At 51.4% G+C, this 57,671-nt stretch carries 48 protein-coding genes and 1 pseudogene (1 of these 49 running past the window's edge); 18 read left to right on the forward strand and 31 right to left on the reverse strand.

The genetic code is table 11. The features are described 5' to 3' along the window. Nucleotides 1-161 precede the first annotated feature (161 nt). Complete coding sequence (locus tag AC1S5B_RS20465) at nt 162-572, forward strand: hypothetical protein (protein ID WP_482037549.1); 411 nt, start codon at nt 162-164, stop codon at nt 570-572. On the opposite strand, the gene AC1S5B_RS20470 is transcribed toward AC1S5B_RS20465, so the two are convergent. The 3 genes from AC1S5B_RS20470 to AC1S5B_RS20480 all read right to left on the reverse strand — a co-directional run bounded on the left by AC1S5B_RS20470 (nt 559) and on the right by AC1S5B_RS20480 (nt 1,664). Next, nucleotides 559-906 (reverse strand): HNH endonuclease, encoded by a 348-nt coding sequence (locus AC1S5B_RS20470; protein WP_482037550.1) that lies wholly within the window; start codon nt 904-906, stop codon nt 559-561. The genes AC1S5B_RS20465 and AC1S5B_RS20470 overlap by 14 nt on opposite strands. Before the next feature lie 140 nt (nt 907-1,046). Further along, on the reverse strand, nt 1,047-1,478 hold the full coding sequence (locus AC1S5B_RS20475) for a hypothetical protein (RefSeq protein WP_482037551.1): 432 nt from the start codon (nt 1,476-1,478) through the stop codon (nt 1,047-1,049). A 9-nt stretch (nt 1,479-1,487) separates the two neighbouring features. Next, a complete protein-coding gene (locus AC1S5B_RS20480; protein WP_482037664.1) occupies nt 1,488-1,664 on the reverse strand; it encodes a hypothetical protein in 177 nt (58 codons plus the stop codon). Between the two features lie 575 nt (nt 1,665-2,239). On the opposite strand from AC1S5B_RS20480, the gene AC1S5B_RS20485 reads away from it, so the two are divergent. The 7 genes from AC1S5B_RS20485 to AC1S5B_RS20515 all read left to right on the forward strand — a co-directional run bounded on the left by AC1S5B_RS20485 (nt 2,240) and on the right by AC1S5B_RS20515 (nt 10,101). Beyond that, a complete protein-coding gene (locus AC1S5B_RS20485) occupies nt 2,240-2,788 on the forward strand; it encodes a DUF4347 domain-containing protein (RefSeq protein WP_482037552.1) in 549 nt (182 codons plus the stop codon). Nucleotides 2,789-3,273: 485 nt separating this feature from the next. After that, nucleotides 3,274-3,945, forward strand: coding sequence for a choice-of-anchor Q domain-containing protein (locus AC1S5B_RS20490; protein ID WP_482037553.1), 672 nt, complete (start codon nt 3,274-3,276; stop codon nt 3,943-3,945). Next, nucleotides 3,918-5,021 (forward strand): tandem-95 repeat protein, encoded by a 1,104-nt coding sequence (locus AC1S5B_RS20495; protein ID WP_482037554.1) that lies wholly within the window; start codon nt 3,918-3,920, stop codon nt 5,019-5,021. Before AC1S5B_RS20490 ends, AC1S5B_RS20495 begins: the two co-directional genes overlap by 28 nt. A 1,139-nt stretch (nt 5,022-6,160) precedes the next feature. Continuing rightward, entirely contained in the window at nt 6,161-6,319 is a 159-nt protein-coding gene (locus tag AC1S5B_RS20500; protein ID WP_482037555.1) for a hypothetical protein, read from the forward strand. A 63-nt stretch (nt 6,320-6,382) separates the two neighbouring features. Beyond that, nucleotides 6,383-8,104, forward strand: a complete 1,722-nt coding sequence (locus AC1S5B_RS20505) for an extracellular solute-binding protein (protein WP_482037556.1) — start codon at nt 6,383-6,385, stop codon at nt 8,102-8,104. A gap of 102 nt (nt 8,105-8,206) precedes the next feature. Then, nucleotides 8,207-8,929, forward strand: a complete 723-nt coding sequence (locus AC1S5B_RS20510) for a hypothetical protein (protein WP_482037557.1) — start codon at nt 8,207-8,209, stop codon at nt 8,927-8,929. 59 nt (nt 8,930-8,988) lie between these two features. Then, nucleotides 8,989-10,101: a substrate-binding domain-containing protein gene (locus AC1S5B_RS20515; protein ID WP_482037558.1), complete on the forward strand. Its 1,113-nt coding sequence runs from the start codon at nt 8,989-8,991 to the stop codon at nt 10,099-10,101. 158 nt (nt 10,102-10,259) lie between these two features. Here the strand turns inward: AC1S5B_RS20515 and AC1S5B_RS20520 are convergent, their stop codons facing one another. After that, nucleotides 10,260-10,772: a 3'-5' exonuclease gene (locus AC1S5B_RS20520; protein WP_482037559.1), complete on the reverse strand. Its 513-nt coding sequence runs from the start codon at nt 10,770-10,772 to the stop codon at nt 10,260-10,262. 102 nt (nt 10,773-10,874) lie between these two features. Here AC1S5B_RS20520 and AC1S5B_RS20525 point away from each other — a divergent pair, with 102 nt between their 5' ends. Then, the gene (locus tag AC1S5B_RS20525) at nt 10,875-11,837 is read left to right on the forward strand and encodes an aldo/keto reductase (RefSeq protein ID WP_482037560.1); all 963 of its coding nucleotides are present in this window, start codon (nt 10,875-10,877) and stop codon (nt 11,835-11,837) included. Between the two features lie 361 nt (nt 11,838-12,198). Next, nucleotides 12,199-12,897 (forward strand): annotated as a pseudogene (locus AC1S5B_RS20530) (IS5 family transposase); the annotation flags it as partial. Nucleotides 12,898-12,902: 5 nt separating this feature from the next. On the opposite strand, the gene AC1S5B_RS20535 reads toward AC1S5B_RS20530, so the two are convergent. The 23 genes from AC1S5B_RS20535 to AC1S5B_RS20645 all read right to left on the reverse strand — a co-directional run bounded on the left by AC1S5B_RS20535 (nt 12,903) and on the right by AC1S5B_RS20645 (nt 40,336). Further along, a complete protein-coding gene (locus AC1S5B_RS20535) occupies nt 12,903-15,446 on the reverse strand; it encodes a COG1470 family protein (RefSeq protein ID WP_482037561.1) in 2,544 nt (847 codons plus the stop codon). Next, on the reverse strand, nt 15,443-17,662 hold the full coding sequence (locus tag AC1S5B_RS20540; RefSeq protein WP_482037562.1) for a hypothetical protein: 2,220 nt from the start codon (nt 17,660-17,662) through the stop codon (nt 15,443-15,445). Before AC1S5B_RS20540 ends, AC1S5B_RS20535 begins: the two co-directional genes overlap by 4 nt. A 21-nt stretch (nt 17,663-17,683) precedes the next feature. Continuing rightward, nucleotides 17,684-19,075 carry a hypothetical protein gene (locus AC1S5B_RS20545; RefSeq protein ID WP_482037563.1) on the reverse strand — a complete coding sequence of 464 codons (1,392 nt, stop codon included), beginning with the start codon at nt 19,073-19,075 and terminating at the stop codon, nt 17,684-17,686. Continuing rightward, complete coding sequence (locus AC1S5B_RS20550) at nt 19,068-20,138, reverse strand: phage tail protein (protein WP_482037564.1); 1,071 nt, start codon at nt 20,136-20,138, stop codon at nt 19,068-19,070. The genes AC1S5B_RS20545 and AC1S5B_RS20550 overlap by 8 nt, the downstream gene beginning before the upstream one ends. Continuing rightward, nucleotides 20,135-22,333, reverse strand: a complete 2,199-nt coding sequence (locus AC1S5B_RS20555) for a putative baseplate assembly protein (RefSeq protein ID WP_482037565.1) — start codon at nt 22,331-22,333, stop codon at nt 20,135-20,137. The genes AC1S5B_RS20550 and AC1S5B_RS20555 overlap by 4 nt, the downstream gene beginning before the upstream one ends. Before the next feature lie 47 nt (nt 22,334-22,380). Next, nucleotides 22,381-22,779: a GPW/gp25 family protein gene (locus AC1S5B_RS20560; RefSeq protein ID WP_482037566.1), complete on the reverse strand. Its 399-nt coding sequence runs from the start codon at nt 22,777-22,779 to the stop codon at nt 22,381-22,383. Nucleotides 22,780-23,252: 473 nt separating this feature from the next. Next, nucleotides 23,253-25,130, reverse strand: coding sequence for an eCIS core domain-containing protein (locus AC1S5B_RS20565; protein ID WP_482037567.1), 1,878 nt, complete (start codon nt 25,128-25,130; stop codon nt 23,253-23,255). 78 nt (nt 25,131-25,208) lie between these two features. Next, the gene (locus AC1S5B_RS20570) at nt 25,209-25,337 is read right to left on the reverse strand and encodes a hypothetical protein (protein ID WP_482037568.1); all 129 of its coding nucleotides are present in this window, start codon (nt 25,335-25,337) and stop codon (nt 25,209-25,211) included. Further along, nucleotides 25,310-25,807, reverse strand: coding sequence for a PAAR domain-containing protein (locus AC1S5B_RS20575; RefSeq protein ID WP_482037569.1), 498 nt, complete (start codon nt 25,805-25,807; stop codon nt 25,310-25,312). The genes AC1S5B_RS20570 and AC1S5B_RS20575 overlap by 28 nt, the downstream gene beginning before the upstream one ends. Before the next feature lie 11 nt (nt 25,808-25,818). Further along, nucleotides 25,819-27,537, reverse strand: a complete 1,719-nt coding sequence (locus AC1S5B_RS20580) for a VgrG-related protein (protein ID WP_482037570.1) — start codon at nt 27,535-27,537, stop codon at nt 25,819-25,821. Between the two features lie 17 nt (nt 27,538-27,554). Then, nucleotides 27,555-28,088, reverse strand: a complete 534-nt coding sequence (locus tag AC1S5B_RS20585; RefSeq protein WP_482037571.1) for a CIS tube protein — start codon at nt 28,086-28,088, stop codon at nt 27,555-27,557. A 20-nt stretch (nt 28,089-28,108) separates the two neighbouring features. Next, on the reverse strand, nt 28,109-32,911 hold the full coding sequence (locus tag AC1S5B_RS20590) for a hypothetical protein (RefSeq protein WP_482037572.1): 4,803 nt from the start codon (nt 32,909-32,911) through the stop codon (nt 28,109-28,111). A 30-nt stretch (nt 32,912-32,941) separates the two neighbouring features. Next, nucleotides 32,942-33,484 carry a phage tail protein gene (locus AC1S5B_RS20595; RefSeq protein ID WP_482037573.1) on the reverse strand — a complete coding sequence of 181 codons (543 nt, stop codon included), beginning with the start codon at nt 33,482-33,484 and terminating at the stop codon, nt 32,942-32,944. Beyond that, entirely contained in the window at nt 33,484-33,750 is a 267-nt protein-coding gene (locus tag AC1S5B_RS20600; protein WP_482037574.1) for a hypothetical protein, read from the reverse strand. Before AC1S5B_RS20600 ends, AC1S5B_RS20595 begins: the two co-directional genes overlap by 1 nt. Further along, the gene (locus AC1S5B_RS20605) at nt 33,743-35,386 is read right to left on the reverse strand and encodes a CHASE2 domain-containing protein (protein ID WP_482037575.1); all 1,644 of its coding nucleotides are present in this window, start codon (nt 35,384-35,386) and stop codon (nt 33,743-33,745) included. The genes AC1S5B_RS20600 and AC1S5B_RS20605 overlap by 8 nt, the downstream gene beginning before the upstream one ends. A gap of 5 nt (nt 35,387-35,391) precedes the next feature. Then, the gene (locus AC1S5B_RS20610; RefSeq protein ID WP_482037576.1) at nt 35,392-35,547 is read right to left on the reverse strand and encodes a DUF6760 family protein; all 156 of its coding nucleotides are present in this window, start codon (nt 35,545-35,547) and stop codon (nt 35,392-35,394) included. Continuing rightward, nucleotides 35,544-35,918 carry a phage tail assembly protein gene (locus AC1S5B_RS20615; protein ID WP_482037577.1) on the reverse strand — a complete coding sequence of 125 codons (375 nt, stop codon included), beginning with the start codon at nt 35,916-35,918 and terminating at the stop codon, nt 35,544-35,546. The genes AC1S5B_RS20610 and AC1S5B_RS20615 overlap by 4 nt, the downstream gene beginning before the upstream one ends. Before the next feature lie 14 nt (nt 35,919-35,932). Next, entirely contained in the window at nt 35,933-36,274 is a 342-nt protein-coding gene (locus tag AC1S5B_RS20620; protein ID WP_482037578.1) for a hypothetical protein, read from the reverse strand. A gap of 9 nt (nt 36,275-36,283) precedes the next feature. Beyond that, the gene (locus AC1S5B_RS20625; protein ID WP_482037579.1) at nt 36,284-36,799 is read right to left on the reverse strand and encodes a phage tail protein; all 516 of its coding nucleotides are present in this window, start codon (nt 36,797-36,799) and stop codon (nt 36,284-36,286) included. A gap of 75 nt (nt 36,800-36,874) precedes the next feature. Next, a complete protein-coding gene (locus tag AC1S5B_RS20630) occupies nt 36,875-37,354 on the reverse strand; it encodes a phage tail protein (protein WP_482037580.1) in 480 nt (159 codons plus the stop codon). A gap of 64 nt (nt 37,355-37,418) precedes the next feature. Continuing rightward, complete coding sequence (locus AC1S5B_RS20635) at nt 37,419-37,952, reverse strand: phage tail protein (protein ID WP_482037581.1); 534 nt, start codon at nt 37,950-37,952, stop codon at nt 37,419-37,421. 124 nt (nt 37,953-38,076) lie between these two features. Further along, nucleotides 38,077-39,786: a phage tail sheath family protein gene (locus AC1S5B_RS20640; protein ID WP_482037582.1), complete on the reverse strand. Its 1,710-nt coding sequence runs from the start codon at nt 39,784-39,786 to the stop codon at nt 38,077-38,079. A gap of 85 nt (nt 39,787-39,871) precedes the next feature. After that, a complete protein-coding gene (locus AC1S5B_RS20645) occupies nt 39,872-40,336 on the reverse strand; it encodes a Pvc16 family protein (RefSeq protein WP_482037583.1) in 465 nt (154 codons plus the stop codon). A gap of 293 nt (nt 40,337-40,629) precedes the next feature. Between AC1S5B_RS20645 and AC1S5B_RS20650 the strand changes: the two genes are divergently transcribed. From AC1S5B_RS20650 to AC1S5B_RS20675, 6 genes are all read left to right on the forward strand, one after another. Next, a complete protein-coding gene (locus tag AC1S5B_RS20650) occupies nt 40,630-41,763 on the forward strand; it encodes a sensor histidine kinase (RefSeq protein WP_482037584.1) in 1,134 nt (377 codons plus the stop codon). A gap of 154 nt (nt 41,764-41,917) precedes the next feature. Further along, entirely contained in the window at nt 41,918-42,619 is a 702-nt protein-coding gene (locus tag AC1S5B_RS20655; protein ID WP_482037585.1) for a response regulator, read from the forward strand. Between the two features lie 43 nt (nt 42,620-42,662). After that, nucleotides 42,663-43,928 carry a Pvc16 family protein gene (locus tag AC1S5B_RS20660; protein ID WP_482037586.1) on the forward strand — a complete coding sequence of 422 codons (1,266 nt, stop codon included), beginning with the start codon at nt 42,663-42,665 and terminating at the stop codon, nt 43,926-43,928. A 26-nt stretch (nt 43,929-43,954) separates the two neighbouring features. Continuing rightward, the gene (locus tag AC1S5B_RS20665; protein ID WP_482037587.1) at nt 43,955-44,188 is read left to right on the forward strand and encodes a hypothetical protein; all 234 of its coding nucleotides are present in this window, start codon (nt 43,955-43,957) and stop codon (nt 44,186-44,188) included. Then, on the forward strand, nt 44,181-46,160 hold the full coding sequence (locus tag AC1S5B_RS20670; protein ID WP_482037588.1) for an ATP-binding protein: 1,980 nt from the start codon (nt 44,181-44,183) through the stop codon (nt 46,158-46,160). The genes AC1S5B_RS20665 and AC1S5B_RS20670 overlap by 8 nt, the downstream gene beginning before the upstream one ends. Before the next feature lie 133 nt (nt 46,161-46,293). Further along, a complete protein-coding gene (locus tag AC1S5B_RS20675) occupies nt 46,294-48,744 on the forward strand; it encodes an eCIS core domain-containing protein (protein WP_482037589.1) in 2,451 nt (816 codons plus the stop codon). Nucleotides 48,745-48,890: 146 nt separating this feature from the next. Here the strand turns inward: AC1S5B_RS20675 and AC1S5B_RS20680 are convergent, their stop codons facing one another. After that, the gene (locus AC1S5B_RS20680; protein WP_171575794.1) at nt 48,891-49,100 is read right to left on the reverse strand and encodes a Nif11-like leader peptide family natural product precursor; all 210 of its coding nucleotides are present in this window, start codon (nt 49,098-49,100) and stop codon (nt 48,891-48,893) included. A 273-nt stretch (nt 49,101-49,373) separates the two neighbouring features. Between AC1S5B_RS20680 and AC1S5B_RS20685 the strand changes: the two genes are divergently transcribed. Further along, the gene (locus tag AC1S5B_RS20685; RefSeq protein WP_482037590.1) at nt 49,374-51,611 is read left to right on the forward strand and encodes a hypothetical protein; all 2,238 of its coding nucleotides are present in this window, start codon (nt 49,374-49,376) and stop codon (nt 51,609-51,611) included. Nucleotides 51,612-51,641: 30 nt separating this feature from the next. Beyond that, on the forward strand, nt 51,642-54,053 hold the full coding sequence (locus tag AC1S5B_RS20690) for a ShlB/FhaC/HecB family hemolysin secretion/activation protein (protein WP_482037591.1): 2,412 nt from the start codon (nt 51,642-51,644) through the stop codon (nt 54,051-54,053). Nucleotides 54,054-54,137: 84 nt separating this feature from the next. Here AC1S5B_RS20690 and AC1S5B_RS20695 read toward each other — a convergent pair whose 3' ends face one another. The 3 genes from AC1S5B_RS20695 to AC1S5B_RS20705 all read right to left on the reverse strand — a co-directional run. Then, complete coding sequence (locus tag AC1S5B_RS20695; protein WP_482037592.1) at nt 54,138-54,908, reverse strand: DUF928 domain-containing protein; 771 nt, start codon at nt 54,906-54,908, stop codon at nt 54,138-54,140. Between the two features lie 149 nt (nt 54,909-55,057). Next, nucleotides 55,058-55,891, reverse strand: a complete 834-nt coding sequence (locus tag AC1S5B_RS20700; protein ID WP_482037593.1) for a DUF928 domain-containing protein — start codon at nt 55,889-55,891, stop codon at nt 55,058-55,060. Nucleotides 55,892-55,918: 27 nt separating this feature from the next. After that, nucleotides 55,919-57,671 carry the end of a two-partner secretion domain-containing protein gene (locus AC1S5B_RS20705; protein WP_482037594.1) on the reverse strand. Its footprint extends 4,340 nt past the window's final position, so only the last 1,753 of its 6,093 coding nucleotides appear in the window; its start codon lies beyond the right edge, outside the window; it ends in the stop codon at nt 55,919-55,921.

Consider the following 57,671-nt stretch of genomic DNA (forward strand, 5'->3'; position numbering starts at 1 on the left):
TCTAGACGAATCGTTGCCATACGCCTAAATCGCGCAAAAGCGATGTTCTACAGAAAAGATAGAACAGGGAGTTTATCCCATTATTTACGTCTTTAGATGGGGTTTTGTTTGGGCGATCGCTCTTAATGTGAAGGTTGAGCAAGCCGCAAGGAAACCCCGCAATGTCAGAAGCACAGAAGTCGAAACACGTTCCCGAAAACATCAACGACGAATGGGAACACGATTTGCATCCAGACTCCATGGCCGGACAAAATCATGGGATTGAAAGCTCACTCGCTGAGCTAGAAGCACCCACCGCATTCGACCTAAAAGAGGTACAGGATCATTTATTTGGTCTCAGTAGCGACGAACTAAAGCGCATTCCAGTGCTACCGGTGGGAACTCGATTAAAGCAAGGGGCAACTTATATCGATCTAAATGATCCAAATCGAGAGCAATTTAGCGCGATGGGCAACCAGGAAGCCAGCGCCGATAACTGGTATGTACCCAAAACCGAAGTGGATCATGAACTCTGGAATCTGCTAACGGGTGTACAAGATCCAAATCGTCTCGATCAATCTAGCCACGTCTAGACTGACCCTCATTTAGGCTTGACCCTGGAATCTTGCAGACGAGCACGCTCGCGGCCAACTGGATGGCTCGCTCCTCATTCCACCAAGGAGATGCTTGCCACCATTCCCAAAGTGGGCGGCTTCCTTTACTTCGGTTGCAGCGTTGGCAAACGGGCGCTAAGTTTGATTTCACGTCTAATCCACCCTTCGATCTCGCCACGATATGATCCAAGGTCAGAAATCGGGGAATGCATCCACAAAAAGCACACGCTCCCCCAAATCTTTGCTTAACGGCTGCCTTAAGCTTATGCTTTTGCGGTTTAATCAGTTCTCTGAGGGGTGGGTGTGCGCTCATCTCGCGTGTTGTTAATGGATTGCCATTAGTTTACTAAAGAAAAGAGTGAAGCCACGATGCATAAAATGCGTTTGAGCAAAGCCTTAAATAACTCACTCCATCACACTCAAGCAGGACTGCAATGTATCAACTTCCTCCCCTTAGATCGTCAGGGTATCAGGGCTAGCATCACCAGAGAGAAAGGGTTCAGCCCACAAAAACGAGAGTGGGTCACTCATCTGGGCAGCGAAGCCCAGAATGCCACTGTCCTGATGTTCATAAAGCAACTTACCGTTGCCATCAAACAGAAACATTTCACTCCGCTGAGTCAAATGAGTTGCATCTGGCACGTAGGTTTTCCAATGTCCCAACACCTCTGCCATATTCTTCAACCGCAGGGTTGCCAGTTCAAACGGACGCTGAAAGCCCTTACCGCCCGCCAGGTTAAAGAATGAGCCTTTCAAGGGCGGTAGAGGAGTTGCTTTCACCACCTCAGCCTCGGCAATCAGTTGGGGAGCATGGCGATCGCCCTTATAGCCGCGAAACACTTCTGCCAGGGTGCCCGGACTGCTGATGCCTGCACACATCAACATCAGATTCAACTAGGCGTTTTGCCCTGAAGATAGCAGAGGCACTTTAAGGGGTTGACCCGACATAAGATGCTGACTCAACCCCACTTTCAGCAGTGCCAACAAAAACAATGCCAGAAATGAAATCCTCGCTCCATGCCAGTTCAATTGCGCTTGGAGGACTTGCTTTAATTCGCTATATTGGCTCATAGGGTTTCTCATGAGTGTGGTAATTCTGATGAAACCCCACCCTACTCATTCTTTCAAGCTTTTTGTCCCGTACTTAGATTGCATAGTCGTCACCTTGAAGCCTATTAGCATTCAGCCCCATCCAGCAATATTGCAAATAACCAGGGAGTGGTTAGCAGAAGTTGATTGGAGGTCGATGAGTGGAGAAGCTTAAAGAAGCGATGCGATCGCGCCTTAGCAAACTCTTAGCAATCTGCCTCAGTTCACCCGTGTGAATTTGTGAAGCTTACGTAAATTTACGGCGTGAATAATATTTTCCATTCTGCTAGGCAATCCTACTAAGACTTCGGTTATTCTCTGAGTTGGGATATTTCTATATTTCTGCCCCAGCAGTTCTTGCTTGCTGGGCTAATTTTTATTGCAACCCAATTTGTTTCCATTCTCAACTACAGGAATAAAAACTCAATGCTTGATGCTCAATCGTTCTCTGGCGTATCCAATGGTACGTCGTTGGATGCTGCGGTTCATCGATAATGAATGGTGGATTCCTTCACGTCGCCTAACCCAATTCCACGGGGTTTAGCCAGCCTTTGCGATTGCCCTTCACTCTAAAAAAAACGGGTAGCAGTGCCCCTGTCAAAGAAATCGCCTTTGTCGATGCCGCCTTACCAGATTATCAAACTTTGGTGAATGGACTCAGTCCCACCACCGCGGTCTATCTGCTGACTGCAGGCAATGAGTTGAGCCAGATTAGCCAAGTGTTGGCAGGCTACAGCAACCTAGCGGCGGTGTCGCTCTATTCTCACGGCACCAATGGAGCCTTACAACTGGGCGATACTAGCCTCAACAGCAACACGTTACCCGACTATGCAACGTTGCAATCCTGGGCGGGGGCATTCAGTCAGGATGCCGATCTGCTGTTCTATGGCTGTGACCTGGCAGCGGATACCACTGGACAGGACTTTATTCGCCAGATTGCCGCCCTCACGGGTGCAGATGTGGCGGCATCGAGTGACCTGACGGGCAGTGCAACCCTCGGTGGCGACTGGGATTTGGAATTTAGCACGGGCAGCATTGAAGCCTCCGATGTCCCCTTTATTGGGCAAAGGCAGCCTATCAGAATGTGCTGGCAACCTACACAGTAACGACGACTAACGACATAGTCGATGCGGGTGACGGCGTTCTCTCATTGAGGGAAGCGATCGTCGAGGCAAATACCAGTGTCGGTGTGGCAGATACGATTAACTTCTCGCTCAGTGGCACGATTAACCTCGCCAGCCTGGGCGTCCTCACGCTGACGGACAGTGTTCAAACGACCATTGATGCTACCGGACAGCAAATCACGATCACGGGCAGCACCAACACCGCCTCTCTCATTAGCAGCGGAGCAGTTGCCACTCTCACAGGGTTGACCATCAGCGGCAACTCAACTCAGGAGAGAGGCGGCGGCATCCGGAACAGTGGCACACTGACGGTGAGTAACAGCACCATCATCGGCAACTCGGCGAGTTTTGACGGCGGCGGACTCTACAACGATGTCGGTACAGTGACGGTGAGCAACAGCACTATCATTGGCAACTCAGCAAGAGCCATAGGCGCTGGCCTTTACAACTACTTCGGTACACTGACGGTGAGCAACAGCACCATCATTGACAACTCGGTCGAGCTTTTCCAAGGCGGTGGCATCTTCAGCAGAGATGGCATATTGACGGTGAGCAACAGCACCATCATTGGCAATTCGGCACCTAGGGAGGGTGGTGGCATCAAAACCGACCGCACCAATACGACGTTGAGCAACAGCATCGTCGCAGGCAATACCGCCACAAGGGGTAGTGAGATTTCCGTATTTCAAAGTTCGCTGACCTCCAGCTACAACCTGTTGGGCGTTAACGGCAACAGTGGCTTATTTAGTCCACAATCCAGTGTGTCCAGCACCGGGGATATCACGACCGATAGCGTTGCCCTCAGCGCCATTCTTAACACCACCCTCGCTAACAATGGCGGTCTCACCCAAACCCTCGCCCTCGTCGCCGGTAGCCCTGCCATCAATGCGGGCAGCAACGCGCTGATCTCCGCTGGAGTCACCACCGACCAGCGCGGTTTTGTTCGCATTGTCGGCGGCACGGTAGACATCGGTGCCTTTGAGTTTGGCTCTGCCCCCCCCAACAGCCCCCCCATCGCCCGCAACGACAGCTTCACCATCAACGAAGACACCGTGCTGACGGGCAACGTGATCACCAACACGACTCCCAACGGTGCCGACAGTGACCCAGTATGGACCGGTCGACCGTCGGCTCCGTGAATGGCAGCGCGGCAAATGTGGGTAGCGCCATTTCCCTGGCGAAGGGGAGCCTGACGCTCAACGCCAACGGCAGCTTTAGCTACACTCCCAACGCGAACGCCAACGGTAGCGACAGCTTCACCTACACCCTCAGCGATGGCACCGTCGCCTCTAACATCGCCACCGTCAGTCTTGCCATCACGCCCGTTAACGATGCCCCCATCGTGGCGAATCCCTTGGGTAATCAATCCAGTCCCAAAGATACAGCGGTGAACTTCACCATTCCCGCCAACACTTTTAGCGATGTGGATAATGCCACTCTCAGCTTGAGTGCAACGTTAGCCAATGACACGGCTCTACCTGCCTGGTTAAGCTTCAATGCAGCAACTCGCACCTTCTCTGGCACCCCCATCACGCTCAACTTCAACGGCACCCTAGCACTGAAAGTGACGGCAAGTGATGGGGAGTTTTCCACCTCCAGCCCCTTTAATCTGGTGATTACGCCCGTCAACGATGCGCCAGTGGTTAGCGCCATTGCCAATCAAAACGCTTTCCAAAGCACAGCAACGGCTCCCATCTCCTTCACCATTAGCGATGTGGAAACCGCAGCGAGTTCCTTAACGGTGACAGCATCCTCCAGCAACACCGCTTTGATTCCCAATGGCAGCATTGTCTTGGGAGGCTCTGGTGCCAACCGCACGATTACCCTCACCCCTGCTAACAACCAGTTCGGCACGGCGACGATCACGGTTAATGTCAGCGATGGTACGACCATCACCCCGACTACCTTTACCGTCACCGTCGGTCGTAACCTGAACGGCGGCAATGGTAAAGATACCCTGAATGGCACCGCTGGCAACGATTGCCTCGATGGTGGCAATGGTGAGGATACTCTATTTGGTGGCGCTGGCAACGACTTCTTGTTTGGCGGCAACGGGGATGATGTGTTGCGGGGTGGATTGGGTAACGACATCCTCAACGGGGGCAATGGCAGCGATCGCTTTATCCTGACCGCAGGGGAAGGCACTGACACGATTCAGGACTTTCAGAATGGCATCGACAAATTCGTTCTGACCGGGCGATCTGACCGACAATGAACTGACGATTCAGCAGGAGGCACTCGTACCAAGCTATTGGTGACGGTGCATACGGGTGAGGTGCTAGCGTATCTCGATAATGTCAACTTCAACCTGATTGATGTCACCGATTTTGTCGTGGTGTCCTAGCCTCAATCAAAACCGCGATCGCTCTTTCGGTGTAGAAGGGCGATCGCGTTAGATTTTGACCGAAAGTCCGATACCTAAACAGGTGCGCCCTGTTCAGAGCACGTTTTCTTAGGCGACAGGCTGCTGGCGCGAGGTTCGCATTAGGGTGACAAACTGCTCAAACAGGTAATCGGGGTCGAGCCGATATACGACCAAAAAAGTGCAAGATGAGCTGGAAAGCCTTATTTGAATTGAGTTTTAGAGAATCTATTGAAGGCGAGGCTCAGAAGCAGCACTTTTGTGTGAGCGGCAGAAGTGCTACGAGAGCATGGAGCTTTCAGCCGTTGAAACCACATCAAAAAAGGCTATGTACGACTGATTTTTGATTAGTACAATGTCCAAAAGTAGTCCAAACCTCTACTACTCAAGGGTTTCAGCAGTACAGCTTAAATCATCTATTTCCTGTAACTCCTACAGGGAAGGAGTTACAGCCTCATGTTACACTTTTTTGGTCGTATGTCGGCTCGACCCACCGTTCGCTTGCCGACGAATACTGTCAAGGCCAAGTACCGAGAAGTTACGCTTAATGGATATATGGTCAGGTAATTAATCAGCAAAACTGATTGGACTAAATTAACTGTTTAAAACGGCTGAAACGCCCTATTTCCGTTGCTTAATTGCTGAGTTCGCAATTAAGCAACGGAAACATCGGTGTCTGAAGTCTTTATTTGGGCTTCTACCAACTGCAAAACGCATGTTTTGGGATAGCATTTAGTGCAAAAGTAGGTCATCAGGTAAATACCCGCTTTTTCTGAAATTAGGAGAACTTATCACTCAAGTAATACTAACCCCCTTGCTGGGCAAGAGGTTCAAGCAAATGGCTGATTTTTACATGAATCGTTGCCGGACCCCATGTTGCTTCAATCTTAAAAATAACTCAGTGGTTTCCTAATCAATTTGCGTAATTTCGATCGCGGTTGGCTTAGAAAGGATACGCGACCACTTTTTGGTGGGAATGAGCTATTGCCGTTGTGAATCGAAGGTGCGATCGCGGTTTGTTTAAGGGAAGGCAAATGGGATGGCAGGCAAGGATGCGACGGAGCTTACAGGGTGGAGTCTCCGAAATAGGCGATCGCGCGGCTGAAGTTGGAAGTGTTAACGGCGATCGCGAAATGATCAGCCACTCCTGATAATTGTGATACTTAAGAAGGTTGATGACAATTCCGTATCGTCTCCTAACCTGTAGGTCATCTATGAACCAAAATTGGCGATCGTACAATCGAGGCATCATTCCACTCGTTGGACTATTGCTGCTGAGTAGCTGCACAACACAAGCCGATAAGCCTTCTCCCCAAGCTCAATATTCTGGATTTGAAGTCAAATTTCTGGTGGGTAGTGCCCTCGCAGATATTTGTAATCAGACCGCCGAAAAATTCAATCAACAGCGCCCCAAACTCGACAATGGCAAAGAGTTCTTTCTATCTTGCAAAGCGGAAGGTAGCGGTGATGTAGTCACCGCTGTGGTTTCCAAGGCGCAGCAGTTTAAGTCAGGTACGCTTCCGGCAGATTCGCCAGAGTTTCCGACCCTAGTTTCCGTGGATGGCGAAATTTATCAAAGCCAGTTGATTTATCAGATGAATCAACTGTTTCCGGGACAAAACTACATTCCCGACATTACCGATTCGCCGCTGATTGCCAATAGCCCGATGGTATTGATGGCGCAAGCGGATATTGCTCCCGGTCTGCAAAAGCTGGATGACCCGTTTAAAGTGTTGGGCACCGCTAAAACCCATAAAGAGATTGATCCGGCGAGTCCGGCGATCGCAATCCACTACGTCCAAACCGCTCCCACTCGCTCCAACTCTGGTTTGCAAACCCTTGTCTCGCAGTTCGCTTCTGTTTCGGGCAAGCGCCCAGAGCAAATGACCGTCGAGGATGTAACTCGCTACCAACCGCAAGTACAGCAGATTCAAAGCAAGGTTACTCGTTATGGCGTGTCTACCAATTCTCTCGCAAAGGCGATGGTGAAAAACGGCGCATTTTGGGCATCGGTTGGGTCGGTCTACGAATCTTCCGTAATTGAAGCCAACTCCACGCTACAACCCGGACAGCAGCGCTATCAGGCGGTTTATCCCAAATCCACTTTTACGTCTAATATGCGGGTGATTTTGCCCAAGGCTCCTTGGGTGAGCGTGGATGAAAAAGCCGCCGCAGAACAGATAATTACCTACTTGCAAACCTCAGAGGCTCAAGCAATTGTCACTAATTTAGGGTTGCGACCCGGCAAACCTGGAGTCCCCCTTAGCCCGAAATTTACGGCAGAGTTTGGGGTGAATCCGCAGGCGCAATATGACTCCTACCGTCCGCCCAAGCCGGAAGTAGTGAACGCCATGTTGAAATCCTGGCAGGTTGCTGCTAAAAAGCCTTCGCTGGTGGTCGTAGTGGTCGATTCCTCTGGTTCTATGAGCGGTAATAAACTTCCCGCCGTCCAAAGTACTTTGCAAACCTACATCAATAGTTTGGGACCCAAGGACACCATTGCGCTGATTGATTTTGATTCGGAGGTTCGCCAACCCGTGATGGTGGATGGTACACCATCAGGACGCGATCGCGGCATTCAGTTTATCAGCAGCCTCAATGCCGACGGTGGCACCCGCCTGTATGATGCGGCGTTGGCAGGTCGCAACTGGCTCCAGCAAAATCTCCGCAAAGATGCGATCAATGCCGTGTTGGTGTTGACCGATGGCGAAGATACCGGCTCTTCCATCAAGCTCGATGGACTGAGTGCCGAACTGCAAAAAAGCGGTTTCAACAGTGACCAACGCATCGCCTTCTTCACCGTGGGCTATGGCAAAGAAGGGGAATTTGACCCCACTGCTTTGAAAAAAATTGCTGATCTAAACGGCGGCTATTACTCAAAAGGCGAACCTGAAACGATCGCAAAGTTGATGGCAGATCTACAAGTAGAGTTTTAGAAGTGCGAGGTACGAAGTGCGAATGTCGAGTTCAAAACTTAAAACTTGCACTTCGCCACATAGCGCTATTGGGCACTCAAGAAACGTCATTCGTCATTTGATATGAAACTGGCAAATCCTTTGGTTTATCCCTTGTCTGTGCTGGCGGGTGCCGTGGTTTTAGTGGCAGGAGTGAGGCTGGCAAATCTGCCGTCGTGGGTGATATTGCCGATCTCAGCAGCGATCGCCACGGGGGGTGCTATGGTGCAAAAAAACTCTGAGCCAGTTCCCATTTTAGAAAATCCAGCGTTGGAGCAGGAGTTGAAATCGGTGCGGTTACAAGCCACTAATTTGGCAACAAAGGCAAACAGTTTACGCCAAGAGGCAAGCCGATTGTTGACTGAGGCGAATCAAATGGATCTGTTGGTGATGGTGCAGTCTGCGTGCGATCGCGCCACAGAACTTCCCGCCAAAATTGATCAATTAAGCCGACGAATGCACGGAGCCGATTCTCTGTTAGCCGTGGAAGAATTGCAGCAGCAGCTAACCGAAGTCACCACACGCATTCCGACCAGTTCTGGGGTTGCCCGTGACCAACTCAACCGCCTTGCCGATAGTCTGCGACACAATATTCAACTGGCACGTCAAGGCGAAGATGCCCGTCAAGCCCAAGTATTGAGCCTGTCTACCCTGATTCTGGACTCGGCAGGAGTGCTTCAGGGAATGCAAAACCAAATTCGTACCGCTAACCTGACCGAGGCAGATCAAGCGGAAGAACTGCGATCGCTCAGCAATGAATTCAGCCTTTTTCAAGATCACATTGGGCTGATAACAAGGGGCAAATAGTAAATGACAAACTCCGAACGCTGTACCCCGAACGCCGTACTTACGAAAGGATGCCAGCTATGAAAAAGAAGGATCAACTAACGCGGCGATCGCTGCTTTCCGGTGCCATCATTCTGACCGCGTTGGTGTTGGCTTATGCGCCCATTCCAGGGTTGCGGCAAGCGATCGTGGTAGTCAGCGGCACGGAATTGCAAGAACCCCTGCAAGCGATGGAAGCCAAGTTCAAACAGAGCCATCCCAATATTGATCTGACGCTGAAGTTTCAAGGATCGCAAGAACTGGTTAATAAATATCTGAATGACCAAAACGACTTTAAGCCGACGATTCTGATTCCTGCTAATGGCGATCTACTCAAAGAGCTAGAAACCCGCTGGAAAACTCAAAACAACAGCGACCCGTTTCAGGAAGCGCCTCGCCCCATTGCAAAAACCATGCTCGTGGCGATCGCCTGGGCGGAACGCGGCAAAGCCTTATTTCCTGATGGACGCTTCCGCTGGGATCGGCTAGAACAGGCAATGAAAAGCGGCTCCTGGAACAAAATCGGTGGACAAAAAGACTGGGGTAGCTTTGATTTTGTCATGACCGACCCCATCCGCTCCAATAGTGGACAACTCACCCTCAGCCTGTGGCTGCAATCCAAACTGGGTGGGACACTGACACCAACCGAGTTAAATTCCCAAAATGCTCAATCTTTGGTGAGTCTCGTCAAGCGATCGGTCTATCAACCACCCCGATCTAGCGATGCGCTGCTGCAAGAGTTCATTGTGAGGGGACAGAACGATGCTGATGTGGCAACGGTGTACGAAAGCAATGTGCTGTACCGCTGGCAGCAATCCGCCACTACTCAGGGCAAACCTTACCAAATCTATTACCCCAATCCCACGATGGAAACCACTTCCACCGCCGCGATCATTCAGCGTGACGTGGATAGCAGTAACGCCAACGCTGCCAAGCAATTTCTCGACTTTCTCACCCAACCCGAACAGCAAGCCGTCTTTGTGCAGTATGGCTTTCGTCCCGTCAACGCAGCCGTCGATCTCCAATCCGTGCCCAACAGCCCTTGGCGACAAAATATCCCTGGCAGCGAGGTAAAGCCGACAACCCAGATCGTTTCCTTACCCGATGCACCCGTGATTGAAGAAATTCAGCGTTTATGGGAGCGATCAAATTAGCGATACTAACGCGATGGGCGACTAAAATTAGGCTGAGACAAGCTGCTCGAACTGCAAGGGGTTGGGACTGTGACGGTTAAGGGGGGTGAGATCAAGCAAGCAATCCCTGTTACGGTGACAAGAGTCGGGTTCCACGTGGGCGCTTACGTTTGATGGGTTCAACCCCGATCCTGGCAAGCTGCTTGTGACTGGCGAGCTGCTAGAACAATGCGAGCACAGGCTTTTGCATCAGACAACGCTTGATGATGCTCTAGCTCGATGCCCAGGTATTCACAAACATTGGGCAGTTTCGTCGGACGCAGGTTCCAGGTCTTACGAGCAAGTTGCACCGTACAAACAAAGGGCTGTGGCGGTCGAGCAATGCCATAAAGGTCACAGCACGCATAGAGCACGCCCTGGTCAAAAGAAGCATTATGGGCGGCTAGAAAAGCAGCACCCTGAAGGATCGACTGCATCGAAGCCCATATTTCACCAAAGGTCGGTTGGTCTGCCACGTCCTGCCACCGAATGCCATGAACGTGGGTGAACCGGAAGGTCGCACGCGGCGGACGCAGCAAGTAATGCACCTGCTGCACAATGAGATCGTTTTCCACGCGGATTAACCCTACCGAGCAGGCACTATCGCGCCCATGATCAGCGGTCTCAAAATCCAAAGCAACAAAGGTGGTCATGAAGTAGACCTGTGGGTAGTGTTGGCAGAGCTAAACGTATCAGACAATTTGGATCAACTAGTCACAGGTCTAGCGCACTACCACAAAAAAGTAGGAAAAAAGATGACAGAAAATCAATCACGTTCAGAGATGCTCCATCGAACACTGGGCAATACCGGAGAGAAGGTTTCTGTGATCGGGCTGGGGGGATGGCACCTCAGCTTGAAGCACATCGATGAGTCACTGGCGATCCGGCTTGTACGCACGGCGGTTGATCGGGGCATTACTTTCATGAATAACAGTTGGGATTACAACGATGGAGCCAGTGAGATTCGCATGGGGAAAGCACTCCGCGATGGGTATCGTGACAAGGTGTTTCTGATGACGAAAATTGATGGGCGCTCTAAAAAAGAGGCTACCAAACAGCTTAATGAATCCCTCAAACGCCTGCAAGTTGACTACATTGACCTGGTACAGCATCACGAAATCCTGCGGTTTGAAGATCCGCATCGTGTGTTTGATGAAGAGGGAGCAAATGCGGCGTTAGTTGAAGCCAAAGAGTCTGGAAAGCTGCGTTACATCGGTTTTACGGGGCACAAAGACCCGCAGGTTCATTTGCACATGCTAGAAGTCGCAGACAATCATGGCTTTCAGTTTGCTACGGCTCAAATGCCATTGAATGTAATGGATGCCCACTATCGGAGCTTCGCTAAACTGGTTGTGCCAGAACTGGTAAAACGCAATATCGGCGTACTGGGTATGAAAAGTATGGCAAACGGGATTCTGCTGCCCTCCAAGACGGTCACCCCGATCGAGTGTCTCCACTACGCACTGAATCTGCCGACCTCAGTTGTGATCACTGGCATAGACAGTATGGAGTTTCTTGATCAAGCGATGGAAGCTGTACAGACATTTCAGCCTATGACGGACGAGCAGGTGCAAGCGTTGTTAGCCAAAACGGCAGAAGCAGGAGCACGCGGTGAGTTTGAACCATTCAAAACCTCATCCATTTTCGATGGCACTGCCCAACATCCAACCTGGCTTGGGGAAGAACCCCAGCGCCTTCAGCAACTGATGTCAGCCTGATGAAAGTATGGGTAGTTTAAAGCCGTTCCAGAAGCTGAATGGTGAGACGGGCGATTAAGCACGCCTCGGGATTGTAAATTAGATTGTGTCAAAGCTCATACTCACTAATATCAATATCCTCATTCCAAACAATTCCATAACCGCTCTCCATAGTACCCAAATTTAGGATGATCGCATAAGGGTAAACCTATCAAATATCTATAGAATGGCTGAAATCCTAGATCCCACGATCGCTCAAGATCTGCACAATCACAAAAGCGACTAAACCCATTGCCGCCGCTCTCAGTTCCAACTTTTCTAGCTTGGTTTTGAGAGCGGTAATTTGTTTTTCAATCTTGCTCAATTTTTTGCCACGGGCGATCGGGTGCTAGTCGCGTTGGAGTATTGGCGAGAGTACCGCACGTACTTTCACATCGGCAGCAGTTGGGGCAGCAGCGAAGCGACAGTCTGCCGGATTGTTCATTGGGTGGAAGACCACTTGATGCGTTCAAGATACTTCCGCATCCCAGGGAAGAAGCGCTTGGTTCAGGGATTTGGTCGTCCCAAGGTCGTGGTGATTGATGTCACTGAAACCCCATACGCCTTCGGCGGGGCGTAGCCCTACGAGCGCCCCCAGCAGTATCAACGCCAGTTCTATTCCGGCAAGAAAAAACGACATACGCTCAAATGCCAAGTCGTGATTGACCCGCACACTGGGGCAGTCATCTGCTTGTTTTTTGGCAAAGGGAGTCGGCATGATTTCAAGCTGTTTCAAGCCTCAAAGGTGCATATCCACCCGGAGACCGAAAGTTTGCAAGATAAAGGCTATCAAGGTATCCAAAAGCTCCATTCCAACAGTCGCTTGCCTATCAAGAAACCCAAGGGGGGATCTCTCAGTGCAGCCGAAAAAGCGATGAACCGCGAATTGGCGGGGGAGCGGATTGGGATTGAACACGTCAATCGCCGCTTCAAGATCTTTAGAATCCTGGCTGAACGTTACCGCAATCGCTGTCGTCGTTATGGACTGCGCTGCAATTTAATTGCTGCCTTGTACAACTATGAATTATCTCTGGAGGCTTAATCAGCTTAATTTGAAAGAGGTCTATTGAACTGAGGTGGCTGTTCCGAGGGAGAGAGCCGATCGGGTGTAGTGGGAGAGGGAACACCGAAGGGGGCTGAATCGGAGGGTGTGGCTCCAGGCTTCGGGACAGAAGGGGTGGAACTGGGAGAGGCGGCGGGTGAGGGGGAGGGAGCCGGGCGGGCAGCGGCAGCAGCGGCTTTGATCGCGGCAGTAACGGCGGCGGTGGGGTCGGGCGGGGTGGGGTTAAAGACTTCGATGGTGACAGAGCGGGTGAGTGGTTTGCCGCTGGGAGATGTGACCTGAAGGGCGATCGTCGTGCTGGCAGTGGGACTGAGAGGAAAGTTGACTCGACCAGTCAGCGGCACATTTCCCGGCGAGGGAGCGAGTTCAACGCGGGTGGTAGAGCCGCCCTGAACGCGCCAACTGAGTTGCACCAGCGGCAGCAGTTGACCTTGGCGGACTGGAATCAACACCTTAGCCGGAGCCTCCCGACCGTTGATTTGAAAGCTGAGAATTTGTGGCGTTTGTGGCTGAATTCTGATGATCTCAGTGGTTTTGGGCTTGGCGGTCGTGGCTGATTCTGGTTCGGTTTTGGCAGCGCTGGTGGCTGAGACTGCCTGCAACTCAAACCGATAGTCCCCAACTGCCGTCAGCCCGGTGGGCACATTGCGGCAAATCAAAACCTGATTCAGGCTGCAAAACGGGCGTAGCGCTTCAGGCAATTGACCGGGTGCGGCGAATTCATACCAGCGATCGCCTACCATTCTGCCATCCTGATCACGCCCCACCAGATGCAGCGCTGCTAAGTCTTGCGGCATCGTCACCGCCCAATCAAGCTGGACTCCGTTTTGATCGGCAACTGGAATCGCCTGTTCCGCCGGAGTGGGTTTACCGGGGGCAGCTTCTCGATAAAACAACGATCGGGGCGCGAGAGCCGTAACAGTGGGTGCAGGTTTGGCGGTAATTTCCACTGGACTTGATTTGAGCGAAACCGGAGTTGATCGGTGTCCTTGGGGAACCAGCGTTAGTTCAAACACATATTTTCCAGGAAGAAAAGCATCGGTGCGAATCTGGCTGCATGTCAGCAAGGTTTTCTGCTGGGTGCAAAACGGTTCCAGTGCGGTAGGCAGTTGACCGTTGACAAATTCATATACCAACGGACCGCTAAGAATATTTCCGTCGGGGCTGTAGCCTGTGAGCTTCAAGGTTTTGATTTGTTGGGGTTGCTCAATCTGCCAGCGGACTCGCGCCATGTCACCGTTCGCCTCAGTGTATTGGCTATCCTCTACTGCAAACTCTTTAACTTGAGGAGGAGTGGGCGGACGCAGAAAAAACCACCAGATCAGAAATGCTAGCGTTCCTATCAGGCCCAAGGCAGCGAGAGCCGCTAACAGGAGTTGCCACCAGGGACGGGGCAGCCAGGTTAGCTCACCTAGAATAGTTGCAGGCGTGACGGGCTGCTGATCGGGATCAACAAAATCGAGCCGGAAAGGATACACCTTTCCCCTGCCGAGCCAAGGGCGCACCCACCAGCGCTGCGGCGTGACTTTGAGAGGCAATTGCGCGACGGATTGTGGCGGCAGCGTGATGTCGTAAGTGGGCAGCACGTAAACACAAGGTCCAGGCTGTTTTAGGGGCGTGAGGTTGACTTGAACCTGTCGATCCGTGTTCCCCAGGTTGGTGAATTGAAGGTTAAACTCAGCCGGATGATGGCGCACTTGCTCCTGTGGGGGCAGTAACTGTGCCTGAAATTGATAGACTGGTTCGACTCTCAAGTACACCAGTCCCAAAACACCTAGAGTCGGATCATTTTCGGAGGCGAGGCGAAAGGTGGGCAGGTAGCTACCCGCTAACGGTAATGGTGGCGGTTGCAGCAGCGCTTGAATCATGCCGCGATCGCCAGGATTAATTCCCACGCTATCGTCAGCTTGCATCAACCCCAATCCGCTCTGTTCGCGGGGATAGGTGATCTGGATGCCCCAATCTTCTGGCAAACCAGTACACTCCAGCCTAAATCGATCCACGCGCTCTGATCGGTTTTCGACCAGTAGCTCCACTAGAATTGGAATTCCTGGTTGGACAATTTCGGGGCGATCGGGCGTAGTTACGGGACTCAAGCTGAAGGTGGGATCTTGAGTCGCTTCAGTAATTTCAGGTGCGAGAACTTGCAGCCGACGGCGGGTAGGCGGCAGATAGTGATCGGCGTAGGCCGCTTGCGGACGGGCGATCACCTCATAATCCAACCACTGGGGCACAGCATCCCCCGGCACCTGAACACAGAAAGTGAGTTCGCCGCTTTTGTTGCTGCTCAGGGCTAGCCATTGCTCCGGTTGAACACACCACTGTTGCAAAAACTCAGAGGGCGATTCTAACCGCACCTGCACCACCGCATCCTGGTCGCCCCGGTTGGTTAGGGTGACTCCCAGGTAATGTTTTGTTCCTGGAGTAACGCGATCGCCATCCCAAGCAGCAACCATCAGCGCTAACGGCTGAAATACAATCGTCCCTTCCAACAGCGTAGCCCCGTTGTGAAGATCGTTGGCGTTCATAATCCATCTCCTTCCAACACTGGGCAGCGATCTATCATCCGTCCATCTCCTCCCAGCCGAACCCGATACAGCCCCACTTTGCCGTCGTCACCCCCGCTTGTCACCCAGATGCTATCTCGATCCTGGATCAGGTCTACGGCATTGATCGGCTTACGGCTCCGCGCCAGCACTCGCCCCTCCCGAACACTGGAACGGCGTAACCCCTGACCATCCAATGCCCACAGTTTCACCTCGCCGTCATCTGCCGCACTTGCCACAAAACAGCCATCAAAACTGAGTGCCACTGATCGCAAAGGACTACCGCCATGCGCTAGCCAGGGTGGCTCGATCGAGCCACAGCGTCCTTGATTCTTGAGGCAGGTTTGGGCATCCCACAAGCTGATCCGCCCTTGCGTATCGCCTATCACCAAAAGGTTTGGCTGTTGCTCGGCAGCACTAAGGCTAGAAATATAGTCGGTAGAACTACCGGAAGGATAAGGCACTTCCAGAAACTGAGCGGTTTTGGCAGGGCTGGCATTTTTCTTCGTCTCCAAAATTAGCAATCGATTGTAGCGACCCCCGATCGCCAGATGGCTATCATCGTTGCCCACTAACGCCATCGCCTCGATCGCAAATTTTGTATCGTAGGCGCGTTGGGGTGTCGTTTGCTCTAGGATAGGGCGGGTATCCCATTGCAGCACTAAACCACTGCCATGACCGCTGTAAAGCGTTCGGGCATCGCGGCTAAACACCAGGTCAAATACTCGATCGTCCTTGTCGGCAATCAAGCGCGATCGTCGTCCTGTGAGTAGGTTGGCAAGCTGAATTTCACCGTTCTCAAACCCGATCGCCGCTTGATCGTTGTTTACGGGGCGGTAGCGCACAACTCGAACCGCCTTATCCAGGTTGCCAATCCGATTTTGGGTAGTAAGGCTCTGATTCTGCACCCGCCACCGCCGAATCGTCTGGTCATCCGAGCCGCTCAACACTTCTGTTCCCTGACCACTAAACTGCACCGAGTTGACCGGCCCACGATGCCCCGGATCGGTGAGTAGCGCCAACAGCAGCGCCCCAAATCCTAACGCTAACAGCGCTCCCAGCAGTTGCAGCCATAAGGGAATTACTGGAAACACATGCACTTGTAGCGTTTGCGTTTCCGGTTGAAATGGAATCGTGTCCCCTGTTTCTGCTTTCACCTCAAACCACTGTAAGCGTGCCCACCCCAACCAGGGCAACTGCCGATGAATCTGGAGGGAAGCGGGACTGAATCCAATTGGTAGAGGGTTGGGCAATTCTAGCGTCACACCGGGCGGCAAGGCGAACACAGGTTCGGCGGGCAACGGCTCTTTTTGCCAAAACCAGCGACGATGTTTTGACAACTGCCTGACCCTGACTTGCGCCATAAGTTCCAGGTTGCTTAAGTTGTTGAACTGGAGGGTGAATTGTGCCATTCCTTGAGTTGGATTTTGCCAGCGTCCTAACTGTTCGGGGATGGCGCATTCCAACGGATCACAGTTGAAGAACCTTTCTCCAGCGGGAAGTATATGGAGTTCTCCAACGGCGATCGCTGTGGGAAATCGCCCAGTTGCTTCCAGTTGCAAGGGATACACCTGACTCAACGCCTGAGTCGGAGCCGGAATTTCACACTCAAAAGTCACTTTTTGCAGTTTGCCGGACGGCAGTGACAGCAGTTGTTGCACTCCATCGGGAAACCAGCGATCAGGCAACCCGGTTAGACGCAAAACCGCTTCTGTTGGAATGGCAGTAGGGTTATGCACCTGTCCGACGATCTCCACGCGATCGCCGGGGAGTGCTTGCAGGGTAGGCATCAGAAGCGAGAGGTCAGGTGGTTTGCCCTGAAGTCCGGTTGCCAGCAATCGCAACGATTGTCGATCGTACTGGTTATACAGTTCCCGCGAGGTGACTTCCACGGTCAAGTCGATTGATCCTTGAAACTCTTGGGCGATCGAGGGCAGATCAAATACTTCAACCTGAAATCGAGTGCTGTCCCCAGCGGGAATTTTGGAGGAAACCGAGGGTGTCAGGCGATACCAGGGTTTGCTAGTTCCCCCTGTTGCCCCGGCTGCCAACAATTTCAGTTGAAAGGAGGCAAATTGATCGCTGTCGTTGTAAACCGTTGCGTTGAACACCGCCATAGTCTGTCCCGCACTCAGCGTCACCTGCCGACTGGATAGCTCCGTCACAATCTGCTTTTGGGTAGTGGCTGGGTCAGGCATGGGGAGAAGAAGAGATAAGGGTTATGGAGTAGGGTGAATGCGGTGTTGGAGGCTATCAATCGGTGGAGAGGGGATGGGAATCGCGGGGGGGAGGGGATGCATAGATTGAAGCCAGTGATAGCGTTGGGCAGTAAAGTGAAGCAGGTTGATGCCCCACTCTTGGGCAGAACGGAGGGATTCACGGAGCAGAGTAGGCTGGGCGTTGCGTCCCCAGGATTGGCTTAAGTCGCCCACCATCCAGACTAAGCCACCCCAATTTTTCACATGGATCGGATGCCCTAAACGGTGGGGTAACTGACTGAATTGGAAGGGGAACGATCGCAGAGGATGGTCGTAGCTCAGATCGCCAGAAACCAGATTGTCACCAGTCAAGGGTAGCCCCAGTCGGGGGGCGATCGCGGTCAGGGTTTGTTCCAACTCAAACAGGCGTTGGGCGATTGTCCGCTGGTTTGCATCCACTTCTGTCTGCAATTGCCCAATGGTGTGGGTATCGCCGTCGCGCTCGGCTTCCGTTAATCCCGATCTCAACTCCTGCCCAATATCCAGCAGATTGAGCAGATTCGCCTCGGCAAAATCTATCGCAACGAGTAGCACGTTGCCTTGAGCTAGATAGGTCTGCAACCGCTGCAATCCTGGATTTGTGAGCGTTAGCAGGATATTGTAAGAAACATACAGCAGTTGGCAGTTGAGGGAAGACTCCCGGCTCAAGGTTTTAGCAGCGCAGGTTTGCACGGTTGGAACCGAGCGCAAACTGGGATATAGACCATCTAGCGATCGCAGCAAGTCGGTCAGTCCGCTTAGCGAGGCATTGTCGCCCGGAAGATCACCTGTCACCTGTCCCACCTGGATGGAGAACTGGGGATAGTGTTTAGGGTGGCAGCGTCCGCGAAAATCAAGCTGGTTGGGGCTGGGCGCATAGACATCAGCAGGAGCCTGAATCAGCGTGGTTTCTGGCAATAGTTGAATACGGCAGAGTTCAACATCGTTGGGATTCAGGTAAAGCTTCTCCACGATTCGGAACGTTTCTGACACGGTTGTTGCTATTGGACTACGCCGCAAATCATCGGGATCGACATAGTTAACAACAAGATAGACCAGCAGCATGTGGCCTTCTGTGGCTTCTGAGGTGATGCGAAACTCTTCCGGCAGTTTTACGATGATCGGGTTGCCCTGAGCGTCGATCGCCACACCGGGTTGAACTTGCAGCAACCGACCGTCGGGCTGTTCAGGGATGGGCGCAACTCCCAACCCATAGACAATTCCCGGCTCATACAACGCTTGATACTGAAAATTTTGCCGCTGGCGATGGTACTTGTGTGCCTGCTGCCATCGCTCTGCATTAATTGTCAATCCATCACTAATCTGCAACCGCTCAAATGCTTCTAAGCGCGGGTAGGCACGGAACTCAGACATGAGCAGTCTCCTGGATCGGGGCAATCTCAACAGGGATAGGCGCGATCGCTAGGTCGTAAGTGCAAACGGCGGGTTTTTCCTGCTCAATGATTGCCCGCACCAAGGCTTCATCCAGCAGGTGTCCGGCGTTGGGGCAGAGTCTAACGCTGAAGTGGAAGGGCTTGCCGCCGCCAAGGATGGCTGTAGGGCCGAGATCGGTTTCGCCCAAGACAAATCCGCGTCCGGAAGCCGTGTGGATTTGAATCGGTTGTTCATAGGGCGAGCGCATCGGGTCTTGCATGGGCAAGCCGGTATAAATGTGGAGATAGAACTGTAAGCCATAACGGGTACCGCGCCAGCGATAGATTTCCATTGCTCGCTTGACTAGCGATCGCTGCTGCTCTACGCTCCAGGCCGTTTCGTTTTGCCAGCCCACCCATTGTGCCAGAAACGGCAGGAGTGATTCTGGGGAAGTCATGGGGTCAAGGTATGCCCACAGCGTCTGGAGTGTATTCACTGCTGGCTCAAACGATTGCTCAAAAATCTTCATCAACCGCCCGATGAAGTCCACTTCTCGATACACCGCTGGTAAAAACTCTGGATAGAGACTGCGCGGACGTAAGTAGAGCCGAAACGGTTCACTCGCCAGCAATTCCCCTGTCTCGCCGTGAACCCGTACTTCGCCGTGATAGTCCAGGTTCAACATTTGCTCTGGACTGAGGCTTTCCCGTCCCTCGAAGAAATCGGGATCTGGACGGAAGCGTACCACGGCCTCAATTGGGTGTTCGCGCTGGAGGGCTGATCCCTCTGTGTAGAGGCTATACCATGCGTGAGGGATGTTGCCGCTAACCTGCAAGCGGTAGTTTAAGGACTGGTCGCCATGATTCTCTAAGCGAACGATCAGTTCACTCACCTCACCTGGACAGAGACAAAGGCTGGGTTGGCTGCTGGGTTGGTTGCTGGGTTGGGTGTCTGCCAGTGCGCCCCAAGTTGCCAGAGATGACGCTCCCACGTTGGGCGGATTGGGCACAGACATCGGCAACAACTTGAGGCTAATCGTGCGGCGATCAGCGCGTTGGCTCATAGTTGTACCTCCCCGCCTAAAATCTGAATTCGGTGTGCCGACTGTCGCTGTACATCTGCCCAAGAACAAATCACGCCCGTCTGCCCTGGGTCAACAAACCCTGTTGTCACTATTTGTCGCTGCCACCCCGTTTCTCGTCTTAGTTCAAACAGTTGCACTGTATCCAGGTATTGCACTCCCTTCGTGCTTTGAAACAGCCCGATTAAGTCAGATTGGTACAGCGGCATTCCCATACTCCAACCCGTTCCTTGCCGTCCACCTGTGAGCGGATTCAGCAATTCGTACAGCGATCGACTCAAGGACTGGCGCAACTCGACACGGGCTGCACCGACTTGATAGTCTGGCTCTACGCCCAACACCGCCTGCACTGAGACTCCAACGTAACTCGGTTCTCTCAAATGCACCTGAGTTCCCAACAGACAGCGATCGCCCAAAAACTCCTCCACCTCCTGCCGTAGCGGTGTGGTCAGGGCAAAGGTTTCTGGGGCGATCCCCTGCTCCAAATTTTGTAGGCTAACCCGTGGCACCACATAGACCGTCACCACTCCGGGCGGGTTGCCATTTTGCTGAGTAGGACAAAAGGCACGTCCGACCGTGCGACTTGCCTGCAATGTCAGCGTCTCGTAATCCTCTGCCGTCACCGCTCGATTCCGAGTCCGGAGTAGGCGAGGAACCCGCAGCACCGCTTCTTCCAGGCTCTCTTCATTCGCTCCATCCCGTGCGGGTTCGTGATTGGTCACCTGCTTGACGTAAGGCAACGCGGTTTTAAGAATCCGCAGCGCATGTTTGGGTACATTGCCGCGATCGCCGCCGCCCGTCCGATAGGCCACCATGTGCAGCAGTGCATTGCGGGGGGGCACTGTGCCATATTGCCGTTCTAGAGTTTCCACTCGCTCCAAGTGGGACTGACTCAGCGTGTGCCCTTGCCACTGCACCTGCCGTCGGAGTTGCACTTCTTCCTGCAAGTGTTTTGGCTCTCGAATTAAGGGGCCAAATTGCACTCGTCCGGTGCGCGAGTCTAGGGTGTAGTGGCGATCGCTCGGGCCCGAATTGGCAAAGTTTTCCACTTCCTGCCAGCGTTGCGGTGGTTCATTCGGTGGCGAGACTTGCAGATATTCCCCCTCCTGCCGCGCCAGAATACTTTGCGATTGCAAGAAAAATGATTGTCCTGGTGTGCCGTCACTCTCCCCCACCAGTTCATTCACGACATGGGAACATTCGCTTGCCCTCACCCGCCCACCGATCGCCTGAGCATACAAAGTGGTGAGTTGGGGCGATCGACTAAACCGCTCCGTCTCCGATTGGGTACACCGACAGCGTAACCAACGTCCGTGATAGCCAGCAAATGTCGTTGTCACCCAGGTCAACGGTAGATGCAACGTCACCTCTGCCTCTGTTAACCCTGTCAATCCTCGTCGTTCCACTTCATCAAAACTAAACCCCTTGGTGCCATCGTCCTCTTCCCGCAACAGCACAGATTGCCAGCCCAGTCCGTCCCAAGCTTCCCAATGGCGCGGTGGACGATTGGGATTGATTCCGGTAGAACCTGCGGGTTCGCCTTCGATCGTTAACAGAATCACATTGCCATCCAACGGTTCTGCTGCATCAAACACCAAATAGAAACAGTCATTGGTCTGGGGCATCATCTGAAATACGGTCTGCTGTCGCCCTGTCCAGCGTCCCGCGCTATCTCGCATCCACTGGTTGGTCAGGCGATCTCGCACCTGTTGCGGTTGTATTCCAGCGCCCTCCTCTGTCAGAAAGTAGCGAATCAGGGGTAGCCCAATCTGCAATTCTTGGCTGGTACTAAAGACGATCGCCGTATCCTTTTCTGTTCGCTCTGTGGCAATCTCTGCCCCATCGGGAATGGCGGGGACGGACCGCAACATATCTTGCGGTCGGGTTAAGTAAAAGGTGAGAACGGTGTGAGCCGGAGAGGACGGTTGAAGCCGGATGCCTAGCAGTTCTAGAAAGGTAACATAGTTGCGGCGTGGCACCTGGTTGAACCGGAGCAACATCTGGTCAGTTAGCCACGCAAATAGTTCAATGAGCGTGACACCGGGATCGGATGGGTTGTGGTTAGTCCACTCTGGGCAATAGCGGGGAATTCGCAATAGACATTCATCCACCAAATCTTTGAAGGTGCGATCGTCGAGATCCGATTTGGGTAGCTGCGGTAAAAAGTCAAACTCCACAAAAATCCCTCACCATAAACCACTGAATGGGCAATTGCATCGGCTCTCTACTGAACTACGTCGGCAGGCAATAAGTAAAAGGGATAGACCATACTGCGAGAGTCGTGGCTATCTCTGGGATGATACCGAATCGTAATATCCACTCGCCCCCGCAGGGGATCAGGATCGGTCAAAATCTCATCCAGTTCAATCCGAGGTTCCCACGCATCCAGCGCTTCCTCTACATACAGCCGCAATAGTAGCAACGTATTCGTATTTAAAGGTGCAAACACCAACTCCGACAGTCGAGAACCAAAATCTGGGCGATAAACGCGCTCTCCTAGGCTAGTGCGGAGAATCACATGAATTGATTCTTCTAAATTTTGCCCTTCAGCGCTCAGTTGCAAGTTGCCGGAAACGCCCGTCTTTAATGGAAACCCGATGCCACTACCAATATGCGATGCCATGTTCAACGCTCCAAACTCTGGGAGTCCCTTCAACTGTAGTGAGCCATCTACTTTGACGGTATTTGACGAAAGTTAGGGATTGGGCGATGAAACCCCATTTTTGGGGTTGAGCATCTGACCAAACGCAATCGCCTCCCTTGGGTAGTGTGATCGCGTTTCAGCCCATCTTAAGCCGCGATCGCGCTATTTTCAGCAGAGTACAAAAATTGAGATCGTATTTAGCCTGCTGACTGCTACAAAATCAGCGATCGCCCTCTTTTCGTTTCCCGCCATCGCCTCTGCTGAACCTCAACATTATGAAAGGGCGATCGCACTTCCGCCACACATCGGCTATGAATAAATGCACAACGTAGTTGTTGGTGCTCCTTGCAAAACCCAACGCATCCATTGGTTAAACCTTCTTACCGGTGCCTGCCGAAGCGGTGTCGGTCTTGGTGTTCGGTACGTAACCCAACCGACGGCGGGCGAACGCACTATTGAAAAGCCCGTCGAAATCGCGGATCGTACCGAGGGTCATTCTGGTCCCAGTACATAGGATGACTCCCAAGACTTTGGCTTGGTTGCTGATACTGCGGCGCATACGCGCCTGATGCATTCGACTTATCCCTCTGCTCTAATCCGTGGAATATTCCTATCTGGTGATTCCACGCTCGGTTTGTGCCGGGACTCTGCGTGTGGCCGGTTTGGTTAAAATGCACGCTCGCTCCCATATCATGGCCAAACACGACATTTTCGTGGCCCTGCGTGAACACGGAATCCTGCGTCCGGCTGTTTGGTGAATAGGTACTGAAGTTTCGATTTGGCGATAATAACCAATCCTCTTTCGTTGCCCACACATTCGGGTCGTACGGCGTATGGGCCCCTGCTTCTAAGAGGTTTAGTCCGATTGCCGAATCGTGGTGCGGATTACTATAACCGAATATTGCCCTCCGATTTGGTTTTTTTACACTTAGCTTCTTTATAAATGCGTTGATCTCTCTATCGTCTTGTAGCGTCAAGAGTTGCCCGGATGTTGGATGGATGCCAGACTCCCTCCACATTCGCAAACTGCGCGCCACTTTAATTTTCACATCGTCACTCCAAGCCGTTGGGTCCGCGGTCTCCGTATCGATTGTCGCTCCCCCATATGGGAATTTGAACGCTTGTATAGACGGTGGACTCATCCGAACTTTCACGTCTACCTGACCCGCACCTCGCACGCACCCTTCGTTCCTCCACCCGCCTACTGCGGTCGTTGCCGTATCTTTCCGGTGCTTCCGGGCTACGCGAAGTTCTCTCTGTAGCTCAGCCTCTTCCTTTTGTGCCCCGGTTTCCTCGTTCTTCTTCGGTATCCTAGGTTGAATTTTCGCGGGCCATCGCATTACCACTGGCTTCGCTTCGCTTGCTCCAACCCACGCATTCTTTTCGGTGAGTGCGCCGATGGTGGGTGTCGGCTTGATGGGGAGCGCCCGACCTCCCACCGCATGCGGCCGCCTCTCCTCTCCCATTCGTAATTCTTGCAACACATAACCGGGCTGCCGTGGTGATTCGTGATCCAGTTTCGATCGCTGCACCGCGCCTCCATTTTGCTGCACCACATGGGTCAACTCATGGGCAATCAATTCTTGTCCCCCTCGACTCCCCGGTTCATAGGCTCCCTGCCGAAAGAACACATCCTGTCCAGTGGTAAACGCTTTCGCCTGAAGAGATCGATTCAATTGATCGGACTGCGTATCGGTATGAACTTTGACTCCACTAAAATCTGCCCTAAATGCCTGTTCCATCGGTTGCCGGATGGTATCGGCGAGAGGTTGTCCTCCGCTACGAGCTTGTTGAATCGAGCTTTCTAAGTTTGTACTGGCGGTGACAGCTTCCTCTCCGGCTTGCCGTTGCACCATAGACTTCATTTGCAATTCGTCTTCCTCTGGTATATCCACGCGCTGGATCTGGTCAGCTATGGGTTTCATTTGCAGTTCTTCGTCCTCTGGCATGTCCACGCGCTGGATCTGGTCAGCCATAGGTTTCATCTGTAATTCATCGTCGTCGGGTAAGGTTTCCCGTTGAACCGATGGATCGGACTGCGATCGCCCTGATGATGGATTCGGGGGCGGTGCACTAATCTGCTGCACGACTTGTGCCGCGACGCGATCGGCTTCTTGCTCGTACTGGTCTCCCGGCGCACCGACGGTCAGTTTCATCTGCACTGGAGTACGCTGGGGTTCATGGGAGAACAGATCAACATGGGTAAAATCGTGGTAAACCGTGGGTTGAGGTTGATCTTGGCTTGTCTTCCCCCAACCGGGAGGCTGCACATTCGCAACCATGCGATCGGCTGATTCGTGAGTGGGGCGAGATCGGTAACAACGTTCCATAGCGATCACCAGATAAAATTTGACCAACTCTATAAATAACTTTAGCCGAATTAAATTGTTTTTAGTGAGCGATCGCCCTTAAAGATCCGCTTCTCCGGCGACATCTCCAAGCTGCACTGCTGCACGACGGTCTTCCCCAGCAAACGCGATCGCTGCTCTTGCAGTGCGATCGCTGGTTTTTAAGGGCCAATCCAGACGGTGAGGCAACCCCTAAGGATTTTGTTGGGGGGGCCCACGGCTTCGACGATCGTATTCCCCATAAAGCACGCTGGCAAGCCATTGATCAAAACCGTTGCACTTCCATCGATCACCACTCCGGGGCCGTGTGGCGGCAGGGGCAGTGGCGTGAGGCACTGGTGAATGTCGGCTCCGCCAGCGGCGCTGGTAATGGTTGTGCCCATGGTGGTTGCAGCCGTGGTTTTGGCGGTTTCCTCAGCAACTTTGGCAGCAGGCGCTCCAGGAGTTCCCTGGGCAGCAAGGCTAGCCTTTTCGGCCACCTGAATGGTGATGTCGGAGGCTTGCTTGGCAGCTTGAATGGCTGGAGCCGCCATCAATGGCAACCCTCTCCATGCGGGAAGCCCACCAATGATGACAGTGGGGCTACCGGGGCTACCCGTGAGAATGGGGGGCAATGGGTGAGCCACAGAATCGGTAACACGGGCGGCGGGTTTTCCCATGGGTGTTGCTCCTAGTTGAGTTTGATTAAGCTGCCTTGAACGGTGACGATGCCGCCAGCCTGAAGATTGAGCGTGGTGGCGGCTTTGACCGTCACGCTGCCAGTGGACTCCAGAGAAATACTCTGGGTCATATCGTCTAGTTTGAGGAAGTGTCCGCCCTTGGTGCGAACTTCGATCGCCCGTTCAGTATCGTTGAGATACAACTTATGTCCATACACCGTGACAATAGACACCCCTTTTTTGATGCCATTTGCGTCTTCATCGACAAATTGCAGTGTGTGTCCGGTGCGAGTTTTGAACGTCCGCAATCGCACTTTGCTACTGGCAACCGAATTGCTCACTGTTTCGGGTGGGCTATCCTGTCCGTTCCACAACCCACCCATCACAAACGGGCGGTGAATATCACCATGCTCAAACCCAACCAGTACTTCATCATCGATTTCGGGCAAACAATCAAAGCCCCGGTTCTTGCCAGCCCCGATCGCTACAACCCTAGCCCATTGACTTTCGTGCTCCTCTGTCAGAGTTGGAAATTTCACCCGCACGCGCCCTAAGCCATCTGGATCATTATTGTTGGTCACCTTGCCAATGAGCAACGTTTGCCCCGGTTGCAACCGCGTAGCAGGAGAAAGCAACGACAACAAATCGCCACCGCGCAAACCGCGCACACTGAAGGAGGTTGTATAGGCGCGTTCGCTAAACACGTGGTGAGTTTCGGTGATGTAATACTTGCCTGCATACTTGCCCATTTGAGCACCACTGAGCGTTACTACGCGTCCGGGGCGAATATTAGGATCGCCGATCGCCTGAGCGTCAGCATGGACAAACTCATCACACAGTTCATTAAACAGCGCTTTTGCCATCTTTTGTGCTTCGTTGATGTTATCCACCAGTTGGTCAACCACGATCAGTTTGGGGGCTGGGGGCTGAAACTTGGAACTGGTTTTTTGACCTTCACCGTGGTCGGTTTTAGTCAAAACCCCGTTGGTGCTGTGAGTCCCCACGATCGCCTGTTTCTGTTTGTAATTCCAACCGCGCACTTCCACATTGTTCACCTGTTCGGCGCTAGTGACTCGCACCCGAAAGCTGGTCAGGTCATCCAGCCATTTCATCGACAGGGGTTGGTCTTGCTTGGGGGCGCGAAAATGCAGTTTACCGTCCTGAACAAATAGCTCAAACCCATTGCGGGTAGCCCGTTCGCGCAAAAACTCCATGTTGGTCTGGTTTTCTTGAAACACGTAGTCGTGGGGTGCGCCGCTGTCTTCAATGGTGCCTGCTTGAATCCCGATTTCGCCAATGATCTTTTTGACGAGATCGGTGTCGGTCATGTTTTGGAAGGAACGGTTATACCGACCACGATGTAGACGATGGGAGCGATCGTACCCCCGGATGATGATCGGTGCTTGCGATCCGGCGGTAAAGTGAGTTTCGATCGCCGTGACTTCACCCGAAATCACCCAACCGGTTTTTCCCTGCTGATATTGGCTAGCTTGAGTCGTGCTGTTACTGAAGCCAATCCGAATCTCGGTACCCATCGCAAAATCGTTGCCGTGTTCCCACATCTTTTCGTCTGAGCGACCAGAAAACGCTGAATTCTCTAACACGATGGTGAACATACTGGGCAAGTGTAAACTCTCCTCCACCGAGACTTGCAAAATGTCATTCATCAGATCAGGGGAAGCATTTGCTCCGTTAATCTGTAGTTTCAGTTCGGGAAAATATTTTGGCATTGTGGTGTCCCAATTGGTTACTCAAACAGGGGTCTGCCCTGAGTTTGGCGCTGTGCCTGACTCACATTGGGTGTGCCCTGCGACGGCTGAGGTGTACTGTCATCTGCTTGCTCCAGATTTAAATCCAGAATTGCCCGCACGGGTGTGCCATCGGGTAAAAACAGGGTCAGGCGAAAGTTGCAGGTTTTGATGAAACAGCGCAGGTAGGTGTTAGTGCCCCAGGTGAAGATATAAATAGGCGGACGCTGCTGATTTCCCGCTCCGCCTTTGGCATAGGCAACGGCATCCGTAAACGGTTTCAGCGGTTTCAGCACGTTGCGATCGCCTTCCTTCTTCTCGTAAGTATCCAGGATGATGTTGCTGATTGTAAGCGTGTAAGGGTTGGGATGTTTGAAGCTAGTTTTGTTTTGTCCAGAGCTTGTCCGCGCTCCTTCCGATTGCTCAATGCTGACGCTACGGAAAAATTTCAACTCAGTCGGGTTAAACATAAACTCAATCTTTTGGGCAGTCTCACCCTGGGCTGGCTGCATAACCGCTTTTTCTAACTGCATAATGACTCACCTCTAGATAATTACAGCCGTCCTGAATAAAACTGTCCCACTCGCTCCCGCTCTAGAGCTAACCGATGCCGCACCAGCCGATAAACTTCACGCGCCAACCGCTCTAGCTGCTCTGGCGAGGCGATGTCTTGCTGAGAAGCAGACGGCTCCTCGCTGGTTTCGATAGTGGATAGGGTTGCTGGAGTGATAGGGGTGTCTGAGGTATTTGATTCTCGCTGGATGAGATTTGTTCGAGATGGAGTGGCGGGATATAAATTTAGATCGGTGTAACCCTGGCTGGTTGTAATATCTGGCGGTTGCAGATTAGCTGGTTGCAATTGGGTTTGAAGCTCAGGTGCAGCATCAGATTTCGCTGATGACTGAAACAATTCTTCGATGTTTGACCACTCTGAAACGGGGGCGGCTGAGGTTGAGCGCGGTGCTGTCTCTGGCTCTGATGACTGAAACAATTCTTCGATGTTTGACCACTCTGAAACAGGGGTGGCTGAGGTTGAGCGTGGTGCTGTCTCTGACTGGGATCGTTCGGCAATGGCTGATCGGTCCGAGAGCGCACCTAGGGACGAAGCTAGAGTTTGCATCTCTGGAAGTGCGATCGCTTGCCCACCTGACTGCGTTGATGCTGAATCGCTTGCTGAAGCAGTGATCAGATCGCGAGTTGACGTTGCTGGAGACAAGGCTGTTGAAGTTAATGATTGCATTTGCGCCAAGGGTTCTAACACCGATAACCGTTGCAGCACTGTGGGCAGTTCGGGTAATGGACTTGATTGACTTGCCTCCGGTTCACTCCTTTCGGCTTCGCTGTTTCCGGTTTCGCTACTGTGATCTGGGACGGTTAGCGCTGATACATCCAGATTTTCGGCTGCGACAGGTGATGCGAAAGAGTCCGAGCGAGCTGGCTGGATCAAACCACTCGGAGTATTAAACTGATTTTCGCGCAGATCCCCATCAGTCATTGGCTGGTTTTCGGTAGCTGGCGCAACCTCTGCCTCAATCTGCTCTAACGGAACTGGAGCCGCGTCAATGATCGATCGCGTCAAATTTGGCTGAATCGTTGTCTGGGTATGGGATTCAATCGTGTCAGATTGAACTGAGGCATCGGCGTTATCGGAGTGATGCTCAATTTCAATCGCATCAGATCGAAATTGAACATCAGTATTGTCTGAGCGAGTTTCAATGGTTGGTTGGGAGATATTTTCAATGCGATCGGGTTGAACTGAAGGAGCGATCGTGGACTGTGGTTCTAGGGGTGATATGAGCGGAATTTCAAAGTTGACTTCCTCCTGCTGAACGGGCGTATCACCAGTTTCAGTGCGATTGGGTTGCACTGAAGTATCGGCGATCTCTGAAGTCTCAATACTGTCTGAGCGAGTTTCAACAATTGGTTGAGAAGTCTCAGTGATGTCTGAGCGGCTTTGAATTCTTGGTTGACGAGTCTCAAGGCGATCATCAGCAATCGTTGAAATCTCAGCAATATTTGAGTCATGCTCAACAGGTCGTTGAGGAGTTTCAACGCGATCAGGTTGAACTAAACTATCTGCGATCGTTGAAGTCTCAGTAACATCTGAGTGATTTTCAATGATTGGTTGAGCAAAAGTTTCAAGACGATCAGGCTGGACTAAAGTATCTGCGATCGCTGAAATTTCAGTAACATCTGATCGGGTTTCAATGGTTGGCTGGGAGATATTTTCAATGCGATCGCGTTGGACTGAAGGAGCGATCGTGGACTGTGGTTCTAGGGGTGATATGAGCGGAATTTCAAAGTTGACTTCCTCCTGCTGAACGGGCGTATCACCAGTTTCAGTGCGATTGGGTTGCACTGAAGTATCGGCGATCTCTGAAGTCTCAATACTGTCTGAGCGAGTTTCAACAATTGGTTGAGAAGTCTCAGTGATGTCTGAGCGGCTTTGAATTCTTGGTTGACGAGTCTCAAGGCGATCATCAGCAATCGTTGAAATCTCAGCAATATTTGAGTCATGCTCAACAGGTCGTTGAGGAGTTTCAACGCGATCAGGTTGAACTAAACTATCTGCGATCGTTGAAGTCTCAGTAACATCTGAGTGATTTTCAATGATTGGTTGAGCAAAAGTTTCAAGACGATCAGGCTGGACTAAAGTATCTGCGATCGCTGAAATTTCAGTAACATCTGATCGGGTTTCAATGGTTGGCTGGGAGATATTTTCAATGCGATCGCGTTGGACTAAACTATCGGCGATCTCTGAAGTCTCAGTAACATCTGAGCCATATTCAACAGGCGATTGAGGAGTTTCAAGGCGATCATCAGCAATCGCTGAAGTCTCAGTAATATTTGAGTCATGCTCAACAGGCCGTTGAGACATTTCAAGACGATCAGGTTGGACTAAACTGTCTGCGATCGCTGAAATTTCAGTAACATCTGATCGGGTTTCAATAGTCGGTCGAGCAAAAGTTTCAACGAGATCGGGTTGGACTGAAGTATCTGCGATCGCTGAAGTCTCAGTAACATCTGATCGGGTTTCAATGGTTGGTTGAGCAAAAGTTTCAACGAGATCGGGTTGGACTGAAGTATCTGCGATCGTTGAAGTTTTAGTAACATCTGAGCGAGTTTCAACAATTGGCTGAGAAGTTTCAAGGCGATCATCAGCAATCGTTGAAATCTCAGCAATATTTGAGTCATGCTCATCAGGCTGTTGAGAAGTTTCAACGCGATCAGGTATTGAATTATCTGAGATCGTTGACTGTGGCTCTACTGACGATATTGATGAAATAAGGTTGCTTTGCTCTTGCTGAACTGGAGCATTGCTGATCTTTTGTTCGGTTTCAATCTTCTCAGTTATCGGTTGACTGCTGACATCTGCGATCGATTCTCGTTGAAGTGCAGCATTAGATAATAGATCAGTGGGAGGTTGACTGACTAGCGGAGTCGTAGCTTCAATTGATTCGGGCTGAGTGGCAGCATTTACCTGACTCACTTTTGGCGGTGGGACAGGTTCAACTTGATCGACTTGAGTTGGTACATCTGTCAAAATAGGTTGATCATACTGATCATTGAGAACGGACTGAGCGGATGTTACCGTGGCACTTTCAACGCGATCAAGTTGCAGTAAATCAATGTTATCTAATTGATTTACTGCAACTTGATCTGCGGTTTGAGTCGCTTCGACGCGATCGCGAACGTTCAATCTGTCATTATCGATGACAGCCTCTTGATTTATGGTTTGAGCCGTTTCGATGCGATCAGGCTGAAGCAAATCAGAGGAATTAGATTGAGATTCTGGTGATCTTTGAATTGGAGACGGAATTGCAATTAGGCTAGGCTCGATCGCGACATCAACCCTGACATCTGATTGACTTACTTCTGGTTGAAGTGATGAAGTAGCTCTTGCTGACTCAGACTGCGATATGTTTATACTTTGTGGCTGAGGCTTTATAAAATGTATTGGCTCAGGCTGCGATATGTCAGCACTCGATTGGTCTGCTTTCAGCTGAACTGTTGACTCAGATGTTGGCTCCGTTCGCTCCGGCTCAATTAATGCCTCACTATCAGATGGTTGCTCAAATGCTGGTTGAATATCAGATTGTGAAAGGTTTTCAATGAAATCGCCTTGAACTGGAGCATCTGGAGCCAATGATTGAGTTTCTGATGCTGGTTGAATGGCAGATTGAGATGGATTTTCTATGCGAACAGGCTGGATTACAGGAACCGGAGTTAGTGATCGATGTTCTGATGCTGACTGAATGGTAGATTGAGACGAATTTTCAGTTTGCTCGCCTTGAACTGAAGCATCTGGAGCCAATGATTGAGTTTCTGATGCTGGTTGAATGGCGGATTGAGATGGATTTTCTATGCGAACAGGCTGGATTACAGGAACCGAAGTTGGTGATCGATGTTCTGATGTTGGCTGAGTAGTAGATTGAGACAAATTTTCAGTTTGCTCGCCTTGAACTGGAGCATCTGGAGCCAATGATTGAGTTTCTGATGCTGGTTGAATGGCGGATTGAGATGGATTTTCTATGCAAACAGGCTGGCTTGCAGGAGCCGGAGTTAATGATCGATGTTCTGATGCTGGCTGAATGGTAGATTGAGACGAATTTTCAGTTTGCTCACCGTGAACTGGAGCATCTGGAGTCAATGATTGAGTTTCTGATGCTGGTTGAATATCAGATTGTGAAAGGTTTTCAGTTTGCTCACCGTGAACTGGAGCATCTGGAGCCAATGATTGAGTTTCTGATGCTGGTTGAATGGCGGATTGAGATGGATTTTCTATGCGAACAGGCTGGCTTGCAGCCACGATCGCTGATGATTGTTCGAGTGTTGAGGGTATCGATGAAACCTCGCGGCTAACTAGCTCTCGCTGCACAGGTACATCACTAATGTCTGGTTCACTCTCCATAACGGATGTTGAAGTTGAATCAGATCCCCCTAAATCCCCCTGGATAAGGGGGACTTCATACACGTCGATTTTTCCCTCATTGTTTGGGAAAACTTCATTCAGTTCTACTCCGCCTTTGATAAGAAGGGCAGGGGCGACCAAATCTGGAGATGCTTGCAACTGCACTTGAGGGGGAGTGGCTTCGGGCGATCGCAGAGGCTCTGGTGGGTCGAAAAAATCAGCTTCAAAGGGAGATTGCCAGTCAGGGTCAGCCGATTGTTGCCTGGATAAGAAGACCGCTGGATTGAGGACTGTTAACGGTTTTGCGCCTAAAGGGGTAAGAAATTTGGGTTGCAGCATTGCCTGCCCCAGCGGTGCAGTTGGCAGGAGGGGTCGTTGAATGCCGAGTGGCTGCTCCTCCGGTGGCAAAGAAAAAGTAGAGGATGGGTTAGAGGCGCTTGTCATACAGGCAATTTTCCATACTTGACTCTAACTCTATTCCGAACCTGGGAAGTAGCCCTTTTGATCGCGCACCATCGTTTGACCAGCCTCAGCCCCGCCGCTTTTATCCACTCGATATTTTGGATCGACGCTATCTTTATGAAACACCGTGAGTCCTTCATAAGCGAGCACCAATTCTTCCAGGGCAACGGTATTTGAGTCGGCTTTGAGGGAGGGAGTTTTCCACTTGACAGGCACGGCTCCAATTAGCTTCCACGCCTGCATGGTTTCTCCTGCCTGATTAAATACGAGAATGTTGATATTGCGCCGCCGATAATTGCCAGCAGTCACGCTTTGTCTGATCCAATCCCAAAAGACTGGATCATCTGTGATTCCGCGTTTTAATGTGATGTCACCAAATTTAGTCTGTTTGAGAAAAATCCGCTGTTGGTTGTTCAGTCCGCCTTCGTGATACACCTCCTTTTCAATCTCGACATCTAGACCAGAACACTCGCTAAACGCCGCAGTAACCAGCCTTTCCATCTCTACATAAAACCGATTGGTTGTGACGTAATTCAGTTCATCTAGCTTTGCCATTACCAGCGCCTCCCATAGCCCCGATTTCGTTCTCGTTGCAATTTCAAATCCTGTTGCATTAGTTCCACCACTCGATCGCTCAACCGTTGAACTGCCAGTGGGTCATTCAGCAGTTGAGCAGCAAGCTGAGATAGCATTTCCAGTCCGGCTGAGTCAATTTCCGAAAACTGAGCCGGAGCCGCATATTCGCCAGGGCTAACCGCCGCGATCGGACGCGAGTTGTAGGGAGCCTCTGAGCCGAGTTTGGGGGCGAGATCGTCAGGCATAGGGATTCTCCGGTGGAGGGGATTTCAGATTAGCGTCTGTTGCAGATTGAGTGCGAGATTGTTGGGCACGACTTAACAACGCCTGCATCCGATTCGTTTTACTGCTGTCTGGTTTTGCCGCTGCTGCCTTTTGAGCAAACTGTTCCGCCGCGAGTTCCTGTCTGACCTTGGTTGCCATTTGTTCATATAACGCCTTCATCGCAGGCGTAGCGGTTACGCCAGGTTCCATCCCCAGGGAAACCAATGCCGCTGCGTCTTCTCCCTGTCGGGCTGCCCGGGCGCGTCGGACTAAGTTTTCCAGGTAATCGCCCTTGCGATCGCGTCCCGCCCCACCCGACTGCATCTGCTCCCGCAACTGCTGATAGAACGCTTGAGCATAGCCGCTACGCTGCGCTAGATCTGCCAGTCGCACTCCCCATGCCGTTAAAATTGCGCCGATCAAGGTTGGCACAAACGGAATCCATAGCCCCTGAGCCAGAAACACACCATAGCTGATGCCCCACAACACCAGAACGGTTGCAATTAATCCTAAAATAAACAGCCCCCATCGGCGATTGTAAAAGGCGAGTACGCCGCTACCCAATGACCAGATCCAGATCCAGATGATTTCGCTGACTCCCGACCAACTCTGGATTAAAGGGCGCTGATTCTGAACGGCACTGAGAATTTGGCTAACAGCATGAGCATGAACCATGACCCCATGCATATTTCGTAGACCCAGTTGAGTTTGAATGAAGGGAGTTGCCAGAAAATCCTTTGACACTTCGGACGTATTGCCAATTAGCACAACTCGATCGCGGATTGACCCAGGACTAACTCGATTTTGCAACACATCACTGATTGACACCTCCCGAAACACAGGCTTGGCGCTCCGGTAGTTCAGCATCATCTGATAGTCATTCACGTCAGCCCGAATGTAGCTGCCAAAGTTAGGATCGATGCGTTTTAGCACTCGCTGATTCAACTGAATTTCACCCCTGGCATTCGGTTCGGGATTAATTCCCGTTGCCGCCAAATACATCACCGCTAGTTGAAAGCTGAGGGAAGGAATTTCATTCTCGGCGCTGGCATTGTTACAAAGGTGCTGAGTCCGACCTGGCTTTTTCGATGGAGCTGGGGTAGAAATCAGACGAACTCGCCGAATCACCTGATCGGTATCGGGGGGGAAATCGGCAAACGCGGCTCCGCCTTCCGGCGTTCCAGGAGCGGGTGGAGATCCAGGGTGATCCTCTGTACTGAGCAAACAGCCAGAGACGATCGTCTCACTGCTGGCGATCGTCTTCATCAGTTGCTTGCGTCCGGCAGGCACCCCTTGAGGCACATCCCGTGAAATGTCCATGCCGATCGCTCGTGGTTTATAACTCTCCAGCTTTTGGAGTGCCTGAGCTAAGGTGCCATCATGAATCGGAAATTGTTGTAACCGCTCAATGTCATCGTCGCTAATCGTCATCACTACAATTCGATCGTCGGGTTGCTCCGCTGGGCGACGACGCAAAAAATCATCGTAGGCCGCTAACTCCATGCCTTCAAATCCACCCAGCGATCGCACCGCGATAATCGGTAGGGTCATCGCCAGACTCGTCAACAGCACGGTCTTGAGCAGCGATCGCAATGCTGGAATGCTGAATCCTACCATAACCTCTACTCTTTACTCCCTACAGACAAAGCGGCTTGAATTTCCTGAATCCAACGGCGGCGATCGCGATGCTCCAGGTTCAAAATATTTGCCAACGACCAATGAAAATGTAACGCGATAAATGCTACCTCCTGGTGGAGTTGATCCAGTGGGTAGCTCACGACTCCCCCGACAACACCAACTCCGTCTCAAAGTGATGGTGGCATTGAGGACAGTCCACAGGCATCTTCGCGCTTCCCACTTGATTAATCCGGTTATGGAGTTCGCGCAAGTAGGCGAGATCCTGGGTAAACAGATGCTCTAGATCCTCTGGTGTAACGGATTCCAGTGTTCCCAGTTGGGTAATCACCTGAGCCAACAGCACCAGCGTTAGATATTCAGGATACGCCTGCACCTGGTGATGTTTGTTGGCAATCAGTTCGTCCCGCGCCGTTGCCAACCGCATCACCCCAGTTTGATGCACCACGCCCCCGGCATCGACCAAACCGCGAGGCAACTTAAAGTTAAATTCGGTCAGTAGGGCTGTCACCATCGTTCAATCACCTGTTAGACCACGATTTCATCCGAAACAGAAAAACCATTCGTTGATCGCCCGGGTTCTTCCAGTTCGTTAATTTGCCGATAAAACTTTTGCAGGTAGCTGAGATCGCAGGCAAAAAATCCTTCCACCACCTGGGGCGAAATTTCTTCTAACGCTCCCAACTTGGTGATCACACGAGACAAAATAATCACCGTCGCGTAAGCCGGATTTGATCGAACTCGCGGATCGCGGAGCGGCACAATTTCGTCGATCGCCGTTGCTAACCGCATGACTCCCTTGCGGTGGAGATTGCCTAGTTCGTCTAGGTAGCCTTTGGGTAACGTAAATTCAAACTCGGTTTGTAGCACAGCCCTTCCTTATGATGAAATTTCCGTGCCCTTTTCTGGATCCACGCGAACGAAATCGTCAACCGCCAGTTCCAACTCCTCCAATTCAAAATCGCTGCTGGACGCTTTCAAATCTGAAATTTTGTAACTCACAGGCCATGCCTTGTAAAAGCGAAATCGAGCTTTAATGGCTGCTTTCTGATCGTACAGGGTGATGTCTCCATCCCGCCGTTGCCCGCCCCATTTGCCATCCTCCGTTGCCTTAAACCATCGCCAGAGCGTATCTGAGACATTCAAGCCACGTTTGAGGATAATGTTTTCGCTTTTGCTGTTTCCGGGTAGCTTCGTCCGTACGACTCGCCCCACTTTGGCATCCTTGCTGCCCCACTTTTGCGGCATCACTTCACAAACGGAGATAACGTCTTGCGATCGCTTAAATCCCTGGCAATCCATAAAGTAACCATCAATTTCATCCTTCGACCCCGCCAGGGTAATCTCCAGATAATACCGAGAACTACTTAAAATTTCATATTTGGGTGCCGTCACAACAATCACCTCCCCCATGGATAATCAGCCAACCAAACCTTATGCCTGAGTCAGGGATGACATAGCACCCAAACCTTACTTTGTCCGGTGACAGGTTTCATACACAAAATCTATCTTCTCCGTAAACAATTCCGTACTCCCTGGTTCCAGTTTAGAGGTGGTGTAGGATTCGGGAAAAACACCCGAAAACTTCCACTCAGCCGCTGATTCTCCTTTCTGGTTATACACCGTGAGCGTCGCATCTTTGCGTTCTCCACCGCTGGACGACCCTTTGCCTGCTGTCGGTCCCCCAGATGAATGGGAGGCTCGATACCAATCATGCATCTTTTTATCTTCTTGGGTGGCAACAAATTCCACGGTCAGCTTCCCACTCGTGACCCCTGTTACGGTCGCTTGCATAAAACTGGCTGCGTCCTTGCGTACCCCGAACGACTTCATATCGCCAGCGGTATCGAACGTAATGGACGGCCCACTCACTTTTTTGACAATCAGTTCGGTGTAATCGCCAATGAGTAAATAGAACTTTGAAGTCGCCAAAACTTCATCTTTTGCCATGAGAACTCTCCAGTGATCAAATTAATGGGGCAAACAATGATTAGAACAAGCTGATTAGCGCCATCTACTGTGTCGAATAATCCGTTTTTCCCGGATCAACGCGACGAATATCTTCACAAACCAGTTCCAGCGTCTCAACGGCTAAATCGCTGCCATCCGCAGCAAAATCGGATACCTTGTAGCTTTTAATCCAGGCGTTTTTGATGTTCCACCGCAAAATGGGTTTGTCGCCGGGATCGTAAGCCGTGATCGCACCGCTACGGCGATTATCGGCCCATTTTCCTTTGCCCGCAGCACCCCCTGTACCAGCCGAGTAGTTGGTAGGCATCGTTTCGTTAAACCAGTTGTAAAAATCCATGTCGCCTTCACGCAGATACACTTCGATCGTGAAGTTGGGATTTTCTTCAAACCCGGTTGAAGTACTCTGGCGCATAGTTTTACCGCCTTTAGTGGATGCCAGGGCTTTTTCGTAACCCTTCACCTGCCCCTGAAACTTAATCTCCTGGACACTTTTGACCGGCTTCTCGGTCAAGCGATCAAATTCAACGTAGAAATAACTCGTTGTAATTGGTTTAACCGGATTTCCACCTGCTTGCATAATCGATTCCTTTGAAATAAAAGGGGAGTGTTGTCACAATGTTGGTTGCATGGGTAGGGAGGTCAGTGGAACATCCCTACCCATGGTCAATCACCGGTCTAAAACACGACCGCATGAAAAGTGCTTACTGGTTCGGTGCCCATTGGCTAATGCGGAAGATGACAAATTCTGCCGGCCGCACCGGGCAAACCCCCACTTCGACATACAGACGACCCAACATCATCGTGTCGGGTGTGTTGAGTTCACCGTCGCATTTGACGTAAAACGCCTGGGTTGGGCTAGCGCCAAACAAGGCTCCATCCCGCCACAACCGGGTTAAAAAGCCTTCGACAGTGCGGCTAACTCGCGCCCACAAGTCTTCATCGTTGGGTTCAAAGACGACCCATTGGGTGCCGAGTTCAATCGTCTTTTCGATGTAGCTGATCAAGCGCCTTACACTGATGTACCGCCATTGCACGTTATCGGGTTCGACCAGAGTGCGGGCACCCCAAACTTTATACCCGCGATTGAAGTTGGCAAAGTTGCGGATGCAATTGATCCCTAGTGGGTTCAGCAGTTCTTGTTCGCGCATGTTAGTTTCATATGCTAATCCCAACACGCCTCTAGGGGTTTCGTTTGCGGGGGCTTTGAACACGCCGCGAGACTCATCGGTACGACACCAGATGCCCATCATGTGGCCACAAGGGGGAACCATCAGTGGACGGTTGTTGTTGCGGGGGTTAGCGACCTTAATCCAAGGATAGTAGAGTGCACCAAACATTGAGCGCCGATTGAAATGGCTCAGCCACTGCGCTACATCCTGGGGTTTTTGTTCCTCTGGCGCGACTGGCGCTTCACCTCGTCGCAATTTTACGGGCGGTGCATCCAACACCACCATGCGATAAGCAGGACCCGGGAACGAGTTTTCGCACGTACTCACCATCATCTCCATAATGGCGTGAATCTGGTCGAGATCCAACATGCCGTTCTGAAATGCCCGCATCAGGTCAGGGCAGGCAATCATCGCCACTTCATCAATTTCAAACAAGCCTTGAATGCCGCGTCGTTCATCCCGCACCCCGTGCATATCTCTCGACAGGCGCTCAACGGGGGCAATGTAGGGTGGCGGTGCCACTTCATAGCGCCCATTGTTCGGGCGGCGCGACAGGGGGCGACCAGTCTCGGCGGATAGGTCGGCAACCGTGAGATATTCGGATGCTTCCAGGGCTGTCACCGCATAATCTGCCACAGCCGTTTCCACTTGTGGGTTCATCGACAGATGAGGGAAGGTTTCCAGCACCCGATCGCCGTTACTAACCAACACGGTGAAGAATTCTCCCGTGTTAAACGGGGGTTCAGCGTCGGAGTCAGCATCCTCTACAGGCTTGGGTTCACTTTCCTGGATAGTGACCGTAATTCGATCTGCACCTGGTAATGCCAAAGCACCATCTTCCTCTGCTTCCGATGGCTTGAGGTTGAAACTGAGGGAAGGCTTGCGGGCAGAGGTAAGCAATCGGGTTGCAGTTTCATCAGGCGAGGGGGCTGGAGTTCCCGGCAGTTTGGTGCCAATGCTGACTACCCAGCAGCGTCCGCCGCCGTTCTGAAACCAGCCCTGAACCGCGAAGGGCAGGTAAGCATCAAAATCTGTGAAGCCATCTGAACCCGGTTTGGCAAAGCATTCCAGGTATTGTCCCCAATTGGTGATCAATAAGGGTTTAAATAAATCTGCATCACCCCGCACGTCTTCGGTGAAGCCCACAAACCCCGCCACACTCATGCTAATACCTTCGAGGGGGCGACTGCCGCGATCGACCTCTTCAACGTATACACCAGGAGCAAAATAATCCAATGCCATGATTCACACTCCGTTTATGGATGAGGGATGGAAAGCACATTGCCCAGAGGCGCGATCGCCTACAGGCATAAACAACAGAAAAACCTCAAGGCATCAGCACAACCTGATTTAGAGGCAAGTAGGGAACGGTTAAAGTGACGTGTAACGCTAGCTGCAAAGGCGTACACAGTACAGCCCAGAACTGAATAGACTCAGCCGGTGCCTGCGGGGAAAAACGCAACCGTATCGCCCCCCCTCCGCAGAGCGTCCGATCCAAAACGGCATCAGGCAACGATTGATGCTGAGAGAGCATCGCTAACACATTAGAGAGCAAGTCTTGTTCCCCCAGACTGGTGTAATCGGCAACGCTAACCAAAAAAGTCAGATCGAACCAACGACAATCAGAGCTTCTTAGATGGTCTATTTCCTGAACGTGATAGCAATACAGGTTTAACCCTGGTTTGCCCTTCTGCCATAGACGCGGATGCTCAAACGAGATCTGTTCTTTAGAGATCTGAGACATCTCCTGAGCGAGTAACCCAGCTAAGGTCTGTGAAGCAGCAGAGATCATAGGTCAGAAATCCAAGAACCCTATTTCCATACTTTAGGAAAAGGCTTGGATAGACGAAACTCGACTTTAGTTAGGAATTATGAGTGGTGTTAGAAGTGAGCTATGGTTTTTCCTCAACTTGAAAAGTTAAGAATTTTAAAAATAAATGAATTGTACTCAGGAACTCTTTGAGAAAAACTATTCACCGTGTAACGTGTGTAAAACTAGACATGAATTTAAAAGTGCCAATTTTACCCAGCCGTGGCTAAGCCGGACTCCTTCTTTCGATAGATCTTTGTACCAAGGGGATTCAGGTGTCTATTCCAATCTCGGAATTTTCGACTCAAACTTATTTAGAGTCTGTCTGTGATCCAATCGTTTTCCAGACCTCATTAACCCAATTTATTCAGCAATTCAGCCTGACGGGGGGTTGCCTACTCCGACTTGATTCCAATCATAAACCTCAGCAGTTAAGCTATTACAACGCTTCTCCGGATTTAGCTAAGACAGATCTCTCCCAATTATTAGAAATGGCGATTGCGCTTCAACTAGTCACAGCAGAACCATTTGAACTAGTACCGCTAGAATGGAGTACATTTCCTGATCACCATGTTTACGGTTGTCGGTGTCATGGCGTGGGTGGCGCAATCAACAGCTATTACCTGATGAGTTGGCAGAACACACCGCTATCTGAGCATCAGCAGTATGGCATTTGTCTGTACGCTCAAGCCATAAATTCCCAGCTTTTCCCTCAGTCAGTTTCCCAACCAGTTTCCCGGCCAGTGAGGTTAACTTCTGAGGGGGGGCAGTCTCAGCTTCAAGAAATTTTGCAGCGCCAGCGACACCAACTTCGCACGCCTCTGGCACTCATGCTGCTGTATGTTGATCTGTTAAAAACGACCGTTGTTGATCGGCGCTCACAAGACTGGCTCCAACATCTGCATACCACCATCCAGGAGATGCATATCAGTCTCGATCGCCTGACTAAATCGCCTGACTCCGCGAATCAGCTTGATCCCTGCGATCTACGACAGGTGTTGCACCAGTGCTTTGAAGAGATGCATCTCTGGATTGAACAGAAGCAACTGCAACTGGTTTGCGATGCTGAACCGCTGTGGCTGCGGGTAGATGAGTGGAAGATCAAGCAAGTATTTCAGAATTTACTCACCAACGCGATCGCCTTCAGTCCGATTGCTGGACAAATCACCTGCACCTGGCAAACCTTTCAAACTGAGGTGTTAATCAAAATTAACGATAACGGACCAGGTCTATCCGGAGCAGACTTGCGATCACTGGGCACTCCATTTTACTCGCGTCGCCTTGGCGGGACGGGTCTGGGGCTATCGATCGCCAAGCAAATCATTCTGGAACACCAGGGTAGTTTATGGGGGAGTAACTTGCCGGATGGCGGCGCACAGTTCTGCATAATGTTACCAAGAAGTTCTTGAGACTAACGGAGATGGCTGGTGCATTATTGCCGCTGTGCATCCGTATTCATTGATTAATGGCTGATGCATTATTGCCGCTGTATATCCGTATTCATTGATTAATTCATTGATTAAACGAATCAAGTTTAGATTTTGCCTCGAAGGAACCGCCCCCATGTATTCTCTTCCTCCTATCGCTTCCCCTTTTCCGCATCCCATTTCAACTCTCCTGGTCGATGATTGTGCAGCTTTTCGGCAGGGATTGCGAAACTTGCTCGACTTTCACAGCACAACCAGCTCTCTCCAGTTTCAAATTGTGGGACAAGCCGCATCACCCCAACAGGCGATCGCACTGGCAATTCAGCAATCTCCTATGCTAACCTTGCTCGACATGGAACTCGCCCAAGATAGCGGTGTCGAAGTGTTGCAACACCTGCGATCTCACTCCAAAACGAATCACATTCTGGTGCTATCGGGGCATCACGAAGAAGAATGTGTGTTCAAAGCGATGCAAGCCGGAGCGAAAGGCTATATTTTTAAACACAACCTTTCCACCCAGTTGTTAGAAGCCATTCAAGCCGTGCTGCAAAATCAGATTTACTTATCGCCTGAAGTTGCTACCCAATTTTTTCATCGATTTCACTTCTGTGCTGGGCGTTCTATGCCCGGTACTCACACCATTCATTTAACAGAGCGAGAACGAGAAGTGCTGTACTGGCTGGTACAAGGTGCATCCAACGACCTGATTTCCCGGCAACTCAACATCACTGTCGGCACCGTCAAAGCGTACCTGACTACCATCTTTGAGAAACTCAACGTTTCCAGTCGCACTCAAGCCGCCCTGCAAGCCCTTAAACTCGGGCTTATCTCAGCCTAGGTCAGTTTTCCGTTACTCCCACTCCTTAATATTCTTCCCCTTCATGAGTAACTACCTCGCCGTAGCAACTGTCACTGCAACGCTCCAGCGAACGCTTCAAGCAGCCGTGCAGATGGACATTGAAGGAGCGCGAGTGACCACTGTGCGTCCTAGCGATATTGGCAATGGTACACCGGAGTCTGGAGTGAATCTGTTCCTGTACCAGGTGATCTCCAATCCAACCTTAAACAATATGGATGCCACGCCCTTTCGATCGCGGGGAATGCCGACTAAACGGCAAGCGGCGCTGGATCTGTACTATATGTTCAGCTTCTATGGCAATGACACCGAGCTAGAACCCCAACGGTTGATGGGTAGTGTCATGCGAACGCTAAACGACAAGCGAGTGATCTCCAATGAGATGATTCGGACTGCCTGCCGCGACTCGACGCTACCGTTTTTGCAGGAATCAAACCTGGCAGAGCAAGTGCAGCAAATGAGCATTGTGCCGCTTGACCTGAACTTAGATGACCTCTCTAAAACCTGGTCGGTCTTTTTTCAAACATCCTATATGCTGTCGGTTGCCTATAAAGTTTTGGTGGTGTTAATAGAGGGCGAAGAGTCACCCACCCGAGGATTACCGATTCGCGATCGCCGCACGAATGGACTTTCACCCTACTTTAGTCAACCGCAAATTGAGCAAATTAGCGCTCAAGGAGGCGTTGCTGAAGCAATTTTGGCAGATAGCACATTGGTAATTACAGGTAGACAATTGAAAGGCGATTGGGCGACCGGAGTGAGGCTCTGCGGGGTTGAAGTCATGCCGACTGACGTGACTGATTCTCAGATTGTGTTACCCCTTTCTCTAATCCCGTCAACCGTGCTGCAAGCCGGAATTCAAAGCCTGCAAGTGATTCATCCGCCTCAAGCGAGCGACAGTCCCCGCAGGCGAGGCAAGGAATCCAACGCTGCTCCGTTTGTGCTCCGTCCACGCTTGTTGACGGTGACTCAAACCTCCACAGCCGGAGAAGATGATGAACTGCGATCGGGACGGTTGCAACTCCAAGTCAACTTAACGATTGGAGCTAAACAGCGCGTCGTCGTCGCGCTCAACGAATGGCACACAGATCGCCCAACATCCTATCTGTTTGATGCCCTAGTTCGGACTCAGGATGCCACTTCTGTTATCGTGCCGTTTCACGATGTCAGTCCGGGAGACTATTTAGTCCGGGTGATGATCGACGGCGCTGAAAGCCAACTGGAAGTAGACACCAACCCCGATAGCTCTACCTACGACTGGTATGTAGGTCCTAAAATTCTCATTCGCTAGCTTATTTCCCCTTTCCCCCTCTGTCTATGCCAGACCCAATCGACAACCACCACCCTGAACCCGAAGCCGCCGAGCCGGACTATAACCAACTCAACACCCTGGGCAATCGGGCGATCGCGCTGGGGCTAATTGTGGGACACGGCTATCGGGGCGGAGACTATGAATTGTTGCAACGGGATCAAGTCGTGCTGCTAAAGCCTCAGGAAGCCATTGCTTATCTGCAAACCTTGATTCAATCAACGGAGCAACTGAATGGTTGAGGCGATCCCGGCTGGCGCAGCTACGGCAGTCATATCCCATTGGACAGGGCAAAATTACCACTACTTGCTGGCGGCAATCGAACAGGTAGCCGCGTTTCTGCAACCAGAGGCGCTAACCACCGCGCCCCCAGAACCGCTCAATCCACCCGCTGCGATTGAACAATTGTGTAAGCTGTTGGGGCTATCGCAGTTTGAGCGATCGCTGCTGTTGTTGTGTGCTGGCATGGAGTTGCATAGCGAAATTGCCAAACTCGAAATTTTTCCCGGTCAATCCATTACGCCAACCTTCAGCCTTGCCCTGAGCCATCTACCCCATGCACACTGGAGTGCTACGACCCCGGAATCACCCCTTCGGCGCTGGCACCTGGTCGAATTGGGAGACGCGCCCACGCTATCCCACCGTCCACTGCGAATTAACGAGCGAATCTTGCATTTTTTGGTGGGAGATACTCAGTTAGAGCTGCAACTGCTGGGGATGGTCACCGCCTTGCCAATTAATTCCTTTCCGCTGCCACCGTCGCAACAGCAGCTCGTGATGGAAATCGCCACTCTAGTTCAACAAGCGTCGTCGCCGCCATTGGTGCAGTTGAGTGGTGCGGACAGCGCCATGAAGCAGGCGATCGCGGCGGCCGTGTGTGCCGAACTGGGCTATGGACTCCTACACCTGGCGGCGGAGTTATTGCCTGCTGACTTTCAGCAATTTCGCTCTATTCAAACTCTGTGGCAGCGAGAGGCGATTTTAACTCGCAGCCTATTGCTGTTGGATTGTGACAATATGGCAGAGCCGACTGAAGCCGCCAACCCTTCCCCCGCCCAAACCAGCGCGATCACCCGCATGATGGAAGCCTGTCAGCAGCCGATGTTTGTGTTTAGCCGCGATCGACGTTCCGCCCGTCAGCGTTCCGTTTTCAGCTTTGAGGTAACTCAACCGACAGCGATCGAACAGCGACAACTTTGGCTACAAACTCTGGGAGCGATGTTGAAGACAGACGATCTCACCCTCTCAACCCAGGTTGACAAGCTGGTAAGTCACTTTAGCCTGTCTCCCCTCGCGATTCAAACGATTTGCACTCAAGGATTGTCGGGTCAAGTCAATCACTCCAGTAATCCGACCTTATCAAACCGCTTGTGGCGTGCCTGTTTAAGCCATGCTCGACCACGACTGGAAGAATTGGCACAACCGATCACCAGCCAAGTGGGTTGGGATGATCTGGTGATGCCGTTAAAGGAAAAGCAAACCTTGCAGGCGATCGTTGCTCAGGTGAAACAACGGGCAAAGGTCTACGAGCAATGGGGCTTTGGCAACAAAGGACAGCGGGGCTTGGGGATTAGCGCCCTGTTCGCGGGAGCCAGTGGCACCGGAAAAACGTTAGCAGCGGAAGTACTGGCAACCGAATTGCAGCTAGACCTCTACCGAATTGACTTGAGTTCGGTGGTGAGCAAGTACATTGGCGAAACGGAGAAGAATCTGCGGCGAATCTTCGATGCAGCGGAAACGGGTGGCGCAATTTTGCTGTTTGACGAAGCGGATGCCCTGTTTGGTAAACGCAGCGAGGTAAAAGACTCCCACGATCGCTACGCCAATATGGAAGTCGCCTACCTGCTGCAACGAATGGAAGCCTATCGCGGTCTGGCAATTCTGACGACAAACCTGCGAAACTCGCTTGATCAAGCATTCCTGCGTCGTCTCCGTTTCGTGGTGCAGTTTCCTTTTCCTGATACTGCCCAACGCGCCGAAATCTGGCAGCGTGTCTTCCCCACCCTCACCCCCACCGAGAACTTGTCCTACTCCAAGCTGGCAAAACTGAACCTTCCCGGTGGCAACATCCGCAACATCGCCCTGAATGCCGCATTCCTGGCAGCCGAAGCCGAATCACCCGTGCAAATGCAGCACATTTTGCAGGCAGCGCAAAGCGAATATATCAAGCTAGAGCGCCCCTTAACCGATGCCGAAATTCGGGGCTGGGTGTAGTAGATTGAAAACAAGATGATGCATGTCAGATAAACACGATCGCTAACTTTAGTTAAGTTGTCAGTTCAAGCGAGACGCATGACGATCTCTGATACGAGAGGTTACGCTACTCCGTTACCCTGGGTAATCAGGTATGGAACATTCCCAGCGATCGCGCCCGACTCATGAAGCTTCACCCTCCCTCACTGCCAAGGTTCAGCCGCCCGGTTGGGGTAAGCCGCAGATTGAATCGTCACCGCTGCCCGTTCACGACTTTTCCCACGTCGATTTATTTTCTCACGCGCCACAGCGCTCCCCGGTGCAACTGAAGCTGAACGCTGGACACGTTGATGAACCGTCAGATGAGTTACTCGATCGCGCGATCGAGCCAGAGACGACAACACACGCACCACCCGACAATCCACAGCCACCCAACGGCAACCCATCCCAGCCACAATCCGTCGCCTCCTCACGGCAATCCTTTCCCCATTTCTTGCCAGTCGATGTGTTCACTCACACGCCACAACGTTCCCCAGTGCAGATGAAGTTGACGGTCGGTGAGCCGAACGATGTCTACGAGCAGGAAGCAGACCGTGTTGCCCAACAATTGATGAGCATGGCTCCACCCGCCACTCCCAATGTGCAACGTCAACCCGACGAGGAAGAAATCCAGACAAAATCGTTGGTTGAGACCATTACGCCGCTCGTTCAGCGCCAGGAAGCGGAGGAAGACGAACCCATTCAGGCGAAGGGTGAGGATTATCAAGCAGAGGAACCAATCCAGCGCTTTGGCGATCGCCCTGCTCAGCCACCCATTCAACGCGAATCTGCCCCCGAAGAAGAGGAACTCCAAACTAAACCCCTGGCAGCTTCCATCACACCCCTGCTCCAGCGGGAAGCAATGCCCGAAGAGGAGGAACTCCAAACCAAAGCGTCAGGAAATTCTGACATTCAACGCATGGATAATCTGGAGGAAGAGGAACTCCAGACCAAACCTGGAGAACCTGCCTCAATTCAGCGAGAGGACAATTTGGAGGAAGAGGAGCTTCAAACAAAACCTGTGGCAGGAACGGTGCAACAGGAAGACATGCCAGAAGAAGAAGCCTTGCAAACGCAGGTACTGGAAAATGGCTGGCTGCAACGAGAGGAAATGCCAGAGGAGGAAGCGGTACAGACGAAATCACTGGTAAATACCTTGCAGCGACAGGAGATGCCGGAAGAGGAGGAGGCTGTACAGACAAAGCCATCCCTGCAACGGGCGACCGATGGCAGCTTACAGGCGGGTGGCAACCTGGAAAGTCGCTTAGATAGCAGTCAGGGTGGCGGCAGTCCCTTACCGCAGGATGTAATAGCCTTCATGGAATCCCGCTTTCGCACGGACTTTAGCCAGGTACGGGTGCACACCGATAGCAAAGCAGTGCAGATGAACCGGGATTTAAATGCTCAAGCGTTTACCCACAAACAGGATGTTTACTTTGGAGCGGGAAAAACTCCTGGGAAGGATGCGCTGACTGCTCATGAGTTGACCCATGTAGTGCAGCAAACTCAGTTGATTCAACGTAAAGCTGTTGACCTAATCCAACGCGAGTCTTCGCCACCATCAGGCGTTAATCCTACACCTCGTAGAATAGACTTAGTTTTTATTATGGGTAAAGATATTCCAAGGAGTCCGAACCGATTTTACACTGCTGCAAAGAAGTATTGGAGCCTTTTGGCTCCGCAAGCCCAGATGATCCAGTCCGATAGTTTAGAAGGAATTTTTAATTGGCTAAGATTAATGCCAGCGAAAGTCGGAAATGTATACATTGTTTCCCACGCTAATGCAGATGGCACCCTTTCCTTCAAGCTTGATGCCAGCGATAAAGATACAAAAATATCCTATGGTGAACTAAAACAGGCTCTCAAAAACAAAGCCGCATTATTCAAACTTTCTGGGCAGCTAGATCGCGATTCCACTATTCACATCAAAGGATGCAATATTGGTCGCAGCAAAGCTATGCTGGATACGCTTGATCAAGCCTTTGGTGGCACCTCAAAAGTCACTGCTCCGACCCATAAGCAAAAATATAGCTATCAATCTATTTCTAAAGGTAAGGGTAAAAATCGAAAAGTTGAGGAGAAAACTCAGGAACTTTTTAATACTCTGTTTATCGAGCGAATTGGCAAAGTCAAACTAAGCCGGACGGAACAACTCACCGAGTTCAAAACAAAATATACAGACTTGGGCTGGGAAGATAAAACTTGGGGAAATTTGATTCCCAAAGAGGGTTTAAAACCCACTGTACATGAACCCTTCCGATATACTTATCCCGTGGGAATCAACCCAGCACCGAGTGAGCAAACTGTCATTAATGAGGCACAAAAAGACTTCGCAGGTCAAATATCGTCTGATCCCAACTACGAACTTTCTCGTCCAGATATGTACGTCTGGCGAGTGGAACGAAGTGGAAAAGGAAAATCTTTTAAGATGATTGCAATTCTCTCTATGACTAGTTATACAATTGACAAAGATTTAAAGGATAGTAGTGGCAATATGATTCATCCTACAGAACAAGCAGGTTCTTATTTTGGAGAATCTACCTACCAACCGCCAAAGTCCCCCTGAAAATTTTGCTGCCAACAGGGAATATGAGTACGATCTCCGCTCTTGTAAGGTGCGTTCCTTTCAAGAACGCTTCATCTTAAAACCACATTGTCCACAACGCGATCAGTTGGGACAGAGGGGAGGGGCGATCGCGTTGTGAGTAATCGCTACAGTCCTGGAATTTCGGATAACTCGCCAACAAATTCTTCCACAGCAAAACCAGTCATAGATTGCCACTCGGCGATTGTAAATTCGTAGCCATAGCTTTTTGCCATTTCAGCAAATTGCTCAATCGTTGTTGCCTGATTAAGCCGGTCACGCAGCGTCGGATCAGCTTTAGCCGCTCGAAATAATTGGGCAACAGCCTCCTTTGCCATCACAATACTCCTCTAAAATTCTTTAACTGTTTAAGAGAGCGTAGCAAGTTTTGCGAGGAACAAAGTACTAACTTCCGTCAAGTTTTAGAAGCCGGAGCGATCGCCTTATGCTGTAGCAACCCTGGTTGGCATATTGGTTTAAACCGCTGATTCAAGTGTAGACAGGACAGATTTGGGATGGGCAAACAGCGGTTTGCGCTGACGCAGATTGGATGTGCCGTATTCATGATTCAAATAGATTGGGATGGTTTCACGGATGACTAGCGATATTTCATGAAAAAGGTTGCTGAAGTTTTACTGGGCGCGTTTTTGCGACGGTATCCGTTGCCGACGCGGGTCAGCTTGTTTGACTTCTTAGGACGCTATGCCTGGTTAAAAGACATCCTGGAAGAGTTGCGCCCGGAACTATTTCCGCCTCATCTCAATGCTTTGGAAGCTGAAATCGCTGAAACCGTCTCTTCAGAACCAGACAGTCGAGTATTAGGAATTCTTGAGCGATCGCACATTCGAGGACGGATGGGCTACTACAAAGCGGAAAATTATCTGGGTCAACGTGGCAACGGGCACATGTTTAGCGCGATCGAGACGACTTCAAAACGTCCGGTTACCATCAAAGAATTTATCTTGTCTGAGTCGGAGTTTACCAAAGCGGAAGCTTTGCATCGCCAGAGTAACTTTCAGCGGTTAGGGGGAATTCAACTGGCAGATGGACGACTTCAGGATTTTCGAGTCATACAACCCTTGGAAGCGATTGCTGATACCGAGTCTCAATCGCTTTGTTTTCTGGTGACTCCTAATAGAGATCGATCTCCAACACTGCGGCAGCTTTTGCAAACGGCTACAGTGCTTTCGGTTGAGCAAGTGCAGGAGGTGTTGAGCCAGATTTTGCAAACCCTGGATTTTTTGCACAATCAAAAGTTTAATTTTCCCTCTGGCGCGCTGCAATCGGGGCTGGTTCATGGAAATTTAAGCCTGGACAGTGTGCTGTGGACAGAGGAATCAGCGCAGATGTTTGTTTATCTGACTGATCTTTTGGTGTGGGAGCAATGTTTTGAGCCATCGGTGCAACTGGGGCGATCGACGCAGCCAACCGCCGAGATGGTGCAACAGGATTTACGTGCTGTGGGTGACATCGGGTTCTTTCTGCTGCAAGGACTCGCCCTCAAGCCACTGGAAGCGTATCAGCCCAATTCTTCTGTCATTAAGCCGCCCTTGTATTCCATTCTTGATTCTCTCCAAACGGGTAGATTTGCCAGCGCTGAAACAGCGCGACGGGAATTGCTTCAATTGGGTGCGCGATCGCCCAACGTTCTAGTTCCAGTGGCTGAAACTACCGCGACTACCACCACTTCATCCAATTGGTCGCCGCTGCTACTATTGTCGTTGTTGGGGCTGCTAGTGGGGGCGCTGGTGCTGCTTCCCCGGCTGCGATCTACGGCATCTCGCCCCGATCCAGTTGTGCGAGTCTCCTCTACCTGTTGTCTATCTGAAGTGAGCGCCGTTCCAGCAGGCGAATTTACTTACACAGCCGTGCAACGAGGGATCTGGTGGACTGTACTGCAACAACAGAGTTTGTTGAAAAGGGGACAGAGCCTCACGGCTGCCCTGGAACTAGCGCAGCCTAAACTGCGATTGCGCTACGTTCCCCCGCCCTCTGACCCACCTAATCTGACTAGCGCGACCGCTAACCCGGATATCTTTGCTCCAGTGTTCGCTCAGGTGCGATCTGGAGCCGTAGATTTTGCCGTATTGCCAGCGATCGCTCAGTTACCAGAAGACATGCTGGCTCAAACCATTGCTTACGATGGACTTGCAGCGGTGGTTTCCTTTAGCTATGCGAACCGCAACCAGGGGCTGCCAACAGCGCTAAAGGGGCAGCTCAGCTTGACCCAAGTGCAGCAACTCTTCAATGGGCAGCTTAACGATTGGCAGAAAATTGGGGGTCTCGCTTTGCCAGTGCAGCGCTATGCTGCTAACAATCCGGAGGCGATCGCCATTTTTGAGCAGCAAGTGCTCAACTCCAAAATGTCAACATCTCTAGTGAAGCAGTTACCGTCTCTGGAACTGCTGCGTCAGGTGATCCGTGATTTTGAGGATAAAAACATTGGTAGTATTGGTGTGATCTCACTCAGTGAAATGTGGGGACAATGTTCGGTGTATCCATTAGCGCTGAGTGTTTCTGGACAGGCAGCCGTGCAGCCGTTAGTTTTAAGCAATGGGCAGGAAATTACCCCAGCAACCGATTTATGCGATCGCAAAGGAGCTTTTGCCCCCGATCCGGATCGGTTTCACAGGGGTAGCCATCTTCTGAGCTATCCCATTAGTTACCCGATTGTAGTGATCTACCCGCGCGATAATCGCCGATCCGCGATCGGCAAGAAGTTTGTGGAATTGATGCGGACAACCGAAGGACAAAAGTTGCTCCGAGCAGCAGGATTGGTGCCTTTAAGTCCAGAATTGCCCCGTAAAGAGTTGTCAGATCAATCAGCAACTCCATCTACCCAACGCTAAGTCGTCCATTTAAAGTCGGAGAGTTTGGTGATGAGGATCCCTGATCGAGCGAACCAACCTGCTTTTATCCCTGCCATGCCCGGTGGCAATCTGCCCATAACCGACCCAGCTTTTGTTCCGTCCCCTCCTATTATTTCTTTGTCAGATCGACTAAAAGCAGTGGGTCTGGTAGGTTTACTAGGTGTTCTAGGGGTGGGTACCGTCTGGCTGGGACACAAACTTCTGAATCCAGATCCTAACGAATTGTTGTTGCCCATTTCAGAACCCGGCAGCGCCACTCAATCAGCGCCCCTACGTGATCGGGTTCAGGTGCTCATGCCCCAACAAACAATTAATCCACTGGCATCGCCACCGCTGCCAATTCATGGCCAAGCTCAAACCCGTCAACCCGCTAAGCCAGAAACCACGCGCACCAGCCACGATTTTGGCGCAGTGGCTCAGCCCTCCGTTATCGCAGTAAATCCGACTCTTGAGTCATCCATGCCGCCCCAGAAGCAACTGATCCAGGAGCAACCTCGGAACCAAGCTATCTCAGATCAAACCGCTGCCAACCAATCTGCTGGTCAACGTTCGCCCGCGTCTGCCCCTCCCCAGGAGTCATCTCGTCCGTTCCCAGTCGCACTGATTGCCGCCCTGTTGAAAGCGCCACCATCCAACCGCTCCACTGGAACTGTGGCGATTGTTCCTCGTGCTGCCACTAACTCAGCCGCGCCTCAGGTCATCCCGGCACCGTTAACTCCAATTTCCCCTCGCCCGCCTCAATCCCCGTCCGTTCAAAATCCCCCTGCCACAGTTGGAACAAGCCCCCCAACAACAACATCATCAATTCAGCCAGTTCCAGTCCCCCCCCCTCCAATTGCCAAACTACCTGCTCTGCAAAATCAGATCTCTGTTGATCAGTTGAAGATCACAGGCAGTACGCGATTCTCTCCCAAAGAACTTGCTGCGATTGTCCGCACAGTCATTTCATCTGGGAGTTCCACCACTCCACCGAACTCGACTGGGAGCGATCGCAATAAAATTTCTCCAGCGGAGTTGGTACAGGCAAGTGAATTGATTAGCAAGCTATACATCGATCGCGGCTACATCAACTCTGGAGCCTATGTACCCGCCGAAGTTTTGAGCGGGGCAACTCCAGAAATTCGGGTGGTGGAAGGCAAGCTAGAGAAAATCAATGTCCAAGTGCAACGAGCTAAACCGTTGTGGCTTGCCCGACCGCTTTCACCCAACTATGTGCGTCGCCGACTCGATCGCGCCATTCAAACGCCCCTGCAAATCGATCAACTGGCAGATGCCGTCCGATTGCTAGAACAAGACCCGATGATTACTAGCATTTCGACGGAACTTGCACCGGGAACTACCACGGGCAAAAGTGTGTTGAATGTGAAAGTGCGGCAGGCTCCGCCTCTTAATCTGACGTTCTCAGTAGATAATGGGCGCGCGCCCAGCGTGGGGCGATTTCGCCAGCAAGTCGGGTTGAGTCATGCCAATCTGCTCGGTTTGGGCGATCGCTTCCAGGTGGGTTACAACCGCAGTGAAGGCAGCCGCAGTTTAGATTTGGGCTACTCAATTCCAATTAATGCCAGCAATGGCACTCTCAGCTTTCTCTATGGCAGCAGTCAGGGTGAGGTGATTGAGGAGCCGTTTCGGGATCTGGGCATCAAGTCGCGATCGCAAACCTATGAAATTGGCTTCAGGCAACCAATCAAACAAACCTCCACCGAACTGTTTGCCCTCAGCCTTAGAGGAACCCACTATCGCAATGAAGGCATTTTCCTGGAAGCCTTTAATGACGGCGTTGCCATTCCTTTCCCGGCGCGGGGCACAGACATCGACGGCAGAACCCGGATCACTGCCCTCCGGTTTGGGCAAGAGTGGCTGAAGCGGAGCGAACGGGATGTGTTCTCGCTGCAATCCGAGTTTGGGGTAGGGATTAACGCCCTCAACGCCACCCGGTTAGACGACCCACCCGATGGTCGCTTTTTCTCATGGCAGGGGCGTGGCTTCTGGGTACATTCCTTTGCTCCAGACACGCTGTTCGCCCTCAAAGGACAATTACAGGTTGCTAATCGTCCGCTTGTGCCTGTTGAACAGATCGGCTTAGGTGGCATCGACACTATCCGTGGGTACCGAACTAGTGTCTTGTTAGCAGACAATGGCTGGTTTACATCTGCTGAGTTCTATCTGCCAATTCTCCGAATTCCTCAAGTAAAAGGAGTGCTGCAACTGGTGCCGTTTTTTGATGTGGGGCGTGGGTGGAATCAAGGCGAAGAGCAACCCGATCCTGCTAGCCTGATCAGCACTGGACTAGGTTTTCAATGGAAGATGGGCAATACCTTTCGCGCCCGCCTTGATTGGGGTGTCCCGCTGATTAACTCTACTGCTGTCAACGGTCAATCCCTAAGGGAAAGTCTATTTTTCTCAGTGATCTTCACCCCTTAAATCGAGTAGAAAATAGGTCCCATACTCGATTTATATCCGCTTTTTAGGACTCCCAGCAAACCTTGCAAAATGACCTCAAATTGTTTAGTTTCTAACAATTTGCACAATTTTGGCTTGCTTAAACTGAGGTAATCCAGCATCTTCCATCAAAGCTGACCAATTTTCTTCAGCAGCGCGATCGCTGGGTTGTTGATAGCGTTGCAGGGCAAGCAGAGATAGTGCATCTTGCCAAACTCCCTGTTCAGCTAAAGCCGTCAGTTGATCTCCCGTTGCGGTGGTTGGTTGCACCCGCTCCACCCAGCTGCTAACCACAACCGTGTTAGCAGCATTCTCTGAATCACAGGCGACCGACACCTGCCAAACATACTTTTGCCCCACCTGTAACGCTGGCGCAGATTTCGGCAGCGTAATTCCTACGATCCCGGCTTTGTCAGTCAGATTAAATTTGACGCTGTGTAGTTGCTCTGTGCCTGCTTCGTTCTGCAAGGTAAACTGAGCCGTTTTTGCAGGAAGCGCCGCTACATGAATAAAAAAGGTGGGGCGATCAACGGTCGTTTTGTCTATGGGATCTTGCACCTCCTTCTGACCAGCAGCGGGAACTTGGGTTTGGGGCGGCGGCACTAAGGCAGTCAACGGTTGATTGCCACAACTTGCTGATCGACTAAAGCCTCCGACCCGATAGCGAGAAGGACGCACTCCGACGCGAAAATTCAATCGCCGCCGAGCCAGGTATGTTTTAGCTGAGTTTGAACTTTGAACAGGACGAGCTAATGCGGGTTCAACTAGGTCGATCGCGGCGATCGTGCCGAGCAGCAGCGTTAGGAATGCGGCTTTAATGCTTCTAGATAACCTCATGGGACACCTCAATTAGGAGAAATGGACTGGTGAATTCGGACTGTCAATTTGAAGCCGCAACATTATCTTTGTACGATTAGAGCCTGAAAATTATGCAGAAAGCTGGAGACAGGAAATCGAGCTGATTAAGTCAATCACAAATCTTCTAACTACTTCACTTCTAAAATCGGTACGTTAACGAACTCAGTCATTTGTGCCCCGGTTAGCAAGTTACGCCAATCCTGCTTCAATTCTTGATTATTCGGTTGTTTCTGTTGCAAGTCGATGATCGCCGTCACCGCATCCTGCCAAACTCCTAAATCGGCATAGATCGAGGGTTTATCCAGGTTGGAAGCACGGGCTAACTCGCGTACTAAGAATTTAGGATCAAAGGCTGGAGTCGCCTGCATTTTGTTAGGGTCAACTCGCTGAACCCAACTGCTAGCTGAGATTAAATTAGTTGAAGCCCCCTCTGGATCACACCGCATCGCAATCTCCCAGAAGTAATTTTCACCTATCACCAATTCGGGCGCGGTGTCCGGTAAACGCACTCCCAGCAGTCCCGTTTGCCCATTCGTTATGAATCGCGTGTTGTAAAGTTCTCGGTTGCCTGCTGCGTCTTGCAGCGAAAATTCTAGTTCTGCGTTTTTCGGGATTGCCGAGACATAGACCCAGAGGGTGGGGCGACTCGATAAGGTGATCTCAACGGTGGTTTTGAAGGTATTGACTTTCTCCTCGGATCTCGCTGGTGGCACAAATGCCATCAACTTTGTTGGGCTGGCGCAACTGCCGCTGCGGCTAAATCCACCAATCCGATAGCGGGAAGGACGGACTCCCACGCGCCAATTCAATCGGCGACTGCGCTGGGCTATTTGAATACGAGTAGATCGAGTATTGTTTACAGAAGCAGGATCGCGTGTCTGGACTTTATCACTGGCAGTGCCGTTGCTAGCTACCAGCAGGGATACAGCAGACAGAATTAGGATGAACTGAAAAGATTTCATAGGTTTATTGGAAGATGAAAGTGTGATTTAGAGCAGAGACCGCTGTTGTCCTTTCCAGCCATTAACACAGGTTGCTTGAAGGTGGTAGATCTGTCCCGGTTGGAGCGTCTCGCTCGTACCGTCTGGTAGAGTTATGCCGACGGATACTTGCGGGCTAAGTTCTAGAAACACCCAATCACTGGTTGTATCTTTCGCTGAGAGCGAAACTGTGGGACTGATAGGCACACCACCACGCCCGCTAATCTTGAGTTCGGTGTTGGTTTCTGTATTTGCTCCCGCCGCTTCACATGCACTGCGAACAATCTGAGAAACATCGTTGAACACAATTAGCGTGGTGGAGAGTCCCCGCGCCCCTACATCGGCATCGGTGGAGAAGTTTGCTAACTGCCCGTTGGTATCGATGTCATTAGTGCGGTTGCCCGGTTCGGCCCGCCGGAAGGAGAAGCCCTGCACCAAAGTTTTGCGATCTAGAAAAACACGCCCCCCCCGTCCACCGCCATCAGCCCGCCCCACAATGTCGCTGCCATTGGAACCAGTGGGTGATTTGCCAAACAAGAACCGGACATTGAGGATGGTGATATCGCCACCGTCTGCACCATTCAGTCCCAGAGTGGAGATTTCACTCTCATCTTCGAGTGTAAGCCTGAAACTCAAGTCCAGATCAATGCTGCCGGAGCGCGCCCCTGTACTTTGCCCAGTTTCGGCTTTAATCGTGCCATTTTGCAAATCTAGTCGGCGGCCCGTAATTCTAATATTACCTGATCTTCCTTGGCGGCTACTAGCCAGCACTTCAGAGTTCTGGAGCGTGATGTTTTGCCCGTTAATGGTGATGTCACCGGCAACGCCGTTGGCTCCCGTGGCCTCAACTGCCAGCCGACTGTTATTGGTTAGGTTAATGTCTCCACTCACATTGACGTTTAAATCACCTGCCTGCCCCGTTTCAGTAGAAGCGATGACCTGGCCGTTATTCATCTGCAATGAATTCAATCCCTGCAGGGTGACGTTGCCGCCAACTCCCCCAACCGTAGAAGCCGAAATTTGAGAGTTATTCACGCTGAGCTGCGGGGTAGTTAGGGTCACATTGCCCGAATTACCAGTCTGCCCCATTGCTTCCACGGATAGGGAACTGTTGTTATTCAGGGCGATCGCGTTACTGGCATCCACTGATAAATTACCTGCCCGTCCCGTTTCGGTGGAAGCGATGACCTGCCCACTGTTCATCTGGAGCGTGTTTAATCCTTGCAGTGTCACATCTCCACCAACACCAGAAGTGGTTGTGGCTGAGATTTCCGAGTTGTTGATGGTCAACTGTTGGGTCGTTAGCGAGACGGCACCGGCGTTACCGCTACCCGCTGCCGCTACAGATAAAGCGCTGCCGTTGTTGAGGGTGACGGAGTTCACTGCATTGACGTTTAAGCTCCCGGCTCGCCCAGTTTGAGTGGATGCCGAGATCTGACTATTATCTAGCTGTAAGTCATTCAAGCCACTAAGAATAATACTGCCGCCACTTCCAGCATTAGTTGACGCAACAATATCGGCGTTGTTTCGAGATTGCAACTGACGAGTCACGATTGTAATACTCCCGGCTGAACCATTACCATTAATGGCTTGAGTCGATACTCCACCTACACCATTTGACAGCGATCCATTCAGTTCTACAGAACTTGCTGCATTGATTGTCACATTGCCAGCCACTCCACCATTGCCTGTAGTAGACGCAGAAATCAAACTATCCGTTACTTGTAAGTTATTCAACCCCACTAGGTTAATCCCGTTCCCT

This window comes from Leptolyngbya sp. CALU 1928, assembly GCF_056784215.1.

What these genes read in the sequence shown, in the direction of transcription:
- AC1S5B_RS20465 (WP_482037549.1), top strand. Translation starts at nt 162, where the DNA reads ATGTCAGAAGCACAGAAGTCGAAACACGTTCCCGAAAACATCAACGAC.
- AC1S5B_RS20470 (WP_482037550.1), bottom strand. Translation starts at nt 906, where the DNA reads ATGAGCGCACACCCACCCCTCAGAGAACTGATTAAACCGCAAAAGCAT.
- AC1S5B_RS20475 (WP_482037551.1), bottom strand. Translation starts at nt 1,478, where the DNA reads ATGTTGATGTGTGCAGGCATCAGCAGTCCGGGCACCCTGGCAGAAGTG.
- AC1S5B_RS20480 (WP_482037664.1), bottom strand. Translation starts at nt 1,664, where the DNA reads ATGAGCCAATATAGCGAATTAAAGCAAGTCCTCCAAGCGCAATTGAAC.
- AC1S5B_RS20495 (WP_482037554.1), top strand. Translation starts at nt 3,918, where the DNA reads ATGGACCGGTCGACCGTCGGCTCCGTGAATGGCAGCGCGGCAAATGTG.
- AC1S5B_RS20505 (WP_482037556.1), top strand. Translation starts at nt 6,383, where the DNA reads ATGAACCAAAATTGGCGATCGTACAATCGAGGCATCATTCCACTCGTT.
- AC1S5B_RS20510 (WP_482037557.1), top strand. Translation starts at nt 8,207, where the DNA reads ATGAAACTGGCAAATCCTTTGGTTTATCCCTTGTCTGTGCTGGCGGGT.
- AC1S5B_RS20515 (WP_482037558.1), top strand. Translation starts at nt 8,989, where the DNA reads ATGAAAAAGAAGGATCAACTAACGCGGCGATCGCTGCTTTCCGGTGCC.
- AC1S5B_RS20520 (WP_482037559.1), bottom strand. Translation starts at nt 10,772, where the DNA reads ATGACCACCTTTGTTGCTTTGGATTTTGAGACCGCTGATCATGGGCGC.
- AC1S5B_RS20525 (WP_482037560.1), top strand. Translation starts at nt 10,875, where the DNA reads ATGACAGAAAATCAATCACGTTCAGAGATGCTCCATCGAACACTGGGC.
- AC1S5B_RS20535 (WP_482037561.1), bottom strand. Translation starts at nt 15,446, where the DNA reads ATGAACGCCAACGATCTTCACAACGGGGCTACGCTGTTGGAAGGGACG.
- AC1S5B_RS20540 (WP_482037562.1), bottom strand. Translation starts at nt 17,662, where the DNA reads ATGCCTGACCCAGCCACTACCCAAAAGCAGATTGTGACGGAGCTATCC.
- AC1S5B_RS20545 (WP_482037563.1), bottom strand. Translation starts at nt 19,075, where the DNA reads ATGTCTGAGTTCCGTGCCTACCCGCGCTTAGAAGCATTTGAGCGGTTG.
- AC1S5B_RS20550 (WP_482037564.1), bottom strand. Translation starts at nt 20,138, where the DNA reads ATGAGCCAACGCGCTGATCGCCGCACGATTAGCCTCAAGTTGTTGCCG.
- AC1S5B_RS20560 (WP_482037566.1), bottom strand. Translation starts at nt 22,779, where the DNA reads ATGGCATCGCATATTGGTAGTGGCATCGGGTTTCCATTAAAGACGGGC.
- AC1S5B_RS20565 (WP_482037567.1), bottom strand. Translation starts at nt 25,130, where the DNA reads ATGGAACGTTGTTACCGATCTCGCCCCACTCACGAATCAGCCGATCGC.
- AC1S5B_RS20575 (WP_482037569.1), bottom strand. Translation starts at nt 25,807, where the DNA reads ATGGGAAAACCCGCCGCCCGTGTTACCGATTCTGTGGCTCACCCATTG.
- AC1S5B_RS20580 (WP_482037570.1), bottom strand. Translation starts at nt 27,537, where the DNA reads ATGCCAAAATATTTTCCCGAACTGAAACTACAGATTAACGGAGCAAAT.
- AC1S5B_RS20585 (WP_482037571.1), bottom strand. Translation starts at nt 28,088, where the DNA reads ATGCAGTTAGAAAAAGCGGTTATGCAGCCAGCCCAGGGTGAGACTGCC.
- AC1S5B_RS20590 (WP_482037572.1), bottom strand. Translation starts at nt 32,911, where the DNA reads ATGACAAGCGCCTCTAACCCATCCTCTACTTTTTCTTTGCCACCGGAG.
- AC1S5B_RS20595 (WP_482037573.1), bottom strand. Translation starts at nt 33,484, where the DNA reads ATGGCAAAGCTAGATGAACTGAATTACGTCACAACCAATCGGTTTTAT.
- AC1S5B_RS20600 (WP_482037574.1), bottom strand. Translation starts at nt 33,750, where the DNA reads ATGCCTGACGATCTCGCCCCCAAACTCGGCTCAGAGGCTCCCTACAAC.
- AC1S5B_RS20605 (WP_482037575.1), bottom strand. Translation starts at nt 35,386, where the DNA reads ATGGTAGGATTCAGCATTCCAGCATTGCGATCGCTGCTCAAGACCGTG.
- AC1S5B_RS20615 (WP_482037577.1), bottom strand. Translation starts at nt 35,918, where the DNA reads ATGGTGACAGCCCTACTGACCGAATTTAACTTTAAGTTGCCTCGCGGT.
- AC1S5B_RS20630 (WP_482037580.1), bottom strand. Translation starts at nt 37,354, where the DNA reads ATGGCAAAAGATGAAGTTTTGGCGACTTCAAAGTTCTATTTACTCATT.
- AC1S5B_RS20635 (WP_482037581.1), bottom strand. Translation starts at nt 37,952, where the DNA reads ATGCAAGCAGGTGGAAATCCGGTTAAACCAATTACAACGAGTTATTTC.
- AC1S5B_RS20640 (WP_482037582.1), bottom strand. Translation starts at nt 39,786, where the DNA reads ATGGCATTGGATTATTTTGCTCCTGGTGTATACGTTGAAGAGGTCGAT.
- AC1S5B_RS20645 (WP_482037583.1), bottom strand. Translation starts at nt 40,336, where the DNA reads ATGATCTCTGCTGCTTCACAGACCTTAGCTGGGTTACTCGCTCAGGAG.
- AC1S5B_RS20655 (WP_482037585.1), top strand. Translation starts at nt 41,918, where the DNA reads ATGTATTCTCTTCCTCCTATCGCTTCCCCTTTTCCGCATCCCATTTCA.
- AC1S5B_RS20660 (WP_482037586.1), top strand. Translation starts at nt 42,663, where the DNA reads ATGAGTAACTACCTCGCCGTAGCAACTGTCACTGCAACGCTCCAGCGA.
- AC1S5B_RS20665 (WP_482037587.1), top strand. Translation starts at nt 43,955, where the DNA reads ATGCCAGACCCAATCGACAACCACCACCCTGAACCCGAAGCCGCCGAG.
- AC1S5B_RS20670 (WP_482037588.1), top strand. Translation starts at nt 44,181, where the DNA reads ATGGTTGAGGCGATCCCGGCTGGCGCAGCTACGGCAGTCATATCCCAT.
- AC1S5B_RS20675 (WP_482037589.1), top strand. Translation starts at nt 46,294, where the DNA reads ATGGAACATTCCCAGCGATCGCGCCCGACTCATGAAGCTTCACCCTCC.
- AC1S5B_RS20680 (WP_171575794.1), bottom strand. Translation starts at nt 49,100, where the DNA reads ATGGCAAAGGAGGCTGTTGCCCAATTATTTCGAGCGGCTAAAGCTGAT.
- AC1S5B_RS20685 (WP_482037590.1), top strand. Translation starts at nt 49,374, where the DNA reads ATGAAAAAGGTTGCTGAAGTTTTACTGGGCGCGTTTTTGCGACGGTAT.
- AC1S5B_RS20690 (WP_482037591.1), top strand. Translation starts at nt 51,642, where the DNA reads ATGAGGATCCCTGATCGAGCGAACCAACCTGCTTTTATCCCTGCCATG.
- AC1S5B_RS20695 (WP_482037592.1), bottom strand. Translation starts at nt 54,908, where the DNA reads ATGAGGTTATCTAGAAGCATTAAAGCCGCATTCCTAACGCTGCTGCTC.
- AC1S5B_RS20700 (WP_482037593.1), bottom strand. Translation starts at nt 55,891, where the DNA reads ATGAAATCTTTTCAGTTCATCCTAATTCTGTCTGCTGTATCCCTGCTG.